The organism is Mycobacterium tuberculosis complex sp. N0072, assembly GCF_030323725.1.
GTDB lineage: Bacteria > Actinomycetota > Actinomycetes > Mycobacteriales > Mycobacteriaceae > Mycobacterium > Mycobacterium tuberculosis.
In genome coordinates this window covers 4,079,688-4,136,315 of sequence record NZ_CP040689.1, presented here as the reverse complement: position 1 = coordinate 4,136,315, position 56,628 = coordinate 4,079,688, and the positions used below count along the sequence as shown (strand labels likewise).

Sequence of the window (56,628 nt, the reverse complement as noted above, 5' to 3'; positions counted from 1 at the left end):
ACGCCCGAGTCGTGCGTTGCCGTCGAGAAATGGCCCGATCGCCTCGAATTGGTAATGCACCAGGGCGCAACGGATCAAGAGCGGCAGTTGTGGCGCTGCGTCGTGGAGATACATTTCCCAGTCATCCAACGCACGCCACATGTTGTCGACGGTCGGCGGAAACAACCCCGCGGTTTCGGGCCGATTGCTCGGGGAGGAAATCCAATTCTGGCTCCGACGAAACTCTCCCGGTTTACGTTCCTAGCAGGTGGGGGTCAGGCAGGAGGCGTCCGGCTCATGCGAGTCGTCCCAGTCCCGCGTCGGACTCCGAGAGAAGCATGATTGGCTCGGGGTGCAGAGCCAACTCCCGCGGTACGGGGGTGGGCCCATAGGCGTAATGCGCGGCGGGTCCCCCTGTGGACACGGCGCTGCCCACGCCGGGGCAACGAATTTCGTTGGATCCACACCCACAACCTTTAACGAAAAGTGCACCGTGTTTTAGGGCGGCCGGTAACCTACAACTTCCGTTGGAAATGCCTGTGCGTTGACGTGCTGTCCGGCATGGTCAACCAGCACCGTCAGGGTGGCGCTGCCGCCCGAGCAGACTGCAGCAAGCTACCACGCTGCGCCGGGTAAGGCTGTCGTCAGCGATCTCTCGGTCGGGGTGGCGGGATTTGAACCCACGGCCTCTTCGTCCCGAACGAAGCGCGCTACCAAGCTGCGCCACACCCCGCTTGAAGCCACGACAGCCTATCGCACCGGACCGTTGACTAGCCAAACCGCAGGTCCGACCGTCACGTCCATCGACAGGAGCGCTCGAATTCCACCAGCGCCGCAGCCGGCCCGGCCGGATCGAGCCCCTGGGCACTGACCCACTCGTCGGAAAAGTAGGTGTCGGCGTAGCGATCGCCGCTGTCGGCGAGCAGTGTGACCACCGAGCCGCTGCGGCCCTGCTTGACCATCTCGGCGAGCAGTCCGAACGCGCCCCAGAGGTTGGTGCCGGTAGACGGTCCCACTCGGCGCCCCAGAACGGCGCTGACATGCCGGGCGGCAGCGATCGACGCCGCGTCGGGGACCGCCACCATGCGGTCGACCACACCGGGCAGAAACGACGGCTCGACCCGCGGCCGGCCGATGCCCTCGATACGGGACGATGTGGGCATGACGATGTCGTACCGGCCTTCGGCGTACGCGGGGAAGAACGCGGAATTCTCCGGATCGACGACGCACAGCCGGGTCGCGTGCCGTCGGTAGCGGATGTAGCGGCCGATCGTCGCGCTGGTTCCGCCGGTGCCCGCACCCACGACGATCCATTCCGGGGTGGGGTGCTTCTCTTCGCGCATTTGCACGTAGATCGACTCGGCGATGTTGTTGTTGCCGCGCCAGTCGGTTGCGCGCTCCGCGTTGGTGAACTGGTCCAGATAGTGGCCGCCGGTTTCCTTGGCGACGCGCTCCGCCTCGGCGTACACTTGACTTGAATTCTGGACGAAATGACAACGGCCACCTTGTGATTCGATCAACGCGATTTTGGAAGCGCTGGTCGCGGCCGGCATCACGGCGATGAACGGCAGACCCAGCAGCGCCGCGAAATAGGCCTCGGACACCGCCGTTGAACCCGACGATGCCTCCACCACCGTGGTGTTCTCGTTGATCCAGCCGTTGCATAGCGCATAGAGGAACAACGAACGTGCCAACCGGTGTTTGAGACTGCCGGTGATATGGGTCGTCTCGTCCTTGAGGTACAGCTCGACGTCGACATCCGTGCACCAGGCAGCGGGCAGTGGGTAGCGCAGCAGGTGGGTGTCGGCGCTACGGCGGGCGTCCGCCTCGATCAACCGGATCGCGTTGTCCGTCCAGCTCCGGGATAGGCTGCGGACCGCGATACAGGCCCCGCCGCTCAACGCACCGACACTGTCGGCTGTGAGCGGCCCAGGTTGCTGCTCGAATCGCGCCCGCCCATTGGGGTCGCGATCAACGTCAGCAGGGTTGCTTCGGGCCGGCAGCAGAATCTCACCGGCGCAAACGGCGAAGTGCCGATCCCGGCGGAGACGTGCAGCCGCATGTTTGCACCCCAGTGTGACGCTCCTTTGGCCCGGGAGCGGTCCAGACCGCAGTTAGTGACCAGCGCCCCGTACAACGGCAGGCACAGCTGCCCGCCGTGGGTGTGGCCGGCCAGCACCAACTGGTAACCATCGGCGGCGAAGCGGTCCAACACCCGCGGCTCCGGTGAATGGGTGAGCCCCAGCCGCAGGTTGGCGGCCGGGCTGGCCGGGCCGGCGATGGTGTCGTAGCGGTCTCGGTCGATATGCGGGTCGTCGACGCCCGCAGCGGCGATGTGCAGACCGGCAACTTCGAACTCGCGGCGGGTATGGGTTAGGTCGAGCCACCCACGTTCGGTGAACGCCGCCCGCAGATCCTGCCAGGGCAGCGCTGCTCCGCGGACGCGGTGATCCGGGCTGGTCAGATAGTTCATTGGGTTCTTCAGGCGCGGCCCAAAGTAGTCGTTGCTGCCGAACACGAAGACACCCGGCCGGGACAGCAGATCGCTCAGGGTTTGGACGACGGCGGGCACCGCCTTGGGGTGAGCCAGGTTGTCACCGGTGTTGACGACCAGATCCGGCTCCCAGCTGGCGAGCTCGCGCAGCCAGGCCTGTTTGCGGTGCTGGTTGGGCAGCATATGCAGATCGCTGATGTGCAGCACCCGCAGCGGTGTGGAGCCCGGAGTCAAGACTGGCATGGTCACCTCGCGCAGGACGAATGCATTGCGCTCGACCAGCGCAGCGTAACCAATCCCGGCGATGGCCGAGCCCAACGCCACGGCGCCGGTGCGGATCAAGGTGGGCAAGACAGCAGCCATGCACGCAGCCTACTGCCGGTCGAGGTCTGATCGCGCGTCTGCAGCGGCACGAGGCCGATTGGGAGGGCCTACGGGGGAGGCGCTGGGGGTGGTGGCGCCAGCAGCGGAATGGTGATCGGTGGCAGCCCCGGAATCTCCACCACCTGCGATCCGACCGGCGGTGGCGGCCCACCATCCTCAGGCAGCGGTGGCGGAGGCGGAGCCGGCGGGATGCCGTTGCTGATCTGGATCGTGACGATCGAACCCGGAATTGTTTGACCGCTGGGCGACGTTCCGACCACCTCACCATACTTGGCGGAGCTGTTGACCGAGTTGGTTTGGTCGGCGACCTGGAAGCCCGCGTCCTTGAGGCGCTGGCGTGCGGCGTCGACATCCAGACCGGCCACGCTTGGTACCCGTGAGCCTGGTGCGCCGTCGACATAGCGTGGATCGGTCGGTGGTAGCTGCACTTCGCCGAAGTTGTTGGCGATCGGCTTCATCGCGGCGAACCAGGTGCGGGATGGCTCGTTGCCGCCGTACAAGTCGCCGCTGCCGCAATGGCGCAGCGGGCCGGAACACAGATCTGTCGGCGAGCTGGAGTCGTCGTAGATGTAGTTCGCCGCCGCGTAGCGGTTGGTGAAGCCCACGAAGCCGGCCGACCGGTGCGCCTCGGTGGTGCCGGTTTTGCCGGACATCGGCAGATCCCAGCCCGCCGCGCCGGCCGAACCGGCCGCCGTGCCGCTGCCCACGGCGTCCTTGCTCATCGCGTTGGCGAGGGTGTTCGCCAGCCCTGCGGGCACCACCTGGTCGCACGTCTCGGTGGTGACCGCGACTTCGTTGCCGTTGCGGTCGATGAGCTGGTCGATTGGGTTGGGGGGGCACCACACGCCGCCGGATGCCAACGTGGCCGCCACGTTGGACAGCTCCAGCGCGTTTAACTCGATGGGGCCGAGGGTGAACGAACCCAGGTTCTGTCGTTTGACGAAGTCAGCCAAGCTCTCATTGCTGTCGGGGTTGTAGTCGCGTGCGGTGCCGGGATTCGCATAAGACCTCAGCCCGAGTTTGATGGCCATATCGACCGCACGCCCCACCCCGACCTGCGAGATCAGCTTGGCGAACGCGGTGTTTGGCGAGGTTGCCAGCGCGTCGGTGACATTCATCGAGCCGCGGTAGTTGCCGGCGTTCACCACACACCAGGTCTCTTTGGGGCACCCCTTTGCCCCGCCACTTCCCAGACCTTTGGCCTGGAATCGGGGCGGCACGTCGAGTTGGGCGTTAATACCCATGCCCATGTCCAGAGCAGCGGCCGTGGTGAAGATCTTGAAGATAGACCCGGCGCCGTCGCCAACCAGGGAGAATGGCTGCGGCCGCATGGTTTCGCCGGCTTCTAGATCCAGCCCGTATTTGCGGTTACTGGCCATGGCCAACACCTTGTGCGCATCCTTACCCGGTTTGATCACGCTCATCACGCTGGAAATACCGGCCAGGTTCGGGCTGGCGTACTTGTCGATGGCGGCCTTGACCGGTGCCTGCACCTCTGGGTCCAGGGTGGTGCGGATCAGGTACCCGCCCGTGGCGACCTGCTCCTTGCTGATCCCGGCCCGAGACAGGTACTCCTGGACGTAGTCGCAGAAGAATGCGCGGTCGCCGGCCGCGATGCAGCCGCGCGGCAACTCATTGGGCTGCGGCAGTACCCCCAGCGGCTCGGCCTTGGCGGCACGCAACGCCTCCGCCTCCCCGGGAAGGTTCTCGATCATGGTGTCGAGGACCACGTTCCGCCGGGCCAGCGCGCCGTCGGGGTTGGTGTACGGGTTGAGCGTGCTGGTCGATTGCACCATGCCGGCCAGCAGCGCCGCTTGCTGCCAATTCAGGTCGGACGCGTTGATGCCGAAGTACGTTTGCGCCGCGTCCTGCACGCCGAACGAGTTATTGCCGAACGAGACCAGGTTCAAGTATCGGGTCAGGATTTCAGATTTTGTGAAGGTCTTGTCCAGCGTGAGTGCCATCCGGATCTCGCGAAGCTTGCGGGCCGGAGTGGTTTCGACGGCCGCTCGCTTCTCGGCATCGGTTTGGGCTGTCACCAGCAGTTGGTAGTTCTTCACGTACTGTTGTTCGAGCGTCGAGCCGCCGCGCGTGTCGAGGTCGCCGGACGCGTAGCCCGCCAGGCCGGTCAGGGTGCCCTTCCAGTCCACGCCGCTGTGGTCGGCGAACCGCTTATCTTCAATCGAGACGATCGCCAGCTTCATCGTGTTGGCGATCTTGTCCGAGGGCACCTCGAACCGGCGCTGCGAGTACAGCCACGCGATCGTGTTGCCCTTCGCGTCGACCATCGTCGATACCGCAGGCACTTGCCCCTCGAGCAGCTGGGCCGAGCCGTTGGCAACGACCTCAGAGGCACGATTGGACATCAGCCCTAGCCCGCCTGCGAACGGGAACGTCAGCGCAGTGGCGACGACACTGGCCAACAGACAGCACCCAGCCAGCTTCAGAACGGTGATCGCGGCCGGGAGGCGCTCGGGCATGCGTACTACAGTAGCGACCTCCTGTCACTCCACCGTGCCGCTCGGTCCAATAGAATCTTTCCGCGGGCGGGTGAGTCACTGCGGGATCGGGGCGGGCGCGATATTTGCGGCTGCGTCACTGGTCAGACCCCGTAAACGGGACCGAAGCGGCGGCATTTCCCCCGGCCGATCCAGACAAGACGGCACGCTCGTCCCAAAAAAGCGTTATCGTACTGTTGCGCAATTGGCACACGACCACCTGACTTATACAGATCAGTGAGATACAGGTAACACCGATGTGCATGGTGTGGCGTCGCTCGCAGCATCGGCTGTTTCCGAGGAGGGCGGTCGCACACGGCGGCCGGGAGGAAGGGATCAGCTCGTGTCAGGAACCCGTCCAGCCGCTCGAAGGACTAACCTCACGGCTGCACAGAACGTGGTACGCAGCGTAGACGCGGAAGAGCGGATCGCGTGGGTATCCAAGGCGCTGTGCCGGACTACCGACCCTGACGAACTCTTTGTTCGAGGAGCCGCACAACGCAAGGCCGCGGTGATCTGCCGTCACTGTCCGGTAATGCAAGAGTGTGCGGCAGATGCGCTGGACAACAAGGTCGAGTTCGGTGTTTGGGGTGGCATGACCGAGCGCCAGCGCAGGGCTCTGCTCAAGCAACATCCCGAGGTGGTTTCGTGGTCGGACTACCTTGAGAAGCGCAAGCGCCGCACCGGCACCGCCGGATAGCCACTCAGGGACTGCGGATAGGTGCCGCGGTCCCGTCGCTTCTGATTACGGTTTGGTTACAGCAAAAGCCATTCATTTCTAATTGGCTTGTGCCCAATAGGAACTGGCTTGTGCCCAATAGCCGGATCCCGGTCAGATGTTGTACGGCCCGCATCGTCGCCGACCGTCACTGATGGGCCGGTTCCTCAGCGGCCCGCTGCGCGGCCCGCATCGTCGCCGACCGTCACTGATGGGCCGGTTCCTCAGCGGCCCGCTGCGCGGCCCGCATCGTCGCCGACCGTCACTGATGGGCCGGTTCCTCAGCGGCCCGCTGCGCGGCCCGCATCGTCGCCGACCGTCACTGATGGGCCGGTTCCTCAGCGGCCCGCTGCGCGGCCCGCATCGTTGCCGACCGTGGTGAGCTGGTCGGCGAGCGCCCGCAGCGCTTCCAGGTCAGAGACGTCAAACGGGAGCGACGGTACCCCAACGACCGGCACGGTGGGGTTGGCTCCGGTGAACCGGGACAGCAGCCGGATCTCCCGTTTGGCTGTCTGCCCGCGCTCGGCATGGATACGCAGCACCGCTGCGGCCAGCGATGTGGCGTCGGAGTCGGTGGTCTCGGCATCCAACGTTTCGGCGGCGTCGATTGCCCGCTCGATCGGCAATGCGCACAGCATCGGGTGCGTGCGGTTGAAGACCAGCCCTGCTAGCGGCATGCTCTCCTGCGATAGCCGGTCGACGAAGAAGGACGCCTCGCGCAGTGCGTCGGGTTCGGCCGCCGACACCACCACGAACTGGGTGCCGCGCCGTTTCAACAACGCGTAAGTGCGGTCTGCCTTCTCGCGGAAACCACCGAACGTGGCGTCCAGCGATTGAACGAACGCTGCTGCGTCGGCCAGCATCTGGGAACCGAGCACGGTGGACAACGCCTTCATGGCCAATCCCATCACGCCGGTGATCAGCCGCCCGATGCCCCGGCCGGGAGCGAGTAACAGCCTCCACAGCCGACTATCCATGAAGCTGCCCAGTCGCTTTGGCGCGTCTAAGAAGTCCAGCGCGTTACGCGACGGCGGAGTGTCTACCACAATCAGGTCCCAGCGGTCCTGGCTTAGCAGTTGGCCCAGCTTCTCCATAGCCATGTACTCTTGGGTGCCGGCAAGCGATGTGGCGACGGTCTGATAGAACTGGTTGTCCAGAATCGATTGCGCCCGTTCGGGTCCAGAGTATTGCATAACCATTTCGTCAAACGTGCGGCGCATGTCGAGCATCATCGCGTGTAGCTCGCCGGGAACCTCGGGTGCCAATGGCACGCGTTGTGGTGTGTTGCCAAGATCGTTGATCCCCAGTGCTTGTGCCAATCGCTTGGCTGGGTCAATCGTCAAAACGACCACAGTGCGGCCATACTCGGCCGCGCGCAACGCCAGCGCGGCCGCGGTAGTGGTCTTGCCGACCCCACCGGCGCCGCAGCACACAACCACCCGGTTGGATGTGTCGGCCAGGATTGCGCCCATATCGAGGGTCTTCGGTGTGACACTCATCGAACCCCCTGCTGGGCAAGTGATTCCGAGAGCTCGTAGAGGCTGCCAAGGTCGACGCCGTCAGAGACCGTCGGCAATTCCAATCGCGGAACCTGCAAGGCGTCAAGCTGTTGTGCGATTTCGGCGCGTGCGGTGATTCGGGTGGCATGCTGGATGGTCTCGGTAAGCAGGCCGGCGAAATCGGCGTCGGGAAGCTTGACCCCGGCCGTCAACAACCCGGCCCGCACCGAGTCTGCATCGACCTCGCCCTCGGCGGCCTTCGCCAAGTCCTGAGGCTCCAAATGGGCGGGGATGTTGCGGTTCACGATCACACTGCCGATCGGCAGTTCCATCTGCGCAAGCTCCTCGATGGCTTCCAGTGTCTCCTGCACCGGCAGCGCTTCTAACAGAGTGACCAAATGGATGGCGGTCTGGTTGGAGTGCAGTAACTTCACCACGCCTTCGCTTTGCGCATGCACCGGTCCGCCCTTGGCCAGATCGGACACCGCCTTGGTGACATCCAGGAAGCGCGCGATGCGCCCGGTCGGAGGCGCATCGACGACGATTGCGTCATAGACCGGCAGCTTGTTCTTGTCGAGGCGCACCACCGTCTCCTTGATCTTGCCGGTGAGCAGCACGTCGCGCAGACCGGGCGCGATCGTCGTCGCGAACTCGACCGCGCCGATACGGCGCATGGCCCGGCCTGCGATACCGAGGTTGTAAAACATGTCGAGGTATTCCAGGAAGGCGGCCTCGATGTCGATTGCCAAGGCGTTGACCTGGCCGCCGCGCTCGGCGGTCGCGATCTTAAGTTCCTGGTAGGGCAGTGGCGGGACGTCGAAGAGTTGCGCAATCCCCTGGCGCCCCTCGACTTCGACGAGTAGGACTTTGCGGCCGCCCGCTGCCAGCGTCAGCGCGAGCGCGGCCGCGATCGTCGACTTCCCGGTACCGCCTTTGCCGGTGACAAGGTGCAGTCGGACCCCCGACAAGCGTGACGGCCAGCCGACGGAACTACCGCCGCTAGATGTGGTTGCCACCATGGCATGCTAGCCCGATGGCCTGGCGATCTTTCCGGGCTACCGGGCTGAGCGGAGCGGGTCCAGTCCGACCGATAAGCTCGCGTCATGACCCAACCCACCGCATGGGAGTACGCCACGGTCCCGCTGTTGACGCACGCCACCAAACAGATCCTCGACCAGTGGGGAGCCGATGGCTGGGAGCTGGTGGCGGTGCTGCCCGGGCCCACCGGTGAGCAGCACGTCGCTTACCTGAAGCGCCCGAAGTAGGAGGTATCGGGGTTAATGAGCGCTAAAGCCCGATTAGGGCAACTCGGTGTCACGCTACCGCAAGTGGCGGCGCCGCTGGCGGCCTACGTTCCAGCTGTGCGCACCGGCAACCTGGTCTACACCGCGGGCCAGCTGCCGTTGGAGGCAGGCAAGCTGGTGCGGACCGGCAAGCTCGGCGCCGACGTCAACCCGGAGGAGGGCAAGACGCTCGCGCGGATCTGCGCGCTCAATGCGCTGGCAGCCGTTGATTCGCTGGTGGATCTCGACGCGGTGACCCGGGTGGTCAAAGTCGTCGGGTTTGTCGCTTCGGCACCGGGGTTTCACGGCCAGCCGAGCGTGATCAACGGGGCCTCCGATCTGCTGGCCGAGGTGTTCGGCGATAGCGGCGCGCATGCGCGTTCGGCGGTCGGCGTATCCGAGCTACCGTTGGATGCGCCGGTGGAAGTCGAGTTGATCGTGGAGGTCGGCTAGCGGCCGATGTCGAAGACAGCTGAGTCGCTGACCCATCCCGCCTACGGCCAGCTGCGCGCGGTCACCGACACCGCGTCGGTCCTGTTGGCCGACAACCCCGGTTTGCTGACGTTGGACGGCACCAACACCTGGGTGCTGCGCGGCCCGCTCAGTGACGAGCTGGTCGTTGTCGATCCAGGCCCGGACGACGACGAGCACCTGGCACGGGTTGCCGCGCTTGGCCGCATCGCGTTGGTACTGATCAGTCATCGTCATGGCGACCACACCAGCGGCATCGACAAACTGGTCGCGCTGACCGGGGCGCCGGTACGGGCCGCGGATCCGCAGTTCTTGCGACGTGATGGGGAGACGCTGACCGACGGGGAAGTGATCGACGTTGCCGGGTTAACCATTACCGTGTTGGCCACCCCTGGCCACACCGCAGATTCGCTGTCATTTGTCCTCGACGACGCCGTGTTGACCGCCGACACCGTGTTGGGTTGCGGGACCACCGTCATCGACAAGGAAGACGGCAGCCTAGCCGACTACTTGGAATCGCTGCACCGGCTGCGTGGCCTGGGCCGGCGGACCGTGCTGCCGGGGCACGGGCCGGACTTGCTCGACCTGGAAGCGATTGCATCGGGATACCTGCTGCACCGGCACGAACGTCTGGAGCAGATACGCGCCGCGTTGCGGGATCTCGGTGACGACGCCACGGTCCGCGAGGTCGTCGAACACGTCTACCTCGACGTTGACGAAAAGCTTTGGAATGCGGCCGAATGGTCGGTGCAGGCACAACTGGACTATCTGCGGACTCGGTAGCGCGAGCAGCCGCACAATCGCACAAAATCCGTCGTTTGCGTGCGACTCTGTGTCTGCTGGGCGTGAGGAAGCTAGCTCGCTCGGTTGCGCCCGCGCTGCGCGCGCTTACCTCGCTCGGCGGGCCAGTCTTTCGGAGTCAGAGATCAGCACACTCTTGCCCTCAAGGCGGATCCAGCCGCGGTGAGCGAAATCAGCCAGTGCCTTGTTCACCGTCTCGCGTGAGGCCCCGACCAGCTGGGCGATTTCTTCCTGTGTCAGGTCGTGGGTGACCCGCAATGCGCCACCTTCCTGGGTGCCGAAACGCTGGGCGAGCTGCAACAGCTGCTTGGCCACCCGACCGGGCACATCGGTGAAGATGAGGTCGGCCAGGTTGTTGTTGGTGCGGCGCAGCCGGCGGGCCAGCACCCGCAGCAGCTGTTCGGAGATTTCGGGACGATCGGCGATCCATGACCGCAGCGCGTCGCGGTCCATCGACACCGCCCGCACCTCGGTGATCGTGGTCGCGCTGGACGTGCGCGGACCCGGGTCGAAGATCGACAACTCGCCGAACATGTCCGACGGGCCCATGATGGTTAGCAGGTTTTCTCGGCCGTCTGGTGCCCGGCGACCGATCTTGACCTTCCCCGAGATGATGATGTACAGCCGATCGCCCGGCTCCCCTTCCGCGAAGACCGTGTGTCCACGGGGGAAGTCGACGGGCTGCAGCTGTTTCGTCAGTGCGGCGATTGCGCTGGGCTCCACGCCTTGGAAGATTCCTGCCCTGGCCAGGATCTCGTCCACGTTGCCTCTTCAACTTTCCGACGAAGTGATACGGGCACACTAACCGTTTGCCAACGAGAAGAGTCTAGAGGTAGGCCAACCGGTTCGCCGTGCCAACGCTACACGTGATTTGCGTGTCGAGCCGTTCTAAACTGCGGATTGGGCTGGCCATGCCGGGGTGGCTCGACGGGGCTATCGAGATCGGTGACAAACAGCGGCCCGGCATACCGTGGCCCAGCGCCAGACCCAAGCGGCGGTGAATCGGTGATTCGCCGGGCTTGACGTCGATGCAGGTAATCCAGCGCCTCCGGCATTCCATTCCGAGCGAGCGTATGCACATCCACGGCCTCGGCCTGCTCGAGAAACTCCGCGACGTCGGTCGCCGTGACCGTGTCTCGGGCCAGAAACCTTTCCAGCCGTCCCAACCCGAGGGTCGCCAGCATCAACAACCCAGGAACGCAGGCCACGAGCAACCATGACACAAGGAGAGTAAACATGGCTTCGAATCAACACGAGGTCTCAGTGAGATCACGAAATCAGTACTCTGTCGTAGGTGACAGCGGCGAAGTCATCCAGATCGAAGCCAGCGGCGCGTGCCGCCGACGTGCCCGGGCGCTGGTCTGCAGAAACCCGGCTCGCCTTGGTGCGACGGGCGCGGCGAATGAATCGCGCTTTGGCACAGGCATTTCCGCACGTATACTGCGAGCTGGACTTCACCACGCCGCTCGAGCTAGCCGTGGCAACCATACTTTCGGCGCAGAGCACCGACAAACGGGTGAATTTGACGACGCCAGCCTTGTTCGCGCGGTATCGGACGGCACGGGACTACGCCCAGGCGGATCGCACCGAGCTCGAGAGCCTCATCCGCCCCACCGGCTTCTACCGCAACAAAGCGGCCTCTCTCATCGGCCTGGGGCAGGCCCTAGTTGAGCGGTTTGGCGGTGAGGTGCCGGCCACCATGGACAAGTTGGTGACGCTGCCCGGGGTGGGGCGCAAAACCGCCAATGTCATCCTGGGTAACGCATTCGGTATCCCCGGAATCACGGTGGATACTCATTTCGGACGATTGGTGCGCCGGTGGCGCTGGACCACCGCAGAGGACCCGGTCAAGGTGGAGCAGGCGGTCGGTGAGCTGATCGAACGCAAGGAGTGGACCTTGCTCAGCCACCGAGTGATCTTTCACGGACGGCGGGTGTGCCACGCCCGCAGACCGGCGTGTGGTGTTTGTGTGCTTGCCAAAGACTGCCCCTCCTTCGGGCTTGGCCCCACTGAACCGCTGCTCGCGGCGCCCCTGGTCCAGGGCCCCGAGACCGATCACCTGCTGGCCCTGGCTGGACTGTAATGCCAAGCCTGCCAACAACCCCCGCTGAGACCGCAATGACGACGTTAACCGGAAAGACCCGCTGGACCATCGCGATCCTGGCGGTGGTGGCAGCGCTGATGGCGGCGCTGGTTGCCCAACTGCATGATTATTCCGCCTCGAGCACGATCAGCCAGCGGCCCGCCCCGCGCGAACATCGCGACGGCGATACCCCGGAAGCATTGGCTTGGTCCCGGCAGCGCGCAAACCTGCCGCCCTGTCCCGCGGCAGGTAACGGTCCGGGCGCGGCGGCACTACGCGGTGTTGTGGTGGTGTGTGCGGGCGACGGTTCGGCCGTCGACGTCGCCCGCGCGCTGGCCGGACGTCGGGTGGTCATCAATCTGTGGGCGCATTGGTGCGCGCCGTGCATGACCGAGCTGCCCGTGATGGCCGAATATCAACGACGGGTCGGGCCCGCCGTGCTGGTCGTGACGGTGCATCAGGGCCAGAACGAGGCGGCCGCGCTGTCGCGGCTGGCCGATCTCGGCGTCCGGTTGCCGACGCTGCAGGATGACCGCCGCAGGGTGGCGGCCGCGCTGCGGGTCGCAAATGTGATGCCCGCGACGGTGGTTCTGCGGCCGGACGGTAGCGTTGCCCAGACCCTGCCGCGGGCTTTCGGCAGTGCCGACGAGATCGTGGCTGCGGTCGGGAACGACGCGGGATGAGTACGGTTGCGGTGCGGGCCGCGTAGCCGGTCCGGCCTGCTCTGAGCAGGTGGGCTCCACTCGGCGGTGATGTGGGCCGGGTTAGCGGCTTGAAGAGGAGCTGGGCAACTTTGGACCCAAAGGAGGCGCCGATGAGTGCTGGGGGTACCCCCCTGCAAGCGGGAGCGACCCCCACCGGTTCACGGGGGACGGTTGCCCTGCGGCCTGATGCCGGCCCGTCCTGGCTGCGTCCACTGGTCGACAACGTTGGCCAGATACCCGACGCCTACCGGCGTCGGTTGCCCGCCGATGTGCTAGCGATGGTGACGGCCGCCGGGGCTGTGTCGGCAATGACATCGTCGCGCCGGGATCACCGCGAGGCGGCCGTTCTGGTGCTGTTTTCTGGCCCGGAGGCCGGGCCAGGCGACGGTGGTGTCCCAGACGACGCCGACCTACTGCTGACCGTGCGGGCCTCGACATTGCGCCACCATGCCGGCCAGGCGGCTTTTCCCGGCGGTGTGGTCGACCCCGCCGACGACGGGCCGGTGGCCACCGCCTTGCGTGAGGCGAACGAAGAAACCGGGATTGACCCGTCCAGGCTGCATCCGCTGGCCACCATGGAGCGGACGTTCATTGCGCCGTCGCGGTTCCATGTTGTCCCGGTGCTGGCGTACTCGCCGGATCCCGGGCCGGTGGCCGTCGTCAACGAGGCCGAAACGGCGATCGTCGCGCGGGTACCGGTGCGCGCCTTCATCAATCCGGCCAATCGGCTCATGGTGTACCGCCGCCCGCACACTCGTCGCTGGGCCGGGCCGGCGTTCCTGTTAAACCAGATGCTGGTATGGGGCTTCACTGGCCAGGTGATTTCCGCGGTGCTCGATGTCGCGGGCTGGGCACAACCCTGGGACACCGGTGACATCCGCGAGTTGGACGCGGCAATGGTGCTGATCGACGACGAGAGTGACCCGCGATGAATTCGATGACCCCGTCGCAGTGGCTGGATATCGCCGTCTTGGCGGTCGCATTTATTGCAGCCATCTCCGGCTGGCGTGCCGGTGCGCTGGGCTCAATGCTGTCGTTTGGCGGGGTGCTGCTGGGCGCGACAGCCGGCGTGCTGCTGGCGCCGCATATCGTCAGTCAAATCAGCGCTCCGCGGGCCAAACTGTTTGCCGCGCTGTTCCTGATCCTGGCACTGGTCGTAGTCGGCGAGGTCGCTGGTGTGGTGCTGGGCCGCGCCGTCCGCGGGGCGATCCGTAACCGGCCGATCCGGTTGATCGACTCGGTCATTGGGGTAGGGGTGCAGCTGGTCGTGGTGCTCACCGCGGCGTGGTTGTTGGCGATGCCGCTGACACAGTCGAAAGAGCAGCCCGAGCTGGCTGCCGCGGTGAAGGGTTCGCGGGTGCTCGCCCGGGTCAACGAGGCGGCACCCACCTGGCTGAAGACGGTGCCCAAGCGGCTGTCGGCCCTGCTGAACACCTCCGGCCTGCCCGCGGTTTTGGAGCCGTTCAGCCGCACGCCGGTCATTCCAGTGGCCTCACCCGACCCAGCGCTGGTCAACAATCCGGTGGTGGCGGCCACCGAGCCAAGTGTCGTCAAAATCCGCAGCCTGGCACCCAGATGCCAGAAAGTGTTGGAGGGCACCGGCTTCGTGATCTCACCCGATCGGGTGATGACCAACGCGCACGTGGTGGCCGGATCCAACAACGTCACGGTGTATGCCGGCGACAAGCCCTTCGAGGCCACGGTGGTGTCCTACGACCCGTCGGTCGACGTAGCGATCCTGGCCGTTCCGCACTTGCCGCCGCCGCCGCTGGTCTTCGCTGCGGAGCCGGCGAAAACCGGTGCCGACGTTGTGGTGCTGGGTTATCCCGGCGGCGGCAATTTCACTGCCACACCCGCCAGGATTCGCGAGGCCATCAGACTCAGTGGCCCCGATATTTACGGGGACCCGGAGCCGGTTACCCGCGACGTGTACACCATCAGAGCCGATGTGGAGCAAGGTGATTCGGGTGGGCCCCTGATCGACCTCAACGGTCAGGTGCTCGGTGTGGTGTTCGGCGCAGCCGTCGACGACGCCGAAACTGGGTTTGTGCTGACGGCCGGCGAGGTGGCGGGGCAGCTTGCCAAAATCGGTGCTACCCAACCGGTCGGCACCGGGGCCTGCGTCAGCTGAGCTGGTGCACCTGCTCGAGGAAACGCATCAGATGTCGGTTGACTTCCTCCGGCGCCTCTTCGTGACTGAAATGTCCTGCGCCGGCAATGGATATGTACCGCCCGTGTGGTGCGTAGCGCTGGGTGCGCTCTACCGGGTCGGCCAGCACGTAAGGGTCGGCGTCGCCTCGTAAGTGCAGCAGCGGCATCCCCAGTTGCTGTGTCATCGCCCTGATGAATCGCCGCCCTTCGCTGCGCAGCTGGCTGCGCACCGCCCAGCGCTGGTACTCGAGTGCGCAATGCGCCGCCGCCGGGATCTGGATCGCCTGTCGAAGGTGGTCGATTGCTTGCGAGAAGTCCTCGGATGCAAGCCATTTGGCGCAGCCACGGGCGCGCACGAGGCGCTCGATCTCCGCTGCGTTGTTGCGGGTCAGCAAGCGCTCCGGCCAGATCGGCAGCTGGTAACGCAGCAATGTCGGTAACAGTGCGTGCCGCTGATCACGCCGGGTCAGCGTGGATCGCCGTAGCGCGGCGGGGTGCGGTGAGCTGATCAGCGCTATGGCGCGCACCAGCCGCGAATGCAGCAGCGCGGTGGTCCAGCAGGCCAGTCCGCCATCGGCGTGGCCGACCAGCGTCGCCGATGGGTGCCCGAGCGCACGGATGAGACCGGCCGTATCGCCGGCCAGCGTCCAGCCGTCGTACCCGCGGGGCGGTTTGTCGCTGCCGCCGTAGCCGCGCAGATCGACCGCGACCACCCGCGCCCCGGTCAGGCCGCACAACTGATGACGCCAGGACCACCAGAACGAGCCGAAACCATGGAGCAGTATGACCAGCGGCCTCGCCAGGGCCGGCTGCATGGGGGGCGTAGCCGCATCCGGGCCCTCCGGCTGGCCGGACGGCACAGCCTCGACGACGTGGAATCGGATGCCGTTGGCGTGCACGTCCAGATGACGCCATGGCCCGGCGATGCGGGTCATCGACGGATCTGGTGCCGCCATCTACCAACCCGAGGGGTCAACCGGCGTCGCGCGATCAGATGTGACGGGTTTTGGTGTCACAGGGGTTTTGTCATGGCCCGGGGTAAGTGCGGTGCGCGTCTCTTTGACCGACGCAATGGTCTGCCGCGGTCCCCGGATGCGCCGGACTTTCAGGAAACCCAAGAGGGCCAACACGGCGGTGACCACGACCATTATGGCGAACACGAGCAAGAAAGCCACCCAGCGCCAGATCCAGGTATCGAGCAGTTCGGCGACGAAAAAGAAGAAAAAGAAGGTGGAGTAGAACCCGACCACCAGCGAGGAGATGAAGAAAACACTGCCGGTCAGTCCCTTCTTGACGTCCCGGGTGATCTCGGCGCGGGCCAGCTCGACCTCGGCTCGGACCAGCGTCGACATCTGCGTTGTCGCGTCTTTGATCAGGTCACCGATCGACGGCTCAGCAGGTCCGGCGTGCGGGTCGGCCAACGGAATCGTGGTCAGCGTGCTGGGCACACCGTTCTTGCGATCGATCTTGCTCACAGACGGTCCTCTCGATTCGATTGCTCGGCTCGCCCTCGCCAGCGGCGGTACCCCACCCTAGGCCGTCATCCGGCCCGCATCGTCGCCGAGCTCGGTTCGATTGCTCGGCTCCTCCTCGGGCCGTCATCCGGCCCGCATCGTCGCCGAGCGGTTCGGCTGGCATCGCGGTTCATGTTGCCATGCGGTGCGGTGCCATACGAGGCCAGCCAACACCAAGGGCGGCGGGACAGAGTTAGCCACGTCTTGACGTGTGCGGCCGTTTGAACAGAGGCCGATGTTGCGGTGCGATCGTCTAAACTGGCGGATCTGTTCTCAAGTGTCTGACGATATGACGGGAGCATTGCGTTGCAGACGGCGCACAGGCGCTTTGCCGCGGCATTCGCGGCCGTGCTTTTGGCCGTTGTGTGCCTACCTGCGAACACCGCGGCAGCCGACGACAAGCTACCGCTGGGCGGTGGTGCGGGCATCGTCGTCAACGGGGACACCATGTGCACCCTAACCACCATCGGCCATGACAAGAACGGTGACCTCATCGGCTTCACTTCCGCCCACTGTGGGGGCCCGGGCGCGCAGATCGCCGCTGAGGGTGCCGAGAACGCGGGCCCGGTAGGCATCATGGTCGCCGGCAACGACGGCCTGGACTACGCGGTGATCAAGTTCGACCCGGCCAAGGTGACCCCGGTGGCCGTCTTCAACGGGTTTGCGATCAACGGCATTGGCCCGGACCCGTCGTTCGGCCAGATCGCCTGCAAGCAGGGCCGCACCACCGGTAACTCGTGCGGGGTTACCTGGGGGCCAGGGGAGAGTCCGGGCACCCTTGTGATGCAGGTCTGCGGCGGACCGGGCGACTCCGGTGCGCCGGTGACCGTCGACAATCTGCTGGTCGGGATGATCCACGGCGCATTCAGCGACAATCTGCCGAGTTGCATCACCAAATACATCCCGCTGCACACCCCGGCGGTGGTGATGTCGATCAACGCCGACCTGGCCGACATCAACGCCAAGAACCGGCCGGGCGCGGGATTCGTCCCGGTACCGGCCTGAGTTGGCTGGGCTGACCCGGTTGATCGTGCCGCGACCTACTTGGCGGCCCGGATCGCGTCGAATACGGTGGGATCGAGCAGCGTCGACGTGTCGCCAAGCTCACGGTTTTCCGCGACGTCGCGCAGCAGTCGACGCATGATTTTGCCGCTACGAGTCTTGGGTAGTTCGGGCACTACGTGGACGTCGCGTGGCCGTGCGATGGGCGAGATCACTCGAGCCACTTCGGTGCGCAACTCTTCGGCTGTGCGGTCATGGGGGGCGTAGTTGGCGCGTAGCACGACGAACGCACAGATGGCCTGGGTCGTGGTCTCGTCGGTAACCCCGACCACCGCCGCCTCGGCCACGCCAGAGTGAGCGACCAGCGCCGATTCCACCTCGGCGGTCGAGATCCGGTGCCCGGACACGTTCATCACGTCGTCGATGCGGCCTAGTACCCAGATCGCGCCGTCGGGGTCTATGCGAGCGCCGTCCCCGGCGAAGTAGTAGCCCTTGTCGGAAAATTTGGACCAGTAAGAGTGCCAATACCGCGCGGGGTCGCCCCAGATGCCGCGCAACATCGACGGCCACGGCTGGTCTAGGACGAGGTACCCGGTAACATGCTGGGCGCCCTCGGTGTGCGGTGGCAACGGATCACCGTGATCGTCGACGATCTTGGCCGAGATCCCGGGCAGCGGCGTCATCGCTGAACCCGGTTTGGCCGCAGCGATTCCGGGCAGCGGGGAGATCATCGCGGAGCCGGTCTCGGTCTGCCACCAGGTGTCTACCAGCGGGGTGCGTCCGCCGCCGATGACATCGCGGTACCAACGCCAAGCCTCGGGGTTGATCGGTTCGCCGACCGACCCCAGCAGCCGCAGGCTGGACAGGTCGTGGCTGTCGGGGATCTCACGGCCCCACTTCATAAACATCCGGATGAGGGTGGGGGCGGTGTAATAGATTGTCACGCCGTATTTTTCGATGATCTGGAAATGCCGGTGTCGGTCGGGGGTATCCGGCGTGCCCTCGTAGAGAACCTCGGTGACTCCGTTGCACAGCGGGCCGTAGACGCCGTAGGTGTGGCCGGTGACCCAGCCGATGTCGGCGGTGCACCAGAACACGTCGCTGTCCGGCTTGACATCGAAAATGGTGCGCATCGTGTAGCAACACTGAGTGAGATAGCCGCCGCTGGTGTGCATAATGCCTTTGGGCTTGCCGGTGGTGCCTGACGTGTACAGCAGGAACAGCGGGTGCTCGGAATCGAAAGGCTCCGGGGTGTGTGCCGGTGAAGCTGAGCCGACGACATGGTGCCACCACAGGTCGCGGCCCTCGCTCCAGGCCATCTCAATTCCCGTGCGCCGCACCACCAGAACGTGCTCGACCGAGCAGTCGGGGATCGCTGCAAGGGCCTCGTCAGCGGCCGCCTTGAGGGGCGATGGCTTGCCGCGCCGAAACTGCCCGTCCGCGGTGATCAGCAGCTTGGCTTGGGCGTCGACGATCCGGGCCTGCAAGGCCGCAGCGGTGAACCCGCCGAAAACAACGCTATGCATGATGCCTAGCCGGGCACAGGCCAGCATGGCGATCACGGCCTCAGGGATCAACGGCAGGTAGATGGCGACGCGGTCACCGGCCACCAGACCGAGGTCGGTGAGCGCGTTCGCGGCTTTGGATACCTCGGCAAGCAGATCGGAATAGGTCAGCGTGCGCCGGTCGCCGACCGGCTCGCCTTCCCAGTGGATGGCGACCCGATCTCCATGGCCGGCCTCGACGTGACGATCCACACAGTTGTAGGCGACGTTGAGCTCGCCGCCCACGAACCACTTGGCGAACGGCGCCCCCGACCAGTCCAACACCTCGGTGAACGGCGTCGTCCAGGACAGTCGGTTGGCCTGCTTGGCCCAAAAAGCCAGCCGGTCTTCCTCGGCCTCGCGGTAAAGCTCGGCGCGGGCGTTCGCGTGCTCGGCGAAGTGCGCTGGCGGCGGGTATGACGAGGAGACTTCGGGGGTGGACTCACTCACGGATGTGAGCCTAACCGCGCGACGATACAGCCGGCATGGCAGAGGTTGAGCTGGGCAAAGTCGTCACAGTGCAATCGCTGACCAGGATGCAGTCATAGCCAAGAAAGCCGGTGTCTTGCAGGCTACACATCACACGTTGGTCGGCCTTGCAGCGTGCGGCTGGCATTGTGCCGAGTCGTGCTGACGGTTACGGTGGCCGGCAACGGAGATCGGCTGGCGTGAGCGACATGTGCGATGTGGCGTCGTTCGTTGGCACCGGTTAGCTTTATCGGCGCGGCGGATCGCGTTGGGGCACCGCTGGGCCACGACGGCGGCAATCCAAGCGGCAGCATCGGCTAAGACATGAGTGATCTACGCTCACACCCGGGTGCAGCCCACACCAGTGAGTCAACCTCCTGGTCACGGTGTCGCGCGGGCTGCCTTCCTCGCCACAGCGCCGACACCACCGGTCCTCCTCGAGGATGCCGCACGCCAACAGCGCCCGGTCGGGCGAGGTCTTCCCTTGGGAAGCGCAGTCGCGGTGGGTAGCCAACACCGGATCGCGAACGACGGTGTGAGCGTTCCCAAAACATCGTCCCACCGGTTCGCCGGCACTCTGGGTGGCGTGGTAGCTAACGGTCACCGGCGAGTGTGTCGGCTGCGCTGGCCAGGCCGCACTTCACCGGCTGGGGAGCCGGACTGCACAAGAAGGCTTTAGGGTCGCTGTCATGGTGCGTCGGATGCGGGCGGCCCTGGCAGCCCTTGCCACCGGATTGCTGGTGCTTGCGCCAGTGGCCGGTTGTGGCGGCGGTGTCCTGAGCCCTGACGTGGTGCTGGTCAACGGCGGGGAACCGCCCAACCCGCTGATCCCGACCGGCACCAACGACAGCAACGGTGGGCGCATCATCGATCGGTTGTTCGCCGGCCTGATGTCCTATGACGCCGTTGGCAAGCCGTCGCTGGAGGTCGCGCAGTCAATCGAGAGCGCCGATAACGTCAACTACCGGATCACTGTCAAACCCGGCTGGAAGTTCACCGACGGCTCGCCGGTGACGGCCCACTCGTTCGTCGACGCGTGGAACTACGGAGCCCTGAGCACCAATGCCCAACTGCAGCAGCACTTTTTCAGCCCGATCGAAGGGTTCGATGACGTGGCCGGCGCGCCAGGGGATAAGAGCCGGACCACCATGTCCGGGTTGCGCGTGGTCAACGACCTGGAGTTCACCGTGCGGCTTAAGGCGCCGACCATCGACTTCACGTTGCGCCTTGGCCACAGCTCGTTTTATCCGCTGCCGGACTCCGCATTTCGGGACATGGCCGCGTTCGGCCGCAACCCGATCGGCAACGGCCCGTACAAACTCGCCGACGGCCCAGCCGGGCCGGCCTGGGAACACAACGTCAGAATCGACCTGGTGCCCAACCCCGACTACCACGGCAACCGCAAGCCCCGTAACAAAGGTTTGCGATTCGAGTTCTACGCCAATCTGGACACCGCCTATGCCGACTTGCTGTCCGGCAATCTCGATGTCCTGGACACGATTCCGCCGAGCGCGTTGACGGTCTACCAGCGCGACCTGGGCGACCACGCTACCAGCGGGCCCGCAGCGATCAATCAGACCCTCGACACTCCGTTGCGGCTGCCGCATTTCGGTGGCGAGAAGGGGCGGCTGCGCCGGTTGGCGCTGTCGGCCGCCATCAACCGGCCGCAAATCTGCCAGCAGATCTTCGCCGGAACCCGCAGTCCGGCCCGCGATTTCACCGCCCGGTCGTTGCCGGGCTTCGATCCCAACCTGCCGGGCAACGAGGTGCTGGACTACGACCCGCAGCGGGCTCGGCGGCTCTGGGCGCAGGCCGATGCGATCTCACCGTGGAGCGGCCGGTACGCGATCGCCTATAACGCTGACGCTGGCCATCGGGATTGGGTGGACGCGGTGGCCAACAGCATCAAGAACGTGTTGGGCATCGATGCGGTGGCCGCGCCGCAGCCCACCTTCGCCGGATTTCGCACCCAGATCACCAACCGCGCCATCGACAGTGCATTTCGCGCTGGATGGCAGGGCGACTACCCGTCGATGATCGAGTTTCTCGCTCCGCTGTTCACCGCCGGCGCCGGATCCAACGACGTCGGCTACATCAACCCGGAATTCGACGCGGCGCTGGCCGCCGCCGAAGCCGCCCCCACGTTAACCGAATCCCACGAGCTGGTCAACGACGCGCAGCGAATCCTGTTTCACGACATGCCAGTTGTGCCGCTCTGGGATTACATCAGTGTCGTCGGATGGTCGTCGCAAGTCAGCAACGTCACCGTCACCTGGAATGGTCTGCCCGACTACGAGAACATCGTCAAGGCCTGACATGGGCTGGTATGTTGCGCGCCGAGTCGCCGTGATGGTGCCGGTTTTCCTGGGCGCGACACTGCTGATCTACGGCATGGTCTTTCTGCTGCCCGGTGACCCAGTTGCCGCGCTGGCGGGCGACCGTCCGTTGACTCCCGCGGTGGCCGCGCAGCTGCGTTCGCATTACCACCTCGACGATCCGTTCCTCGTGCAATACTTGCGCTATCTGGGCGGAATTCTGCACGGTGACTTGGGTCGTGCGTATTCTGGGCTGCCGGTCAGTGCCGTTCTGGCGCATGCGTTTCCGGTCACCATCAGGCTGGCCTTGATCGCCCTGGCGGTGGAGGCAGTGCTCGGAATCGGATTCGGCGTGATCGCCGGCCTACGTCAGGGTGGAATCTTCGATTCCGCGGTGCTGGTTACCGGACTTGTCATTATTGCGATCCCCATCTTCGTGCTGGGCTTTCTGGCGCAGTTCTTATTCGGGGTCCAGCTCGAAATCGCGCCGGTCACGGTGGGCGAACGGGCGAGCGTCGGCCGCCTGCTGCTACCCGGGATCGTGCTGGGCGCCATGTCATTCGCCTACGTGGTGCGATTGACCCGCTCGGCGGTGGCGGCCAACGCACACGCTGACTATGTCCGCACCGCCACCGCCAAGGGGTTGTCGCGGCCCCGGGTGGTGACGGTGCACATTCTGCGCAATTCGCTGATTCCGGTGGTGACCTTCCTGGGCGCGGATCTGGGCGCGCTGATGGGCGGAGCGATTGTGACCGAAGGAATCTTCAACATCCACGGCGTCGGGGGCGTGCTGTATCAAGCGGTCACGCGTCAGGAGACGCCGACGGTGGTGTCGATCGTGACGGTGCTGGTGCTGATCTACCTGATCACCAATCTGTTGGTGGATCTGCTGTATGCGGCCCTGGACCCGCGGATCCGCTATGGCTGAGCACACGGGGTTCTGGCTCGATGCCTGGCGCGGGTTGCGCCGGCGTCCTAAATTCGTGATCGCCGCGGCGCTGATCCTGCTGATTCTTGTCGTGGCGGCGTTTCCGTCGTTGTTTACCGCAGCCGATCCCACCTATGCCGATCCCAGCCAAAGCATGCTTGCGCCATCGGCCGCGCACTGGTTCGGCACCGACCTGCAGGGCCACGACATCTATTCGCGCACGGTGTATGGTGCGCGGGCTTCGGTCACGGTCGGGTTGGGGGCAACGCTGGCCGTGTTCGTCGTGGGCGGGGCGTTAGGCGCATTGGCCGGTTTTTACGGGAGCTGGATCGATGCGGTGGTTTCGCGGGTCACCGATGTGTTTCTCGGCTTGCCGTTGCTGTTGGCCGCCATCGTGCTCATGCAAGTCATGCATCACCGCACGGTGTGGACGGTGATCGCCATCTTGGCATTGTTCGGCTGGCCGCAAGTGGCCAGGATCGCGCGCGGTGCGGTGCTCGAGGTGCGTGCCAGCGATTACGTCCTTGCAGCTAAGGCATTGGGGTTGAATAGGTTTCAGATTCTGCTTCGGCACGCGCTGCCCAACGCCGTGGGCCCGGTGATCGCGGTGGCTACCGTCGCTCTGGGGATCTTCATCGTCACCGAGGCCACGCTGTCCTACCTCGGGGTCGGATTGCCGACGTCGGTGGTGTCCTGGGGTGGCGACATCAATGTCGCGCAGACCCGGCTACGGTCGGGCTCGCCAATTTTGTTCTATCCTGCGGGCGCGCTGGCGATTACGGTGCTGGCGTTCATGATGATGGGCGACGCTTTGCGCGACGCGCTGGATCCGGCTTCGCGGGCATGGCGGGCATGAGCGTCCCAGCAGCGCCGCTGTTGTCGGTGGAGGGCCTGGAAGTTACGTTCGGCACCGATGCTCCCGCCGTGTGTGGGGTGGATCTGGCCGTCCGGAGCGGTCAAACCGTCGCCGTGGTGGGTGAGTCCGGGTCGGGCAAATCCACGACGGCCGCGGCGATTCTTGGGTTGCTTCCGGCTGGTGGACGGATCACCGCTGGACGCGTTGTGTTCGACGGGCGCGACATCACCGGGGCCGATGCCAAGCGGCTACGGTCGATAAGGGGACGGGAGATCGGCTATGTTCCCCAGGATCCGATGACCAACCTCAATCCGGTTTGGAAGGTCGGCTTTCAGGTCACAGAAGCGTTGCGGGCCAATACCGACGGTCGCGCAGCACGACGACGGGCGGTGGAGCTACTCGCTGAGGCGGGCCTGCCGGATCCGGCGAAGCAAGCCGGACGCTACCCGCATCAGCTGTCCGGCGGCATGTGCCAGCGGGCGTTGATTGCGATCGGCTTGGCGGGCAGGCCGCGGCTGCTGATCGCCGATGAGCCGACGTCCGCGTTGGATGTCACCGTGCAGCGGCAGGTGCTCGATCATCTTCAGGGACTCACCGACGAACTAGGCACCGCGCTGCTACTGATCACCCACGATCTGGCGTTGGCCGCGCAGCGGGCCGAGGCTGTCGTCGTCGTCCGTCGTGGAGTGGTGGTGGAATCCGGTGCGGCGCAGTCAATCCTGCAAAGCCCTCAGCACGAGTACACCCGGCGCCTGGTGGCCGCGGCTCCATCGCTGACGGCGCGCAGCAGACGTCCGCCGGAATCCCGGTCACGGGCAACCACGCAGGCCGGCGACATTCTCGTCGTCTCGGAGCTGACCAAGATTTACCGGGAGTCCCGCGGCGCACCGTGGCGGCGGGTGGAGTCTCGCGCCGTCGACGGAGTGTCATTCCGGCTACCGCGGGCGAGCACCCTGGCAATCGTCGGCGAATCCGGGTCAGGCAAGTCGACGCTAGCGCGGATGGTGCTTGGGCTGCTCCAACCTACCTCGGGCACGGTCGTTTTCGACGGCACCTACGACGTCGGCGCGCTGGCCCGGGACCAGGTGCTGGCCTTTCGCCGCCGGGTCCAGCCGGTGTTCCAAAACCCATACAGCAGCCTGGATCCCATGTACTCGGTGTTTCGCGCCATCGAGGAACCGTTACGCGTCCATCACGTCGGTGACCGCCGGCAGCGGCAAAGGGCGGTGCGTGAGCTGGTCGATCAGGTGGCGCTGCCGTCGTCGATACTGGGCCGGCGGCCCCGTGAGCTGTCGGGTGGTCAGCGGCAGCGGGTAGCGATCGCGCGTGCGCTGGCGCTGCGCCCGGAGGTATTGGTGTGCGACGAAGCGGTGTCGGCGCTCGACGTATTGGTGCAGGCACAGATCCTGGATCTGCTGGCCGATCTGCAGGCCGACCTGGGTTTGACGTATTTGTTCATCAGCCATGATCTGGCGGTGATCCGGCAGATTGCCGACGACGTCCTGGTCATGCGGGCCGGCCGGGTGGTGGAGCACGCCTCTACCGAGGAGGTGTTCAGCCGGCCCCGCCACGAGTACACCCGCCAGTTGCTTCAGGCCATTCCCGGTGCCCCCTCAGCTCCCCGAAAGGTTGGCAACCTGTGACGGTCGACCCGCTGGCTCCGCTAATGGAGCTCCCGGGCGTTGCTGCGGCCAGCGACCGGGTGCGCGACGCGCTGAGCCGCGTGCACCGGCACCGGGCCAACCTGCGGGGCTGGCCGGTGGCCGCCGCCGAGGCCTCGTTGCGGGCGGCGCGGGCCTCCTCGGTGCTCGACGGTGGTCCTGCGCGGCTGCACGACGCGGGGGCGCCCACCTCGGGCAAGCCGGCGCTCAGCGATCCGGTGTTCGCGGGAGCGCTTCGGGTGGGGCAGGCGCTGGAAGGCGGCGCGGGTCCGGTGGTCGGGGTGTGGCGGCGGGCACCGTTGCAGGCGCTGGCCCGCCTACACATGCTGGCGGCCGCCGACCAGGTCGATGACGATCGGCTTGGGCGTCCGCGGTCCGATGCCGACGTTGGCCCGCGTTTGGAGTTGCTCGCGGATGTGGTAACCCACCCCACCCTGGCATCGGCGCCGGTGGTTGCTGCGGTCGCACACGGGGAGCTCTTGACGCTGAGGCCGTTTGGCTGTGCCGACGGTGTGGTGGCCCGCGCGGTGTCGCGGCTGGTGACAATCGCCACCGGACTGGATCCGCACGGGCTGGGTGTTCCCGAAGTGATTTGGATGCGCCAACCCGCCGAATACCACGACGCTGCCCGCAGGTTCGCCGGGGGCACACCTGATGGGGTGGCGGGCTGGCTGTTGCTGTGTTGCGGCGCGATGCTCGACGGCGCGCGGGAGGCTTTGTCGATTGCCGAGTCGTTGTCACCTGGATGAGTAGTTCCTAAACTCCGCGCCGAGGGTGCGCCGGCTGCGCCGAACGTGCATTGGTGGCGGGGACACGCCCCGCCGGGTGGAGCCGCCGTGGTTGCACGTTCGGCGTGTCTGGTTGCTCAAACAGCCCGGCTACCCCGAGCGGGTCACGGCTGCGGCACTTCGCCGCTGTGATCTGGCACAGCCGCGAGACAGCCCGGCCAAACGGTCACTGAATTACGCGCCTAGATAGCCGAGCGGCTAACCGGCAGGCCTCGAATGGCCGTAATACTTGATCCAGAAAACAAAAAGCGGGCGGCGACCCGAAGAACTCGAATCGCCGCCCACCAACACGGTTCTCGGTTACCAAGCGTGCACTCCTGGGGTTGCGTGGGTGGCCTCGGCGATCTTGCGACGCTTCTAGCTGTAGCCCCACCCAAAGGGCCGTCGATGCCATCTGCTGTTCGCAATTACGCAGACCCGCAACACTTCTGCCGTTATCGTGGCTATGACTCCGCGTGGGTGCCGGGAACCATGCTGGGCGCCCGGGTCGGGAGACCGAACCTTCTCTTCTGGATCGAGCCTTGGCCTCACCGGGCTTCCGTGGTTCCTTTGTACTACTAGACCTTTAACACAGCAAGGCCCAATTCTGCGAAAGTTACGAAGCGGCTTTGGATTGCGTGGGCTAGACGTTTGCTGCCCGCCCGCTCGGGCGCGATCCGGCGGCCTGCTTCGTGGCCCCGTTCCTCCTCGGGCCACTGTGTGGCCCGCATCGTCGCTAGGGCTGAAACGCGAAGCGGCGTAGTAGCGCGTAGGTGACCGCGCCGGCGGCTAGGGCGCTGATACCCACCGCCGCAGTCGTGGCGATCGCCGCGGCTGACGGTGCCGGGATCCGGTCGCGCAGCGACACCGGCCGAGAGAACGACAACACGGGCCAACCGCGCACGCTGGCTTCCTTTCGTAAGCCGCGATCAGGGTTGACCACCGAGGCATGCCCAACCGCCTCAAGCATCGGCAGATCGGTGATCGAGTCGGAGTACGCGTAGCAGTGTTCCAGCGGGTAGCCCTCACTGGCAGCCAGCTCACGGATGGCTTGCGCCTTACCTTCGCCGTAGCAGTAGAACGCGACCTCGCCTGTGTACTTGCCGTCCTCGACGATCATCCGGGTCGCCATCGCATGGGTCGCGCCCAGCGCGCGGGCGATCGGGCCGACGATCTCCTCGCCCGAAGCCGAGACCACCACGACGTCGCGGCCGCACAGCTTGTGGGCGGCGATGAGGTCCGCGGCCTCGGCGAACACCAGTGGGGTCACGATGTCGTGCAGGGTTTCGTTGACTATCGACCGCACCTGGGCTACGTCCCAACCGGCGCACATGTTGGTCAGGTGGGTGCGCATCCGGTCCATCTGGTCATGGTCAGCACCGGACAGCAGAAAGATGAACTGCGCGTAGCTGGACTTCAGCACGGCGCGGCGGTTGAGCAGTCCCTGAGCGAAGAAAGGTTTGCTGAACGCCAGTGTGCTGGACTTGGCAATGATGGTCTTGTCCAGGTCGAAAAAGGCCGCGGTGCGGGCTCGCGGAGCGGTGCCTCCCGGTGTTTGCGGTGGGGTTTGCCGCTGGGCGGGCGAGTCGGAGACGGTCACCGACCCAGCATAGGTCGGCAGTTGGACCGGCCGGCGACCTTGTTCCCGAACAGGTCAATTGACTACCGATGTTGTCGAGAAGTCAAGAGCATTTACACGGCTCAAGCTGTGCTTTCCATTGCGTCCGGTACTTGCGTGACTGCGCACTGTCATGTGTATAGTAAGCATTACTCGGCCATAGCCGAGGGTGTATCAGTCCGACCCCCCGGGGCTGATGCACGACGACCCTCGCCTCCTCCCCCCCTGGCGGGGGTCGTCCCTTTTGGCAGCCACGCAAACGTCGTCAGCCCGGTGCTTAGCCCAGCTTTCTGGGCGTTGCGGGAATCGTGTTGCCCGGACCCCCTCAGGGGCGTTTGTGCACAGTTGCACGTCTGTCCCCAATTGCGCCTTTGGGACTGGTGTCCCACACCATGGACCCCGCACGGTGGGTGGGTGACAGTCTTCTCAGGCCCTGGTGGCCCGTCTGGTAGCCACCCGGTGGGCTCGGGCGTGTTGGCGATGCTGACCGATCCGGGGTTGCGCGACGAGCTGGACCGAGTCGCCGCAGCCGTCGGGGTTCGCGTTGTTCATCTCGGCGGCCGCCATCCGGTGAGCAGAAAGACGTGGTCGGCGGCGGCGGCTGTGGTGCTCGACCACGCGGCGGCGGACCGGTGTGGGCGGCTCGCGCTACCCCGGCGCACCCACGTCAGCGTGTTGACCGGAACCGAAGCCGCGACGGCGACCTGGGCGGCTGCCATAACCGTCGGGGCCCAGCACGTGCTGAGGATGCCCGAGCAGGAGGGTGAACTGGTCCGCGAGCTCGCCGAAGCTGCTGAATCGGCACGCGATGACGGGATCTGCGGGGCGGTGGTCGCGGTCATCGGGGGTCGCGGTGGCGCTGGGGCATCGTTGTTTGCGGTTGCCCTGGCGCAGGCCGCCGCTGATGCGCTGTTGGTCGATCTCGATCCGTGGGCCGGCGGCATCGATCTTCTGGTGGGCGGCGAAACCGCCCCCGGTCTGCGTTGGCCCGACCTGGCGCTACAGGGTGGACGGCTGAATTGGTCGGCGGTGCGTGCGGCATTGCCGCGACCGCGGGGGATCAGCGTGCTCTCGGGAACTCGGCGCGGCTACGAGTTAGACGCCGGGCCGGTGGACGCCGTGATCGACGCCGGCCGACGTGGGGGAGTCACCGTGGTCTGCGATCTTCCACGTCGTCTGACCGATGCCACCCAAGCAGCGCTGGATGCCGCCGATCTCGTCGTCCTGGTCAGCCCATGCGATGTGCGGGCATGTGCGGCCGCCGCGACGATGGCGCCTGTGCTGACCGCGATCAACCCCAACCTGGGTCTGGTGGTGCGGGGGCCCTCCCCGGGGGGATTGCGGGCGGCAGAGGTCGCGGACGTCGCCGGGGTGCCGCTACTGGCATCCATGAGGGCCCAGCCGCGGCTAGCCGAACAGCTGGAACACGGGGGTCTTCGACTGCGACGGCGATCGGTGCTGGCATCGGCTGCCCGACGGGTACTTGGTGTGCTGCCACGTGCTGGGTCAGGGCGACACGGTAGGGCGGCATGACCGGCTCCCTGATCGAACGCGTCCGCGAACGGCTGGCATCCGAATCCGGCCCGCTGCGGCCCAGTGTGGTGGCCGCCGCGATCCGGGCCGAGTCCGGGGGGATGCTCGGCGACACCGAAGTGCTGGCGAATCTTCGTGTGCTGCAGACAGAACTGACCGGCGCTGGCATCCTCGAACCGCTGCTATCCGCAGACGGCACCACCGACGTTCTGGTCACCGCGCCCGACTCGGTGTGGGTGGACGACGGAAACGGATTGCGACGCAGCCAGATTCGGTTTGCTGACGAGTCAGCGGTGCGAAGGTTGGCACAACGGCTGGCTTTGGCGGCCGGCCGTCGGCTCGACGACGCGCAACCCTGGGTGGACGGTCAACTAACCGGGATCGGCGTCGGAGGGTTCGCGGTGCGGCTGCATGCGGTGTTGCCGCCCGTGGCGACCCAGGGCACTTGCTTGTCGTTGCGGGTGTTGCGTCCCGCGACTCAGGATCTGGCCGCGTTGGCTGCGGCGGGCGCGATCGACCCCGCGGCCGCCGCGCTGGTCGCCGACATCGTCACCGCCCGGCTGGCATTCCTCGTGTGCGGCGGAACCGGTGCCGGGAAGACAACGTTGCTGGCAGCGATGTTGGGCGCCGTGTCGCCCGATGAGCGGACCGTGTGCGTCGAGGATGCCGCCGAGCTGGCCCCTCGGCATCCACATCTGGTCAAGCTGGTTGCGCGGCGTGCGAACGTCGAAGGAATCGGTGAGGTAACCGTGCGTCAACTCGTCCGACAGGCGCTGCGGATGCGGCCCGACCGCATCGTGGTCGGTGAGGTTAGGGGAGCCGAGGTGGTGGATCTGTTGGCGGCGCTCAATACCGGTCACGAGGGCGGCGCGGGCACCGTACACGCCAACAACCCGGGTGAGGTCCCTGCACGCATGGAAGCGTTGGGGGCGCTCGGCGGCCTTGACCGCGCTGCTCTGCACAGCCAGCTCGCCGCGGCAGTCCAAGTCCTGCTGCACGTCGCGCGCGATCGGGCAGGCCGTCGCCGGCTCGCCGAGATCGCCGTGCTGCGCCAAGCTGAAGGGCGGGTCCAGGCGGTGACGGTGTGGCACGCGGACCGTGGGATGAGTGACGACGCGGCCGCCCTGCACGATTTGCTGAGAAGCCGGGCATCGGCATGAGCGGTATAGCGTCCGCTGCCCTGATTTTGTCGCTTGCGCTCGTGGTGTTGCCCGGGTCGCCGCGGTGCCGCCTTACTCCAGACGACACCGGCCGGCGGGTGCTTCTGGTCGGCGCCCGGCGGGTTGCCTGGGGTGTTGGCTGTGTCGCGGTTGGTGTGGCAGCCTTGCTACCGTTACCGACCGTTGTGGCTGTCGCGGTGCTGGGCGCAACACTCGGCCTGCGCTACCGCCGGCGTCGCCGCTACCTGCGCCGCAGCCGCGAGGGGCAGGCGCTGGAGGCCGCGCTTGAGCTGGTGGTGGGTGAACTGCGCGCGGGCGCCCATCCAGTCCGCGCATTCAGCATCGCGGCCGACGAGACCGGCGGCCCGGTTGCCGTTGCCTTGCGCGCGGTCGCGGCGCGGGCACGATTGGGTGCCGACGTCACGGCTGGCCTGCTCGCTGCGGCCCGATCCTCGGCGCTGCCCGCGTACTGGGAGCGGCTCGCGGTCTGCTGGCAACTGGGCAGTGATCACGGCTTGGCGATAGCCAGTTTGATGCGTGCCGCCCAACGTGATGTCGCTGAGCGGCAACGGTTCTCCGCGCGGGTGTCAGCGGGGATGGCCGGTGCCCGGGCCAGTGCGGCCATATTGGCAATCCTGCCGCTGCTCGGGGTGCTGCTTGGTCAACTGATCGGCGCCCGGCCGCTGAGCTTTCTGCTGACGGGACGCGTGGGCGGATGGCTGCTGGTGGTCGGGCTGACACTGGCTTGCGCCGGGCTGCTGTGGTCGGACCGGATCACCGATCGGCCAGTGTTGTGAGTGCGGCGGCGGTGTTGCTGGCCATGGCGTTGTGGCTCGGTGCCGGCCCGTCGGTGGTACGGGCGCGAGCCGGGAGGCCGCCCCGCGCGCATCGGCCACACCAGGGGCTGCTGCTAGGGCGGACGGATGTCGCGGACCCGCTAGCCGTCGCAGCCAGCCTTGACGTGCTGGCCGTGTGTCTGGCTGCGGGGATGGCGGTGTCGACGGCCGCGGCCGCCACCGCTGCGGTCGCGCCGCCGCGGCTGGCGCGCGTGTTGCGCCGGGCCGCCGACCTGCTGGCATTGGGTGCCGACCCCAACATCGCCTGGTCGAGGCCGCCGGATTTGCCGCCGGGCACCCACGATGCGCAGACCGATGCGGTACTGCGGTTGGCACGGCGTTCGGCGGCTTCGGGCGCGGCGCTCGCCGATGGCATTGTCGAACTGGCCGTCCAGGTTCGGCACGACGCCGCACAGGCGGCCGCGGCGGCCGCCGAGCGGGCCGGTGTGCTGATCGCCGGCCCGCTGGGACTGTGCTTCTTACCGGCGTTTCTGTGTGTGGGCATTGTCCCGCTAGTAGTCGGGCTGGCCGGTGATGTCTTGCAGTTTGGCCTGGTATGAGAAAGGAATATGTTGGTGATCACCATGTTTCGTGTACTCGTGGCGCGGATGACGGCGCTGGCGGTCGACGAGTCGGGCATGTCCACCGTGGAATACGCCATCGGTACCATCGCGGCGGCTGCCTTCGGTGCGATCCTCTACACGGTCGTCACCGGGGATTCCATTGTGTCGGCGCTCAACCGCATCATCGGTCGCGCGCTCAGCACCAAGGTTTAGCGTCGTGTGCGGGTGCGAGCACCGTGGAGGCGGCGTTGGCGATCGCCACCCTGGTGCTGGTGCTGGTGCTGTGCCTGGCGGGCGTCACCGCGGTATCAATGCAGGTGCGCTGTATCGACGCGGCCCGCGAGGCCGCTCGATTGGCCGCGCGCGGTGACGTACGCTCGGCGACCAACGTCGCCCGCAGCATCGCCCCGCGTGCGGCGCTGGTCCAGGTGCACCGGGACGGCGAGTTTGTGGTCGCCACTGTCACAGCACACTCAAACCTGTTGCCTACGTTGGACATTGCTGCTAGGGCAATTTCGGTGGCCGAGCCGGGGTGACCGCGGCTCGGCCACCGTGCTTGCCGTCGCGATGGTCGCGGTGCTGCTGTGCGTCACCGGTGCGGGTGCATATCTAGGGTCGGCGGTGGTGGCTCGTCACCGCGCACAGGCGGCGGCTGATCTGGCTTCGTTAGCCGCTGCCGCCCGGCTGCCGTCCGGACTGGCGGCGGCCTGCGCGCGTGCGACGCTGGTGGCCCGTGCGATGCGCGTCGAGCACGCGCAGTGCAGGGTGGTGGACCTCGACGTGGTCGTCACCGTCGAGGTGGCTGTCGCGTTCGCGGGTGTGGCGACCGCCACCGCGCGGGCGGGGCCGGCCAAGGTGCCCACGACACCGGGTTGACGACGATCTAGTTCTATCGGCAAGCGAAGCTATCGGCAAGCGAAGCTAGTGGTGGGCTAGCGGGGAGAACCAACTACGGCCAGCGACCTGCGGGTGGTAGTCCCGGAAGCAAGGCGCGGCCCCGCCACGCGGCTACGTCAACCCGGTCATGCCGTCCTGGCCGAGCAGCAGGCCGCCGGTGCCGCCGGCGCCGACGTTGCCCGCGGGCGTGCCAACTCCGGCGTTACCACCGTTGCCGCCGTCGCCGAACAGCCCGGCGACACCGCCCGCCCCACCGTTGCCACCGGGCGTTGTGCCGTCCTCGCCGGCGCCGCCGGCGCCGCCGGCGCCGCCGTCGCCGAACAGCCCGGCGTTGCCGCCGTCCCCGCCGGCACCGCCGGTGCCGCCGGCACCGCGGAATCCGCCCAGCCCGCCGGCGCCGCCGGCGCCGCCGGCGCCGAATAGCAGGCCGCCGGCACCACCGGTCCCCCCGTGTCCGGCGGTGTCACTACCGCCCGACCCGCCGGCGCCGCCGGCGCCGCCGGCGACGCCCAAACCGAGGCTTAACCCGCCGTTGCCGCCGGCCCCGGCGGTACCGAACAGCAGCCCGCCGGCCCCGCCGTTCCCGCCCGCCCCGGCCGCACCGGCCGTCGCGCTGCCGCCGGCTCCGCCGGCTCCGCCGTTGCCGAACAGCCCGGCGGCCCCGCCGTTGCCACCCGCCATGCCGGCCGCTCCGGACCCGCCGGCCCCCCCGGACCCGAACAAAATCCCGCCATCGCCGCCGTTTGCCCCAGTCCCCGGGGCCCCATTGGCGCCATTGCCCACCAACGGACGCCCCAACAGCGCCTGAGTGGGCGCATTCAGCAAATCGAGCGCGCTCTGCAGCGGCGAGACGCTGGCGGCCTCGGCGGCCGCATAGGCGCCCCCACCTGTGGCCAAGGCCTGCACGAACCGCTCATGGAACGCCGCCGCCCGCGCACTGAGTGCCTGATAGGTCTGGCCGTGCATTCCGAATAGGCCGCTATCGCCGCCGACACTTCGTCGGCGCCGGCGGTCAGCAACGCCGTTGTCGAGCCCGCAGCGGCCGTGTTGGCGGCGCCGATCGTCGAGCCGAGAGTAGCCAAATCCGTGGCCGCCGCCACCAGCGCCTCCGGCGCCGCGATCACATATGACATCGGACACCTCCGACCACCGCGCGATGCCGATCGAAGGGCCGCCCGGTCACCGGCGGACAATCTGCTGGAGCGCAGCTTATCGCTATCCGGGAAGCATGTGCGTGGGTTTCCCAAAAGTCCTCGCTGCCTTTCGCCCGCACGCGGGCGACCTGGTGTTCCTCGGGGATCGGCGGCGATTGGAGGATGTCCGAAACACCATGGCGCTGAGGTGGCGGCCCGGTGCGCATCAGGCGCGCTGACCCGATCTTGAAAGTGCCCGACGGCTACGCCGATTCGGCGGTGGCCAGAGGCCGGCCGCATCGCGGCACCTGCGATGTCCGTGCGCGTGTACCAGGACTGGCGAATTCATCCTCGCTACCGGCACCTCATACTCAAACCTGTTGCTTACGTTGGACATTGCGACCAGGGTGTGGTCGACGTCCCGGGGAACCCGACCTCCTAGCAGGCCCGGGGCCTTGCGGCGACTGTCTGAACGGGCAATCGTCACCACCCTGCTGATGCCGGCGCCACTGGATGTCGACGACGAGATCGGCGGGGTCGTCCGACGGGCGTTGCCGATTCCCTACGTCGGCGGCTCGCGCATTCAGCCCAGTTCAGTTCAGAGCGCATAGGATTCATCGACGCAATCTGACCGACAGCGTGGGCGTAGGCCGCTCAGCGAGCGCGCAGTCCGGATCACCGTCAAACCGTTCACGACAAGCAACGGTAGCATGCGGCCGTCGGTCATTATTACAGGTTCGGTGCGGATGACGCGATCGTGCTTGGGAGTGATGCTGGTCAGGCTTTGGCCGGTCTGCAGCGTCTCGGCGATAGCTGTGCGGACCGCCGCCAAATAGGGACTGCGACGCAGGAACGTGGTGATCGGGACGAGCTTCTTCAGCTCACGCCCCCGTGCTACCACGGCCGGTTCGTCCCCCAGCGTCTCCACGAGCAGCCAGTCGTGGGTCATGCGAGCAGTCTACGGACGCGGTGCGCCGTTGACTCGGTGGGGTACCGGTGGTCGCCGAGGGAATTCCCTTGCAGGACAGCGCATGCGTGTGGTATCGCTAGGCCAACCCGCCCGAACCGTCGTTGCCTTCGTGCCAGCGGCCGGCCTCCGAGGCAGATCAGACCCGAGGTGGTGCCATGACCACCGGCGTTGCCATACCGGGTGGTAGCGGACCACTCAGCATCCGCAACTTGCTATGCGGCGGTGACGTGCATGGGAATGCCCTGGGTAGGTGGTCGATGTTGGCCTTACCGGAGCTGCCGGCGTGTTGCCTGGTGATTTGCCTATCGCACACGGCGACAGGTCGTTTCCTGCTGCGGATGTCGGGAGCGCGCACGGATGAACCGGGTGTGAAACGCCGCGGCCTGCGCGCTGGCGGCCTGATAGGCCTGGCCGTGGGCGGAAAACAGGGCTGCGATCGCCGCCGACACCTCGTCGTGGGCCGCGGCCACGATACCCGTCGTCTGGGCCGCCGCGGCCGCAGTGGCCGCGCCTAACGTCGAGCCCAGGACCACGAGGTCCGTTGCTGCCGAGTCCAACGCCTCCGGCGCCGCGATCACAAACGACACGTGTCACCTCCCGCCCGGATCTTCGGCCGGCGCCCACGACCACTACGTGATAGGCCGAAGACACTGATGTCAAGTGCATCACATCGGCTAAGACGACGACCCCGCTTTGCCCGACAACGCCGGAACGCTGGGCTGCTCACGGTGATTCCTCACTTAACTCGGCGAGCACCAGCCGCAGCACCCGCACCGCGCCCGCCTTGTCTAACGGGTCGTTGCCATTGCCGCACTTGGGGGATTGCACACACGATGGACACCCACTGGGGCATTCGCAGGCTTCGATGGCCTCCGCGGTGGCGCCCAGCCAGGTGCGGGCCCGGCGAAAGCCGCGTTCGGCGAATCCGGCTCCACCCGGATAGCCGTCGTAGACAAAGACACTGGGCAGCCCCTCGGGCCCGGTCGCTGTGGACATGCCGCCGATATCGCCGCGGTCGCAGCTGGCCACCAGCGGCAGCAGCCCGATGGCCGCGTGTTCGGCGGCGTGCAACGACCCGGGAATCCGTGTGGCCTCAATACCGCTGCGGACCAATGCATCCGAAGTGATTGTGTACATGACCGCGGTTGTGGGCAAGGTGTGTTCCGGCATGTCCAGCTCCACGAAGTCCAGCACCTCCCCGGACAGCTGGCGGCGCAGGTAGCCGACGACGTGATTGGTGACAGTCACCGGCACCAAACCCAAAGCAACGGGCCCGAAGACCAACCGCTCGCCGGTGCCGGTGACCGCGATGTCGGTGACCTCTCGCGCGAACGTGGCATAGCCGGGATCCTCGGCGTGCACGAAGGCGATTCCGTCCTGGAAATCCAGCGAGTCAACGACGTAGGTCTCGCCCTGGTGCAGGTACACCGCGCCTGGGTGCGCTGCGGCCGGGGCCTGACCGACGCCCACGCTGCCCAAGAGCCGCCCGGTTCCGGCCTCCACGATGACGATCTGGCCACCGATAGCCCCCCGGACATCCACGGCGGCATGCGGTTTCACCCCGGGCGCCGGAAAGTACCTGCCGTTCCGGCGCCGCAACAGCCCGTCGTCAACCAGACTCTCCGCCACCTCAACGGCGCCCCAGGACCGGACCTCGGCGTCGTCTAAAGGCAGTTCTGTTGCTGCACAAAGCAATTGGGGACCCAGCAGGTGCGGGTTAACCGGATCGATCACCACGCGCTCGACCGGTTTGTCCAACAATGCTGCGGGATGGTGGACCAAATACGTGTCCAGCGGATCGTCACGGGCAATCAACACCACCAGCGCGCCCTGGCCGCGCCGGCCCGACCGGCCCGCCTGCTGCCAGAACGAGGCCACCGTCCCGGGAAAACCAGCCAGCACCACCGCATCCAGTCCGGCGATATCAACGCCCAACTCCAAAGCGTTGGTGGTAGCCAGCCCGCGCAGCTGGCCCTCGGCCAGGGCCTGGTGCAGCGCGCTACGGTCCTCGGCAAGATAACCGGCCCGATACGACGCCACCGTGTCCGACAGTTCCGGGGCAATGTCGACCAGTCGCGCCCGGGCACCCAGTGCAGTCAGTTCCGCCGCGCGCCGCGATCGGACGAACGTCAAGGTCTGCGCTCCCTCGACGATCAGGTCGGCCATCACCCGGGCCGCCTCGGCACCGGCGGAGCGTCGCACCGGGGCGCCGTGCTCGCCGATCACATCCGACCGCAGCGCGGGCTCCCACAATGCCACCGTGCGAGCCCCCCGGGGTGAGCCGTCCTCGGTGACCTCCACGACCGGCTGGCCGATCAGGTCGGCAGCCGTCGCGCCCGGCGAGGCCGTTGTCGCGCTGGCGAAGATCACCGTCGGGTGCGCAGAGTAGCGCGCGCACAGCCGTAGTAAACGGCGCAGTACCATCGCCACATTCGAGCCGAAAACACCACGGTAGTAATGGCATTCGTCGACGATCACAAAGCGGAGATTCCGCAACAGCACAGCCCAGCGCGCATGGTTTCGAAGCACCGATAGGTGTGTCATCTCCGGGTTGGAGAACAGCCACCGGGAGCGCTCGCGGGCAAAGCGGCGCACCTCGTCGGGACTGTCGCCGTCATAGGCCGTCGGCGCGACGTCAGCCAGCCGTGGCACCGCGGCCGCCAGCGCATGTGCGGCGCGCAACTGGTCGTGGCCGAGCGCCTTCGTCGGCGACAGATACAGCGCACGCGCCCGGGAGTCGGTTGCCAGCGCGTTGAGCACGGGAAGTTGATAGGCCAACGACTTTCCAGACGCCGGGCCGGTGCCTATCACCACGTGGCGGCCGGCGTACGCCAACTCGGCGGCCTCAGCCTGGTGTGACCACGGCGAGCTGATGCCGCGGTCGGCAAACGCATCCACCACGTCGGGCTCGGCCCACTCCGGCCAACCGCGCGGCCGGCCGGCCTGCGGTGGCAGCTCGGCGACGTGGCGCAGCGGACGCTCGCCCGGCGGGGTCCCGGCGACCGCTGCGGCCAGCAGGTGGCTGCCGAAACTCGCCATTTGCGGACCCTTCGTAGCTCCGTCCACACCCAGAGGCTGTTGCCGACGCGATGAACATGATTGACTGATTGGCGGTCGCAGCTTCTGTGTTCGTGTCAAACTTTCGCAGGATCGACGTTGCGGCCGCGGTTCCTGCGAGGTTATCGGTCGGGTGAAGTTCCGGCGACTCGGCGAGGTATGGCGGCCGCAGCTGGCCCGGGGCACCGAAAGGCGGTGCACCGCACCCAGAAGAAAAGGAAAGATCGAGAAATGCCACAGGGAACTGTGAAGTGGTTCAACGCGGAGAAGGGGTTCGGCTTTATCGCCCCCGAAGACGGTTCCGCGGATGTATTTGTCCACTACACGGAGATCCAGGGAACGGGCTTCCGCACCCTTGAAGAAAACCAGAAGGTCGAGTTCGAGATCGGCCACAGCCCTAAGGGCCCCCAGGCCACCGGAGTCCGCTCGCTCTGAGTTACCCCCGCGAGCAGACGCAAAAAGCCCCCAAAACGGTTCCGTTTTGGGGGCTTTACGTCTGCTCGCCACATGGCGCGCTGCCGCCGCGCCGGATGCCTAAAGCCAGCGACCCGCTCGCTGGCTTACTGTCGGTGAGGTGAGCCAGCTTTCCTTCTTCGCCGCGGAGTCAGTACCTCCCGCGGTCGCGGATCTTTCCGGGGTGCTGGCGGGCCCGGGCCAGATCGTGCTGGTTGGTTGCGGCGCTCGGCTGTCGGTAGTCGTCGCCGAGTCCTGGCGCGCATCGGCCCTGGCCGAGATGATCCAGGAGGCTGGTTTGGTACCCGAGGTCGCCCGTACCGACGAAAACACCCCGCTGGTGCGGACGGCCGTCGACCCGCTGTTGTGCGGCATCGCCGCCGAGTGGACGCGCGGTGCGGTCAAGACCGTGCCCCCGCGATGGCTGCCCGGGCCGCGCGAGCTGAGGGCTTGGACTCTGGCGGCAGGCAGCCCGGAGGCCGACCGCTATTTGCTGGGCCTGGATCCACACGCGCCGGACACCCATTCTCCGCTGGCGTCGGCGCTGATGAGGGTCGGGATTGCGCCCACCCTGATCGGTACCCGGGGGACCCGACCAGCGCTGCGGATTAGCGGGCGACGCAGGTTATCGCGCCTGGTGGAGAACGTGGGGGAACCCCCAGACGGGGCCGAGGCATGGGTACAGTGGCCTCGGACCTAGCTCGGCGACGATGCGGTCCCGCTGGGGTCCGCTGAGGAGCCGGGCAGTCGGACCTAGCTCGGCGACGATGCGGTCCCGCTGGGGTCCGCTGAGGAGCCGGGCAGTCGGACCTAGTTCGGCGACGATGCGGATCTCCGAGCGTCCTGAGCGGCCCGTTTGAGCCTTTGGTGTGGGTAATCTGTTTGCAGCCGGTTTGCGCAGGCCCGCCCTAGAGTGCGAGATTGTCAGTTGCCCACAGGCGAGGGAACGCCGGCGTACCGGAATTCACCTGGGATTCGGCAGTCGGCCGCGTCCTCTACCTACCGGGGCGGTCTCGATAGGGGCCGGGATAAGAGATGGAGCGTGGGCGCAGTTGGCTGACCCGAAAACGAAGGGCCGTGGCAGCGGCGGCAATGGCAGCGGCCGGCGACTGGTCATCGTCGAGTCGCCCACCAAGGCGCGCAAGCTGGCCTCCTACCTGGGCTCTGGCTACATCGTCGAGTCCTCCCGGGGGCACATCCGTGACTTGCCGCGGGCCGCGTCGGATGTACCCGCAAAGTACAAGTCGCAGCCGTGGGCGCGGCTCGGGGTCAACGTCGACGCCGACTTCGAACCGCTCTACATCATCAGCCCGGAGAAACGGAGCACCGTCAGCGAGCTCAGGGGCCTGCTCAAAGACGTGGACGAGCTGTATCTGGCCACGGATGGGGACCGTGAGGGCGAAGCTATTGCCTGGCATCTGCTGGAAACCCTCAAACCGCGCATACCGGTAAAGCGGATGGTCTTCCACGAGATCACCGAACCGGCGATCCGCGCCGCCGCCGAGCACCCCCGCGACCTAGACATCGACCTGGTCGACGCGCAGGAGACCCGGCGCATCCTGGACCGGCTGTACGGCTACGAAGTCAGCCCAGTGCTGTGGAAGAAGGTCGCCCCCAAGTTGTCGGCGGGCCGGGTGCAGTCGGTGGCCACCCGCATCATCGTGGCGCGCGAACGCGACCGCATGGCGTTCCGCAGCGCGGCCTACTGGGACATCCTTGCCAAGCTGGATGCCAGCGTGTCCGACCCGGACGCCGCGCCGCCCACCTTCAGCGCCCGGCTGACGGCCGTGGCTGGCCGGCGGGTGGCCACTGGCCGCGATTTCGACTCGCTGGGCACGCTGCGCAAAGGCGACGAAGTCATTGTGCTCGACGAGGGGAGCGCGACCGCGTTGGCCGCGGGCCTGGATGGCACGCAGCTGACCGTGGCCTCGGCCGAGGAGAAGCCCTACGCCCGGCGCCCGTACCCGCCGTTCATGACCTCCACGCTGCAGCAAGAGGCCAGCCGCAAGCTGCGGTTCTCCGCCGAGTGGACGATGAGCATCGCCCAGCGGCTGTACGAAAACGGCTACATCACCTATATGCGTACCGACTCCACCACGCTGTCGGAGTCGGCGATCAACGCCGCACGTACCCAGGCGCGCCAGCTCTACGGCGACGAGTACGTCGCGCCGGCGCCGCGCCAATACACCCGCAAGGTGAAGAACGCCCAGGAAGCGCACGAGGCTATCCGGCCCGCCGGTGAAACGTTTGCCACCCCGGACGCGGTGCGTCGCGAACTCGACGGTCCCAACATTGATGATTTCCGGCTCTATGAGCTGATTTGGCAACGCACCGTAGCCTCGCAGATGGCCGATGCGCGGGGCATGACGCTGAGCCTGCGGATCACTGGCATGTCGGGGCACCAGGAGGTGGTGTTCTCCGCGACCGGACGCACCTTGACGTTCCCGGGCTTCCTCAAGGCCTACGTGGAGACCGTGGACGAGCTGGTCGGCGGCGAGGCTGACGATGCCGAGCGGCGACTGCCCCATCTGACCCCGGGTCAACGGTTGGACATCGTCGAGTTGACCCCAGACGGCCATGCCACCAACCCGCCGGCCCGCTACACCGAGGCGTCGCTGGTCAAAGCGCTCGAGGAGCTGGGCATCGGCCGCCCGTCGACCTACTCGTCGATCATCAAGACCATCCAGGATCGCGGCTACGTGCACAAGAAGGGCAGTGCACTGGTGCCGTCATGGGTGGCGTTCGCGGTAACCGGTCTGCTCGAGCAGCATTTCGGTCGGCTCGTCGACTACGACTTCACCGCGGCGATGGAAGACGAGCTCGACGAGATCGCCGCCGGCAACGAGCGCCGCACCAACTGGCTCAACAACTTCTACTTTGGTGGCGATCACGGTGTGCCCGATTCGGTAGCCCGATCGGGTGGCCTCAAGAAGCTTGTCGGGATCAATCTCGAGGGCATCGACGCACGAGAAGTAAACTCTATCAAGCTTTTTGACGACACCCACGGACGCCCCATATATGTTCGGGTGGGCAAGAACGGTCCCTACCTGGAACGTTTGGTGGCCGGCGACACCGGTGAGCCCACGCCGCAGCGGGCCAACCTCAGCGAGTCGATTACCCCGGACGAGCTGACTCTACAGGTGGCCGAAGAGCTCTTTGCCACACCGCAACAGGGACGGACTTTGGGCTTGGACCCAGAAACCGGCCACGAGATCGTGGCCAGGGAAGGCCGGTTTGGGCCGTATGTGACCGAGATCCTGCCGGAGCCTGCGGCTGATGCGGCCGCGGCCGCTCAGGGAGTCAAGAAACGCCAGAAGGCCGCCGGGCCCAAACCGCGCACCGGTTCGTTGCTGCGGAGCATGGACCTACAGACGGTCACCCTCGAAGACGCGCTGAGGCTGCTGTCACTGCCGCGCGTGGTCGGAGTGGACCCCGCCTCGGGTGAGGAGATCACCGCGCAGAACGGGCGCTACGGACCGTATCTAAAGCGCGGCAACGATTCTCGATCACTGGTCACCGAAGACCAGATATTCACCATCACGCTCGACGAAGCCCTGAAGATCTACGCAGAGCCGAAACGTCGTGGCCGGCAAAGCGCTTCGGCTCCGCCGCTGCGCGAGCTGGGAACAGATCCGGCGTCGGGCAAGCCAATGGTCATCAAGGACGGCCGATTCGGGCCGTACGTCACCGACGGTGAGACCAATGCCAGCCTGCGTAAGGGCGACGACGTGGCTTCCATAACCGACGAGCGCGCCGCCGAGCTGTTGGCCGATCGCCGAGCCCGGGGTCCGGCAAAACGGCCAGCCAGGAAAGCTGCCCGGAAGGTGCCGGCGAAGAAGGCAGCCAAGCGCGACTAGCCGCGTACTTCGCTGGAAACCTCTTCGGGTGCAGCCAGATTCATTGGCCTGGCTAGTTGGGTGGGTGCAGCACGTCCGCGGAGCTCAACCACCTCGCCAACATCCCAACACAATGCTTCGGCGTCCAGGGCGCCACTGACCGCGATCGCCGACGCCAGAACGTGGCCATCCTCGAGTTTGGCCAGTTCGGTGAGCCGGGCGGCCTCGTTGACCGGGTCGCCGATGACGGTGTACTCGAAGCGGGCTTGAGCGCCGATGTGGCCGGCGATGGCCCTTCCGGCCGACACGCCGATGCCGAACTCCGCGGAACCCAGCACTGGGATGAGTTCGTCGTGGAGCTCACGTGCTGCCGATAGCGCGGCACCAGCACCGTCGGGGTGTTCGATGGGTGCACCGAAGATGGCCAGCGCGGCGTCGCCTTGGAACTTGTTGACGAACCCACCGTGCCGGGCGACGGTTTCGACCACCACCCGGAAGAACTCGTTGAGCAGCTGGACCACCTCGGCGGGCGGTCGTGTCGCGGCCAGTTGCGTGGAGCCGACCAGATCCACGAACAGCACCGCGACGTCGCGTTCCTGACCGCCCAACTCGGTGCCGCGCTCCAGGGCCCGCCGGGCCACGTCTTCGCCGACGTAGCGACCGAACAAGTCACGCAACCGCTGCCGCTCGGACAGCTCGCGGACCATGTCGTTGAAGCCGGCTTGTAGCAGGCCCAGTTCGCTGGCGTCGTAAATCTGCATGTGGGCGTTGTAGTTGCCGCGCTGCACCTCGCTTAGCGCCCAGCGCAACTGGCGTAACGGGTCGGCGATCGACATGGCCACCAACAGGGTGCTGACGGATCCGATGCCCAGCGCGGCCAGTGCCATCATCAGGATGGGATTGAACAGCGCCTCTGGTGTGGCGTGCAGCAAGGCAATCTTGTCCGCCGCTACGGCCAGCACGATCGCCAGGAGTGGTACGCCGGTGGACGGAATCCACGCCAGCATCAGTCGCAGTATGACGCCGGGTGCGTTGACGTTTTCCGGCACACCGCTGCGCAGCGCCGCGACGGCCACCGGCCGTAACACCCGTTCAGACTGCAGGTAGCCGATGCTGGCGGTGGCGGTGGCACCCAGCGCGGTGGCCACCGCCACGACGGGGGCCGCATGCTTGGCCACCGACCAGCTGGCGAGGATGAACACCCCGCCGCCGGTAGCCCAGACCGCCAGGCTGATCAGAGTGCGGTACAACGGCATGCGCAATGCGCGGCTGCGGGCCAGCTCGGTGGCGGCCGGATCAGGCTCGGTGAGCAGGTTGTCGCGGCGCTGCCATCGAAAGACCGGCATCAGCAGCTTCAGGTTCACCACGGCCCCGGCGAGGAACAAGATGATTACCGTGCTGACGAAGATCAGTAGGTTGACCGGTGGCAGATCCTGCAGTTGGATATTGTCCTGAGGCGGCAGGCCGTAGCGCAGGAATCCGAGCACGAACAATGCGCCGATGATGTCGGACTGCAGCATGCTCAGCGAGAACAGCGGCCACGGAGTGCGCACTACCCACCGGACGAATGCATGGATCCGTCTGGGTAGCGCCGCCGTGGTTGCCATTAGCCCACCGTATCGGGCGGCGGGGACTTGCCGGAAACCGACGAACGCCTCGGCATCCATCCAAATGGCGACGAAAGATCACGGAATTGTCGCGAAACGAACGCTGATCGGTATCTGTCGGCGCGGATAGCTACTGTTGCCGATGATGTCCGGGGTGTTTACGCGGCTGGTAGGCCAGCAAGCGGTGGAAGCCGAGCTGCTTGCCACGGCCAAGGCGGCCCGTCGTGATTCGGCTCACAGCGCGGGTGGCGGCGGGACTATGACACACGCGTGGCTGCTCACCGGTCCGCCCGGTTCTGGGCGCTCGGTTGCCGCGCTGTGCTTCGCGGCGGCTTTGCAATGTACGTCGGGCGGGGAGCCCGGGTGCGGGCGCTGCCGGGCGTGTACGACCACGCTGGCGGGCACCCACGCCGACGTACGCCGGGTGATTCCCGAAGGTCTGTCGATCGGTGTGGACGAAATGCGGGCCATCGTGCAAATCGCCGCGCGCCGGCCGACTACCGGGCACTGGCAGATCGTGGTGATTGAGGACGCCGATCGGTTGACCGAAGGCGCCGCCAACGCGTTGCTCAAGGTTGTCGAGGAGCCGCCGCCGTCGACGGTGTTCCTGCTGTGCGCGCCGTCGGTGGATCCCGAGGACATTGCGGTCACGCTGCGATCCCGGTGTAGGCATGTCGCGTTGGTGACTCCGTCGACCCACGCGATCGCGCAGGTGCTGAGCGACGGCGACGGGTTGGACCCCGACACGGCCAATTGGGCGGCGTCGGTCAGTGGTGGCCATGTCGGACGAGCGCGCCGGCTGGCCACCGATCCGCAGGCCCGGCAGCGACGCGAGCGGGCTTTGGGGCTGGCACGTGACGCCGCGACACCGTCGCGTGCGTACGCAGCCGCCGAGGAGTTGGTGGCCGGCGCCGAGGCCGAGGCCTTAGCGTTGACCGCGCAGCGTATCGAGGCCGAGACCGAAGAACTGCGGACGGCGCTGGGAGCCGGAGGTACCGGTAAAGGCACCGGCGCGGCGTTGCGTGGTGCCACCGGCGCGATGAAGGATCTTGAACGACGGCAGAAATCCCGGCAGACGCGGGCCTCGCGCGATGCGCTGGACCGGGCACTGATCGATCTGGCGACCTACTTCCGGGATGCACTGTTGGTCGCAGCCCACGCGGGTGGGGTGCGGGCCAACCACCCGGATATGGCCGACCGGGTTGCTGCGCTGGCCGCCCACGCCCCGCCGGAGCGGCTGCTGCGCTGCATCGAAGCGGTGTTGGCGTGCAGGGAAGCGCTAGCGGTCAACGTCAAACCGAAGTTCGCCGTCGATGCCATGGTCGCCACCATCGGCCAGGAACTGCGGTAGCGACCGCCGCAAACTTGGGCGGGCCGGCCCGCCTGCCGTAGACTCGTGCCGCCCGGCAAGCGGGCACCCAGGGGAAAAGCCGCCTTAGCTCAGTCGGTAGAGCGATTCACTCGTAATGAATAGGTCAGGAGTTCGATTCTCCTAGGCGGCTCCATCTTTGCAGGTCAGGTCGGTATATCACCCGGCCTGTTGCTCTTTAATGGCCTGAAGGCGCGGATAGGGCGCGAATACTCGTCCAGGGCGGCGGTGTAGTCGGGCACCGTCACGGACCGCTCGACGTAGTGCCGCCGGGTGATCTCGCTGCCGCTGTGCCCGGCCTGCTGGGCCGCGGCTTCCAGCCCTATCGAGCGTTCCACCGCGGTGACGACGGACTTGCGGATCGAGTGCGGGACAACCCATTTGAAGTCCTCTCCGCGGATCGCCCGCCAGTGGGTGCGACGTTGGCCTCGGACTAGCGGGTGCCGCGCCGGGCCGGAAACACCGGGTCGAACGGGATGACCAGTGCCCGCTGCTCGCGCAAAGCTGCGGCTCCGAACTCCGGGATGGTGACGGTGTAGGGGGCCCCACCGGCCTTGCGTCCAGTCACCTGGTGGGATTTCTTGTCGAGCCGGTGGGACGCCGTCGATTACAGGACCAACGAGACATGATGGTCGTACATCAGCGGTGGAGAACCGTGCTGTGCTTGACGGTCAACTTCCTGCAATGTCAGCGCTGTCGACTATCCTGGTCAGGACCACCAAATGAGATGAAGTGTTTGTCCAGGCGACCGAGTTGCAGAAGGTGAAGCGGCGCTTCAGGAATGTCAGGGCAACTCGCCGCAACACCGAGCTGGAGGGCACCCGCAGCACCGCCGCCACCCGTGCCGATCAGAACGACTACGCCCGCGGCAAGATCACGGCAGCCGAGTTGGGTGAGCGCGTCCGCCGCCGGTACAACATCCAGTAACCGGGGTGGAGTGCCGCATCCATGGGACACCGGCGATCACGAACGGAATTGGCAGGGCTACTTCATCCCCGCTATGTCCGTCTTGAGGAACCGGGTCGGCGCTCGAACGCATGCCGAACTGCGTGATGCCGAGAACGACCTCGTTGAGGCCCGGGTGATCGAACTCCGCGAGGATCCCAATCTGCTGGGCGACCGCACAGATCTCGCATACCTGCGGGCGATTCACCGCCAGCTGTTCCAGGACATTTACGTCTGGGCGGGAGATCTGCGGACAGTCGGCATCGAGAAGGAGGACGAGTCTTTCTGCGCGCCGGGCGGCATCAGTCGGCCCATGGAGCATGTGGCTGCGGAGATCTACCAGCTCGACCGGCTCAGAGCGGTCGGCGAAGGTGATCTCGCTGGCCAGGTCGCATACCGGTACGACTACGTGAACTATGCCCACCCGTTCCGCGAGGGCAACGGCCGCTCGACCCGCGAGTTCTTCGATCTCCTGTTGTCCGAACGCGGTTCTGGCCTCGACTGGGGGAAGACCGACCTGGAAGAGTTGCACGGCGCTTGTCACGTGGCGCGCGCCAACTCTGATCTCACGGGCCTGGTCGCGATGTTCAAGGGGATCCTCGACGCCGAGCCCACTTACGACTTCTGATCGCACTAACCTCCTGATGCCGATCAGCGATACCGAACGTTGTGCCACGCCGCCGGTAAGCGTCCCGCAGCGTGGTGGGTTTAGGGGTTGTTGCGGAGTGGCTCCGATGAGGTAGGGGCCGTCGGCGAGATCGTCGGTGTGTACCGCCAAGCACGCACCGAAGGAGATCCCGCCGATGGCCTTGCCACAGTCTGCCCTGTCCGAGTTGCTCGACGCGTTCCGCACTGGTGATGGCGTCGACTTGATCCGTGATGCCGTCCGTCTGGTGTTGCAGGAACTCAGCGAGCTCGAAGCCACTGAACGGATCGGCGCTGCCCGTTATGAACGCAGCGACACTCGGGTGACCGATCGCAACGGTGCCCGATCGCGGGTGCTGTCCACGCAGGCCGGTGACGTGGAACTGCGAATCCCTAAGCTGCGCAAGGGCTCTTTCTTCCCGGCGATCCTCGAGCCGCGCCGGCGGATCGATCAGGCCTTGTACGCGGTGGTGATGGAGGCCTACGTGCACGGTATCTCTACCCGTGCGGTCGACGACCTGGTCGAGGCGATGGGTGTGGAGACCGGCATCTCCAAATCCGAGGTGTCGCGGATCTGTGCCGGACTCGACGAGATCGTCGGCGCGTTCCGCACCCGCACGCTCGGGCACATCGAGTTCCCCTACGTCTACCTCGACGCCACCTATCTCAACGTGCGCAACGGTACTGGCCAGGTGGTGTCGATGGCCGTCATCGTTGCCAGCGGCATCGCCGCCGACGGGTCACGCGAGATCCTCGGCCTCGACGTCGGCGACAGCGAGGATGAGACCTTCTGGCGCGGGTTCCTGACCTCGCTCAAGGGGCGCGGCCTCGGTGGTGTCCGGCTGGTGATCAGTGACCAGCACGCCGGGCTGGTGAAGGCGTTGAAGCGCTGTTTCCAGGGCGCTGGGCATCAGCGCTGTCGGGTGCACTTCGCGCGCAATCTGCTCGCCCACGTGCCCAAGGACAAGGCCGACATGGTCGCCAGCATGTTTCGAATGATTTTCTCGGCACCCGACGCCGAGGCGGTGCACGCGACCTGGGAGGAGGTCCGTGATCGCCTCGCCGCGTCGTTTCCCAAGATCGGCCCGCTGATGGACGACGCCAGGGCAGAAGTATTGGCGTTCACCGCATTTCCCAAGGCGCACTGGCAAAAGATCTGGTCGACCAATCCATTGGAGCGCATCAATAAGGAGATCAAGCGACGCTCCCGCGTCGTGGGGATCTTCCCGAATCCTGCAGCCGTGATCCGCCTTGTGGGCGCCGTCCTGGCCGACATGCACGACGAATGGCAGGCCAGCGAGCGCCGCTACCTCTCCGAGGCCTCTATGGCGCTGCTCTACCCCGATAGCGATAATGCTGTGGTCGCCGCAATCAGCGGCGGCCAGTAGGCACCGACGAACTCAACGTCGAAGCCCACCACTCCGCGGGACTCTGCCCCGCGCCGTCCAGCCGGTGTCATGGCGGGTCTCTTCACGCCCCCGGCTTCCGGTGCCGCGACACTTCAGCGTGCTGCGCGAGATGCTGCCCCGGACGCGCGCTGGCTACTCGCGGTCTCCGACCGCAACGGGATCGTCAGCACTTCGGCGACGACGTGCAACTACCCGCCCGCTGCGAAAGACTCTGCGCAAGACGGGTTTAGGCACGCACTGGCCGCTGCCATCGCTGCGGACATCGATGAAGCACTCCGTCACGGCTACGGAGATCTGCTTGAGCTTGCGTACCCGCTCATGAGCTGGCCGCGCCGGGGCGTTTTTGGCGGGCCGACCCCGGCCCCACGTGGGCTCGCTACGCGACAGTGCCCGCCCCGGACAGTTCACGTTGACCGGGTGAGGCCAAACGGCGCCGAGCGTGCACTGAGGGCGAGATTCCGGCCGATTCTCCGCCCTCAGTTCACGCTGGGCGACGGCGCTAACGGGCTGCCCTTGGCCGCGTGCACCAAGACGGGTGCATACGTGCCGCACTTGCCATACTCACCCATCGCGGTGGACCCCCAACCCAGTGCCGGTCAACAAGGGCCTTCCTGATGGATTGGTGCCAGCAACCTCCATCATGCGAAGAGATTCCCTATTGGTTGTCAAGGGGTTCTGCATCTGATGTGGGTGCGTGTTTTGGGCACTATGTCAACGGCAACCGAAAACTGATCAGGTGTCGGCAATCGAAAATTGACCAGCTTGGTTTCATTGGTCGTCGGCCGTGACGGTGGGGACGCGGCCGAGGTCTCGGTCTTTGATGCGGTAGCTGTCTCCTTTGAGTGCGATGACTTCGGCGTGGTGCACGAGTCGGTCGATCATGGCCGCGGCTACGACGTCGTCGCCGAATACTTCGCCCCAGCGCCCGAAGGGCTTATTTGACGTGACGATGAGGCTGGCCCGTTCGTAGCGGGACGACACCAATTGGAAGAACAGGTTGGCGGCTTCGGGTTCGAAGGGGATGTAGCCCACTTCGTCGACGACCAGCAGCGGGTATCGGGCCAGCCGAATCAGTTCAGATTGCAGGGTGCCGCTGTGGTGGGCGGCGGCCAGACGATCAACCCATTGCGAGGCGGTGGCGAATAGGACGCGGTGGCCGGCCTGGCAGGCGCGGATCGCGATCCCGATTGCTAGGGTGACGAAGTCCAGGGTGCCCAGATGCGCTATGGTGTCGCGTTTGAGACCGCGGGCGTGGTCGAAGTCGAACTCCTCCAACGACTTGCGCGATGGGAAGCGGGCGGCCCTGATGCGTCCTTCGCCGTCGTGGGATTCGCGGGCCGACACCTCGCGTTGCAGACACGCTGCGAGGAACTCCTCATAGCTCCAAGTCTTGGTGCGGGCGCGGTCAGCGAGCTGCTCGATGGCCCCGCGCAGGGTGGGGGCTTTCAGCGCCCGGGTCAGATACGCCAGCTCGGCGGCCACATCGCGGCTGTTGGTAGCGGTCTTGGCTGCCATCAGGCCACCGGCCCGTCAAGGCCCAACACGGTGTCGTAGGTGGTCAGGAGACGTTGTTCGACCTCAACGTGGTGGGGTGGACCGACGATGTCGAACCGTTTGCGTCGCAGCAGTTTGGCGGCCACGACATGCTCGGGATCGCTGATCGTCTGGTGTTTGGCCCAGATGCGGTCATGATCGGCGACCAGGGTGCCGCCACACCAGACCCGGACCCGGCTCAGATCTGCGGTGATCTCGATGCGCCGGCCGATCGCGACCGGATGCACCGAGTAGTCGTTGCCGTCGAGGCGCACGTAATGATCGCGCGGCAGCCGTGTCGAGGTTCGCCACCCGATGCTGGGCCCGACCGGCGGCAATGTCAGCATCGCTGCGGTATCGGCCTCGATGCGATCTGCCGGTCGACATCCCAGCACTCGGTGCTGGCGGTGATTGGCCCGCACCAGCCAGGCCTGCAACTGGGTATTGAAATCCGCCGGAGAGGCAAAGACCCGACCCGGCAAGAACGCCCGCTCCAGGTAGTCGTGGAAACGTTCGACCAGCCCCTTGGCTTCGGGATCACCGGTTTACAGATCCACACTTTGGCGGCCAGGGTGCCGCGGAAGGCATGGCATGCCGCAGTCAGTTCAGGTTGGCGCGCCCACCACCGCCCGACCGCGCCCTCGCCGTCCCACACCAACACCCTTGGAACGGCGCCTAACGTCGAAAGATGCTGCCACCACCCGGCATACAAGTCTTCGGCGGTGCGTGTCGGGATCAACAGCGCCGAGGCCCACCGCGAATACCCACACACCATGGTCAGCACAGGTAACGCCGTGGCGGTGCGGACCTGGCCGTACCCCACCGGCACAACGACATCGGGGAACCAGAAGTCGCACTGCCCGATCTCACCGGCCACATATGTCGCGCGACGCCGGATCCGGCGGCAGATACAGCGGCCGCAACTCGCGTACTCGCCCGCTGAGCGTCCGGATCGAATACCACCAACCGATCCGCTCGGCGATCACCGTCGCAGGCATCCGCGGATAGGCTGCCAACAACTCCCGGATCCGCGGCTCGGCCTCATCTGCAACCGAGCCCTTCGCCGCACGCTGGTACTTCGGCGGCCCATCGGAGGCCAACGCCGACTTCACCGTGTTCCGCGAAATCTTCAACACCCGCGCGATCTCCGAAATCGGCAACCGCTCCGACCGGCGCAACCGCCGGATCTCGGCCCAATCCTCCACGCTCAACACTCGCTTCCTCCTTGGCCCATAGCCAAGGCTCTCCAGGAAGCTGGTCAATTTTCAGTTGCCGCGCTCTGGTCAGTATTCAGTTGCCGCCGCCACACTACAAGAGATACAAGCCTGATTACCGCCAAGATCATCTCGGTGATACTGCTGGTGCAGCTCATCGAGCCGGTCGCTTTCTGCATTGGCTTCGAGCATCCACCGACCATTCGCAACTGCATGAGCGTGCGAACTCAATGGCCGATTGATTGTTGTATGCGTTGTACTGCAACGCTTTAACGAACCACTACGGACGGTCGAATACGCGCGGCCGCCACGTTTGAGCGGCTGTGGCGACCGGCGTTGAGGTCAGGCCGGTGCCAGAAATCCCACCGGCGCCGCTCCGATGCACAGCGAAAGCGCGGTGGTGTTGGCTCGCACCGTGATTGCGTCGCCGGCCCCTGGTAGCCGGGCGTACACCCGATTGAGACCCGGATGCACCGGAACCTTCCGCTCAGGTCCGTCAGAAAGTGCCAGCGCCATCGAGCCGTCGCTGTTGGCCAGGTAGTTGAGTTCGACGGTCCAGTCGCCGGGCAGCAAGGGGCCGTCGAGGATCAGACGTTCCGGCCGGTCCGGCTGGACGAAGTAGCCGCACTGCGGCACCGGCCCCGCGATGATCGTCCGGACCCAGGTCACTTTCGCGTCGACCAGCCGACCTGTGCTGGTGAACATTCTCAATTGTGTTGTTGTCGTAGCGAATTCCGGTCGGACGCGCAGCAGGGCGAACATGTGGCTGGCCAAGTTCTCCGGCCAGGCCACTCGTTGCAACACCAGCGGATCGACTTCCTGATCCAGTAGCGGCGCACCTGACGCGGCCGCGGCCAGACTTGCCTGGGCGTTCTTCAGGTATCCCTCGGTGGGGTTGTCACGCCAACTGGCCAGAAACGTCGCGGTCGAATACAGGCTGCTGGTCAAAAACAACACGGCCGAAGCGACTGTCGCAACGGCTCGGGCCGGCGAGGCGTCCAGCCAGCGGGTGCCGGCGCGATTGGGTGCCTGCAGCGCGACGGCGGCTAGCAGCGCCAGCACGACGACAAGATCCGGGAAGTACCGGAGGGTCTGGGCCAACTCGAGCGCGGTGAACGGCGACGAGCGCATCAGAAAGATCGGCACCTGGCAGGCCACCGCGTAGCCGGCCGCGGTCAGCCACACCGGGCCGATGCGTCGCTTGCGGACCAGTGACAGCGCAAGCACTGCGATCAACACCAGCCAGCCGAGCACCATCACCACCGCCGGGGGAGTGGCCCACGGGGATGCCGGAGCCCAGCGCGCCCAGTCCCACGGCCCGCCGGCCAGTGCCGGCACTATGCCGTGGGTGACCGAACGGCACAGCAGATCCCACGTCATCGACAGATCGGAACTCCATCGCCGTTGATCCACCACCGCCAGATAAAGGGCTACCCAGCCGACGGTCAGTGCCAGCGACGGCGTCCACAACCGGACACCGGCCCGCCACACCGTCGCCAAAGCTGACCGGTCGCCGCGCACATGGCACTGCAGCGCGGCCACCGCGAAGGAGACGAACGGGATCACCGCGGCCTTCTCGAAGAACAGCAGGCCACCGAGGTAAACCAGGACACCGGTGACGGCGTAGCGGTGGTTGCCGGTCCGCACCAGCAGGATGGCATCGGCGCACACCCACGCCAGCGCGGCCAGCATCGGCAGCGAGTTGAGCGCAGCCGCCCACCACGCGAACCCCGGCACCGCTAGCGGTGTGAACAGCGCGAACGTCAATGGGATCAGGAGTACCGGCCGCCAGCTCGATATCACATACAACGCGCGCAGCAACGCCAGCGACTCCAGCAGCTGCAGCACCACCAGGCTGATCGCTGGTCCGGTCCACACCAGGGGTGCCACCCGGATAATGGCGCCCGCAACCAGGAAGGCACCGGGCATCACGTGGCCGTCGTGGTCGTCGAACAGGTACGACGGCGACAACAGGCCCCCAGTGCCGGCCCTGCCGACGAGGATCAAGTCGTCCCAATAGAAATAGCCCCCAAATGCCAGCACCACGCGAACCACCAGCTGCACCGTGATCAGCAATACGGCGACCAGGGCGACCCGAGGCATACGGGGCGCTGGCATGGGCCGCCGGTATGGTGGGCCGGTGCGCGCACTGGTCACTGGGGCGGCCGGATTCATCGGCTCGACGTTAGTCGACCGGTTGCTGGCAGATGGTCATTCGGTGGTGGGATTGGACAACTTCGCGACCGGCCGGGCGACCAACCTCGAGCATCTGGCCGACAACTCCGCACACGTCTTCGTCGAAGCCGACATTGTGACCGCCGATCTACACGCCATCCTCGAGCAGCACCGGCCCGAGGTGGTATTTCACCTGGCGGCCCAGATCGATGTCCGCCGTTCGGTGGCTGACCCGCAATTCGACGCCGCGGTCAATGTCATCGGCACGGTGCGCCTAGCCGAGGCCGCGCGGCAGACCGGTGTCCGCAAGATCGTGCACACCTCCTCGGGAGGATCGATCTATGGCACCCCGCCGGAGTATCCAACCCCTGAGACAGCGCCCACCGATCCGGCCTCGCCGTATGCCGCGGGCAAAGTGGCCGGCGAAATCTACCTGAACACCTTTCGACATCTCTACGGCCTGGACTGCTCGCATATCGCACCGGCTAACGTCTACGGTCCTCGCCAGGACCCACACGGTGAAGCGGGTGTGGTAGCGATCTTCGCGCAGGCGCTGCTCTCGGGCAAACCCACCAGGGTGTTCGGCGACGGCACCAATACGCGCGACTATGTGTTTGTCGACGACGTGGTCGACGCGTTTGTCCGGGTGTCCGCGGACGTCGGCGGTGGGCTGCGCTTCAACATCGGCACCGGTAAGGAAACGTCGGACCGCCAACTGCATTCGGCGGTGGCCGCGGCTGTCGGCGGGCCCGACGACCCTGAGTTCCACCCGCCGCGGCTAGGCGATCTTAAGCGGTCCTGCCTTGACATCGGCTTAGCCGAACGGGTTTTGGGCTGGCGTCCGCAGATCGAGTTGGCCGACGGCGTGCGTCGCACGGTCGAGTACTTCCGGCACAAGCACACTGATTGATCAGAGCCTGACCGAAGTCTGCAGACGGTCCGCTACGGCGTCCAAGAACGGATGCCGGTCGGCGTCGAGATAGTCGGCCGGCGGTCGCCAGTCGATTCGGCCCATCTTTCCGGCGTATAGCCCGTAGCCGATCAGTTCCTGTAGCCGAGGTTCAAAGCAGCGCACCAACTCTCGCGGGATGGACAGCTGTTGATTGACCTGCTGGCGCACGAACCCCACGCAGAAGTTGATGGTCAATGCCGGCCGCGGGGCATCGGTGCGGTTCGCTGCGGCGGTATGCCACAGGCTGCCATTCCAGATCAACGCGTCGCCCGCATTGATCTCGACCGGCTTGCCCTCCGGGTATGGCGGCGACGGCCGCTCGGGCCAGCGATGTGAACCGGGCACCACTTGGGTGGCGCCGTTGTCGGCGGTGAAATCGCACAGCGCGATCAACGCGTTGCACAGCAGCGGTTGATGCGGCCGCGGCAGCGGATACATTTCGTCGTCGCAGTGCAAGCGCTGAGCCACCGCGCCCGGCAGCTGGTTGCTCGTCATACACCACGACAACAGGCAGTCGCGGCCAAGCACACCCTCGATGACCGGCAGCAGCTTGGGGTGTACCGGCAGCGCCTCGTAGCGGGTGCCGTGCAGCAACAAGTTGTCGATGCGCACCCAGTCGTGGTCGACCCGGTCGACCGGGACATGGCCGGGCCGCGCCAGGCCCTTGACGACGGTTGTGGAGTTGGCGATGACGGTCGGTAGCTCCCGTTCCAGCCGACGGGTATCCGCTAGGTATGCGGCAACCGAATCGGCGTCGAGGACATCCTCGACTACGGTGTAACCGAACTCGTCGATCTCGCCGACCAGGCGTTCGACCGATGAGCTCTGAGTCATCAGGCCGGCAGCAGGTCTATTTCCGGTTCGCCCTCGTCGCGGTCGTCAGATGATGTGGTGACGTCGTCAGGGTCGGACATATCGCCTCCTGCTGGTCAGAGATGCAGTAACTCTAAGAACTGTAGGCCGCCGGGTCCTTCCTGGCTACGGTCTGCGCAGATCGAATCGCGGCTTAATTCGGGCGCCTGTGCGCCCTCAAGTGGCTGGGTCTTACCGGCACTGTTCGGGCGCCTGTGCGCCCTCAAGTGCCAGAGCCCGGGCGATGCGCGCGTAGCGTAACTCGAGGTCCTTGAACCGCATGTAGGTGCTCAGTGTGGTGAAACTGAACGCCATCACCAGTGCGTAGAGCATCAGGTCGGTGCCGCGGCGCACCCCAAACCAGTTTGCGACCACTGTGGTGTCGTCCGGTCTCAGCACGGCATAGATGCCGGCGAGCACGAACAAGACATAGCCCACCTTGACCCAGGCACGCGACCGCGCGCTTCGGCGCGACCGCAACAGGTAGAACAGCAACCCGATGATCGACGCGATCAACAGCACCTGGATCCAGTTCATCGTGGCATCCTCCCTCGCAGAAACCCGTCGAAAATGATGTTGACGCCGTTGAGCAGCGGTTGGCCTTTCGACTTCGAATACTCGGTGTAGAGCACCTCGACCGGTTCTTCCGCTACCCGCCAATGGTTTTCGGCGATCAACATGATGAACTCGGTGGCGTGGCTCATGCCGCTCATGGTGATGTTCAGCCCGTCGGCCACGGTCTTGTTGAACACCCTCAGGCCATTGTTGGTGTCGGTCAAGCCAAGTCGGCGGCCTCGACGGCTCAACCGCGCTCCTGTCTGCAGCACGATCCGCTTCATCAGTGGCGGTCGGCTGGCCGAAGCTTTGCCCACGGGCCGGCCGAACCGCGTTCCGATCACCACATCGACGTCACCTGCGCCGAGCCGGTCGACCATTGCGGCCACGTCTTTGACGCGGTGCTGGCCGTCGCCGTCAAAGGTGGCAAAGACCTGGGCGCCCGGCTGCTTGCGGGCGTACTCGATTCCGGTCTGAATGGCCGCCCCCTGGCCCAGGTTGATCGGATGGCGTACGAGGTGAGCACCGGACCGCCGGGCGATGTCGCCGGTGCCGTCGGTGCTGCCGTCGTCCACGCAGACGACGTGGTCGAAGACTGACCGCACATCGGTGACGACCTTGCCGATCACGGCGGCTTCGTTGAAGGCGGGAATGACGACCCAGACGTCCGAGTAGTGCGTTTCAGTGTCCATTTTCGAGGCCATTTAAGCCCACAAGTTACACGTTGGTCCGGGGCTGATCGGCCGCTTACTCGTCCGTCCGCGCCAGCGCCACCAAATGGACGCCGATTCCCACCAGCGGACCGCATAACAACGCGACCACGGTGCGGGTCTCCAAGGACAGCGGCAGCAGCAGCAACAAGCCCGACCCAACCGTCGCACCAACCCAGCCCAGCGAATACGCCCGGTGCAGTGCGGCCGCGACCGCGGCGGCACCGGTGAGTGTCAGCATTGCGATCGCCACCGCGGCCGCCGTCAACCAGGCCAGCAATGCGCTGCTGGACTGGTATTCCGACCCGAACGCGACGCGCATAATCCATGGACCTACGACGCCGGCCGCCAGCATCCCGACTGCGCCAACGCCGCCGATGAGCGCCGCCGGCGCGATTAGCGCCCGAATCCGCTCGGTGCGTTCATCGACGAAATGCGCGATGAGGTTGCCTTGCATGGCGGTCAGTGGCACCAGCAGTGGCGCCC

Annotated in this window: 52 protein-coding genes, 2 tRNA genes and 6 pseudogenes (2 of these 60 running past the window's edge); 31 read left to right on the top strand and 29 right to left on the bottom strand. The window is 66.2% G+C overall.

What is annotated here, in order from left to right:
* The 5 genes and pseudogenes from FF952_RS20860 to ponA2 all read right to left on the bottom strand — a co-directional run.
* Positions 1–216 (bottom strand): annotated as a pseudogene (locus FF952_RS20860) (Fic family protein); its annotated part reaches 9 nt to the left of the window's first position; the annotation flags it as partial.
* A gap of 422 nt (positions 217–638) precedes the next feature.
* Positions 639–712, bottom strand: a tRNA-Pro gene (locus FF952_RS19390).
* A gap of 61 nt (positions 713–773) precedes the next feature.
* A complete protein-coding gene (gene cds1, locus FF952_RS19385) occupies positions 774–1,880 on the bottom strand; it encodes an L-cysteine desulfhydrase Cds1 (protein WP_014588889.1) in 1,107 nt (368 codons plus the stop codon).
* Positions 1,877–2,836 carry a metallophosphoesterase gene (locus tag FF952_RS19380; RefSeq protein WP_003899637.1) on the bottom strand — a complete coding sequence of 320 codons (960 nt, stop codon included), beginning with the start codon at positions 2,834–2,836 and terminating at the stop codon, positions 1,877–1,879. Before FF952_RS19380 ends, cds1 begins: the two co-directional genes overlap by 4 nt.
* 68 nt (positions 2,837–2,904) lie before the next feature.
* Positions 2,905–5,337: a transglycosylase/D,D-transpeptidase PonA2 gene (gene ponA2 / locus FF952_RS19375; RefSeq protein WP_003419746.1), complete on the bottom strand. Its 2,433-nt coding sequence runs from the start codon at positions 5,335–5,337 to the stop codon at positions 2,905–2,907.
* 361 nt (positions 5,338–5,698) lie between these two features.
* Here ponA2 and whiB4 point away from each other — a divergent pair, with 361 nt between their 5' ends.
* The gene (gene whiB4, locus FF952_RS19370) at positions 5,699–6,055 is read left to right on the top strand and encodes a transcriptional regulator WhiB4 (protein ID WP_003419743.1); all 357 of its coding nucleotides are present in this window, start codon (positions 5,699–5,701) and stop codon (positions 6,053–6,055) included.
* 356 nt (positions 6,056–6,411) lie between these two features.
* Here the strand turns inward: whiB4 and bagB are convergent, their stop codons facing one another.
* Positions 6,412–7,572 (bottom strand): ATPase BagB, encoded by a 1,161-nt coding sequence (gene bagB / locus FF952_RS19365; RefSeq protein ID WP_003419740.1) that lies wholly within the window; start codon positions 7,570–7,572, stop codon positions 6,412–6,414.
* On the bottom strand, positions 7,569–8,591 hold the full coding sequence (bagA, locus tag FF952_RS19360; RefSeq protein WP_003419738.1) for an ATPase BagA: 1,023 nt from the start codon (positions 8,589–8,591) through the stop codon (positions 7,569–7,571). The genes bagB and bagA overlap by 4 nt, the downstream gene beginning before the upstream one ends.
* An 84-nt stretch (positions 8,592–8,675) precedes the next feature.
* On the opposite strand from bagA, the gene sp36 reads away from it, so the two are divergent.
* From sp36 to FF952_RS19345, 3 genes are read left to right on the top strand one after another with little or no spacing between them, the layout of a single operon-like run.
* Positions 8,676–8,837: a Sp36 family protein gene (gene sp36 / locus FF952_RS19355; RefSeq protein WP_003419736.1), complete on the top strand. Its 162-nt coding sequence runs from the start codon at positions 8,676–8,678 to the stop codon at positions 8,835–8,837.
* A 15-nt stretch (positions 8,838–8,852) separates the two neighbouring features.
* Complete coding sequence (locus FF952_RS19350) at positions 8,853–9,308, top strand: RidA family protein (RefSeq protein WP_003419733.1); 456 nt, start codon at positions 8,853–8,855, stop codon at positions 9,306–9,308.
* A 6-nt stretch (positions 9,309–9,314) separates the two neighbouring features.
* Positions 9,315–10,109, top strand: coding sequence for an MBL fold metallo-hydrolase (locus FF952_RS19345; protein WP_003419731.1), 795 nt, complete (start codon positions 9,315–9,317; stop codon positions 10,107–10,109).
* 105 nt (positions 10,110–10,214) lie between these two features.
* Here the strand turns inward: FF952_RS19345 and crp are convergent, their stop codons facing one another.
* Both crp and FF952_RS19335 read right to left on the bottom strand, forming a co-directional pair.
* Positions 10,215–10,889, bottom strand: a complete 675-nt coding sequence (gene crp / locus FF952_RS19340) for a cAMP-activated global transcriptional regulator CRP (RefSeq protein WP_003419728.1) — start codon at positions 10,887–10,889, stop codon at positions 10,215–10,217.
* A gap of 98 nt (positions 10,890–10,987) precedes the next feature.
* Positions 10,988–11,365: a hypothetical protein gene (locus FF952_RS19335; RefSeq protein WP_003899635.1), complete on the bottom strand. Its 378-nt coding sequence runs from the start codon at positions 11,363–11,365 to the stop codon at positions 10,988–10,990.
* Between the two features lie 107 nt (positions 11,366–11,472).
* Here FF952_RS19335 and nth point away from each other — a divergent pair, with 107 nt between their 5' ends.
* From nth to marP, 4 genes are all read left to right on the top strand, one after another.
* Positions 11,473–12,210 (top strand): endonuclease III, encoded by a 738-nt coding sequence (gene nth, locus FF952_RS19330; protein WP_003419724.1) that lies wholly within the window; start codon positions 11,473–11,475, stop codon positions 12,208–12,210.
* 35 nt (positions 12,211–12,245) lie between these two features.
* On the top strand, positions 12,246–12,893 hold the full coding sequence (locus tag FF952_RS19325; protein WP_003912310.1) for a TlpA family protein disulfide reductase: 648 nt from the start codon (positions 12,246–12,248) through the stop codon (positions 12,891–12,893).
* A 131-nt stretch (positions 12,894–13,024) separates the two neighbouring features.
* Positions 13,025–13,846: an NUDIX hydrolase gene (locus tag FF952_RS19320; RefSeq protein ID WP_003419718.1), complete on the top strand. Its 822-nt coding sequence runs from the start codon at positions 13,025–13,027 to the stop codon at positions 13,844–13,846.
* A gap of 5 nt (positions 13,847–13,851) precedes the next feature.
* Positions 13,852–15,045: an acid resistance serine protease MarP gene (gene marP, locus FF952_RS19315; protein ID WP_003419714.1), complete on the top strand. Its 1,194-nt coding sequence runs from the start codon at positions 13,852–13,854 to the stop codon at positions 15,043–15,045.
* Here marP and FF952_RS19310 read toward each other — a convergent pair.
* Both FF952_RS19310 and FF952_RS19305 read right to left on the bottom strand, forming a co-directional pair.
* Positions 15,038–16,021, bottom strand: coding sequence for an alpha/beta fold hydrolase (locus FF952_RS19310; RefSeq protein ID WP_003419712.1), 984 nt, complete (start codon positions 16,019–16,021; stop codon positions 15,038–15,040). The genes marP and FF952_RS19310 overlap by 8 nt on opposite strands.
* The gene (locus FF952_RS19305; RefSeq protein ID WP_003419710.1) at positions 16,022–16,540 is read right to left on the bottom strand and encodes a phage holin family protein; all 519 of its coding nucleotides are present in this window, start codon (positions 16,538–16,540) and stop codon (positions 16,022–16,024) included.
* Between the two features lie 345 nt (positions 16,541–16,885).
* Here FF952_RS19305 and FF952_RS19300 point away from each other — a divergent pair, with 345 nt between their 5' ends.
* On the top strand, positions 16,886–17,584 hold the full coding sequence (locus tag FF952_RS19300) for a protease (protein ID WP_003419708.1): 699 nt from the start codon (positions 16,886–16,888) through the stop codon (positions 17,582–17,584).
* A gap of 35 nt (positions 17,585–17,619) precedes the next feature.
* On the opposite strand, the gene acs is transcribed toward FF952_RS19300, so the two are convergent.
* A complete protein-coding gene (acs, locus tag FF952_RS19295) occupies positions 17,620–19,575 on the bottom strand; it encodes an acetate--CoA ligase (RefSeq protein ID WP_003899631.1) in 1,956 nt (651 codons plus the stop codon).
* 707 nt (positions 19,576–20,282) lie between these two features.
* On the opposite strand from acs, the gene FF952_RS19285 reads away from it, so the two are divergent.
* From FF952_RS19285 to FF952_RS19265, 5 genes are read left to right on the top strand one after another with little or no spacing between them, the layout of a single operon-like run.
* Complete coding sequence (locus FF952_RS19285) at positions 20,283–21,908, top strand: peptide ABC transporter substrate-binding protein (protein WP_003902686.1); 1,626 nt, start codon at positions 20,283–20,285, stop codon at positions 21,906–21,908.
* Between the two features lies 1 nt (position 21,909).
* Entirely contained in the window at positions 21,910–22,836 is a 927-nt protein-coding gene (locus FF952_RS19280; protein WP_003419701.1) for an ABC transporter permease, read from the top strand.
* On the top strand, positions 22,829–23,692 hold the full coding sequence (locus FF952_RS19275; RefSeq protein WP_003899628.1) for an ABC transporter permease: 864 nt from the start codon (positions 22,829–22,831) through the stop codon (positions 23,690–23,692). Before FF952_RS19280 ends, FF952_RS19275 begins: the two co-directional genes overlap by 8 nt.
* Positions 23,689–25,335 carry a dipeptide ABC transporter ATP-binding protein gene (locus tag FF952_RS19270; RefSeq protein WP_003900733.1) on the top strand — a complete coding sequence of 549 codons (1,647 nt, stop codon included), beginning with the start codon at positions 23,689–23,691 and terminating at the stop codon, positions 25,333–25,335. Before FF952_RS19275 ends, FF952_RS19270 begins: the two co-directional genes overlap by 4 nt.
* The gene (locus FF952_RS19265; RefSeq protein WP_003899626.1) at positions 25,332–26,102 is read left to right on the top strand and encodes a Fic family protein; all 771 of its coding nucleotides are present in this window, start codon (positions 25,332–25,334) and stop codon (positions 26,100–26,102) included. Before FF952_RS19270 ends, FF952_RS19265 begins: the two co-directional genes overlap by 4 nt.
* A gap of 754 nt (positions 26,103–26,856) precedes the next feature.
* Here FF952_RS19265 and FF952_RS19260 read toward each other — a convergent pair.
* Positions 26,857–27,720, bottom strand: a complete 864-nt coding sequence (locus tag FF952_RS19260) for an HAD-IB family hydrolase (RefSeq protein ID WP_003419689.1) — start codon at positions 27,718–27,720, stop codon at positions 26,857–26,859.
* A 498-nt stretch (positions 27,721–28,218) separates the two neighbouring features.
* On the opposite strand from FF952_RS19260, the gene ssd reads away from it, so the two are divergent.
* The 7 genes and pseudogenes from ssd to FF952_RS19225 all read left to right on the top strand — a co-directional run bounded on the left by ssd (position 28,219) and on the right by FF952_RS19225 (position 32,706).
* Positions 28,219–29,271, top strand: coding sequence for a septum site-determining protein Ssd (gene ssd / locus FF952_RS19255; RefSeq protein WP_003900732.1), 1,053 nt, complete (start codon positions 28,219–28,221; stop codon positions 29,269–29,271).
* Entirely contained in the window at positions 29,268–30,431 is a 1,164-nt protein-coding gene (locus FF952_RS19250; protein WP_031656901.1) for a TadA family conjugal transfer-associated ATPase, read from the top strand. Before ssd ends, FF952_RS19250 begins: the two co-directional genes overlap by 4 nt.
* Positions 30,428–31,228 carry a type II secretion system F family protein gene (locus FF952_RS19245; RefSeq protein ID WP_003419679.1) on the top strand — a complete coding sequence of 267 codons (801 nt, stop codon included), beginning with the start codon at positions 30,428–30,430 and terminating at the stop codon, positions 31,226–31,228. The genes FF952_RS19250 and FF952_RS19245 overlap by 4 nt, the downstream gene beginning before the upstream one ends.
* Positions 31,225–31,827: a type II secretion system F family protein gene (locus FF952_RS19240; RefSeq protein WP_003899622.1), complete on the top strand. Its 603-nt coding sequence runs from the start codon at positions 31,225–31,227 to the stop codon at positions 31,825–31,827. Before FF952_RS19245 ends, FF952_RS19240 begins: the two co-directional genes overlap by 4 nt.
* A 9-nt stretch (positions 31,828–31,836) precedes the next feature.
* The gene (locus FF952_RS19235) at positions 31,837–32,043 is read left to right on the top strand and encodes a DUF4244 domain-containing protein (protein WP_003419673.1); all 207 of its coding nucleotides are present in this window, start codon (positions 31,837–31,839) and stop codon (positions 32,041–32,043) included.
* 23 nt (positions 32,044–32,066) lie between these two features.
* A pseudogene (locus tag FF952_RS19230) lies at positions 32,067–32,443 on the top strand (apoptosis inhibitor).
* Positions 32,398–32,706 (top strand): Rv3654c family TadE-like protein, encoded by a 309-nt coding sequence (locus FF952_RS19225; RefSeq protein WP_012054375.1) that lies wholly within the window; start codon positions 32,398–32,400, stop codon positions 32,704–32,706. The pseudogene FF952_RS19230 and the gene FF952_RS19225 overlap by 46 nt, the downstream one beginning before the upstream one ends.
* Before the next feature lie 132 nt (positions 32,707–32,838).
* Here FF952_RS19225 and FF952_RS19220 read toward each other — a convergent pair whose 3' ends face one another.
* Together FF952_RS19220 and FF952_RS19215 are read right to left on the bottom strand one after the other, a co-directional pair.
* Complete coding sequence (locus tag FF952_RS19220; RefSeq protein WP_010950921.1) at positions 32,839–33,552, bottom strand: PGRS repeat-containing protein; 714 nt, start codon at positions 33,550–33,552, stop codon at positions 32,839–32,841.
* 90 nt (positions 33,553–33,642) lie between these two features.
* Positions 33,643–33,860 (bottom strand): annotated as a pseudogene (locus FF952_RS19215) (PE family protein); the annotation flags it as partial.
* 455 nt (positions 33,861–34,315) lie between these two features.
* On the opposite strand from FF952_RS19215, the gene FF952_RS19210 reads away from it, so the two are divergent.
* The gene (locus tag FF952_RS19210; protein WP_003917826.1) at positions 34,316–34,471 is read left to right on the top strand and encodes a hypothetical protein; all 156 of its coding nucleotides are present in this window, start codon (positions 34,316–34,318) and stop codon (positions 34,469–34,471) included.
* Positions 34,472–34,539: 68 nt separating this feature from the next.
* On the opposite strand, the pseudogene FF952_RS19205 reads toward FF952_RS19210, so the two are convergent.
* From FF952_RS19205 to FF952_RS19195, 3 genes and pseudogenes are all read right to left on the bottom strand, one after another.
* Positions 34,540–34,809: pseudogene (locus FF952_RS19205) on the bottom strand (GAF domain-containing protein); the annotation flags it as partial.
* A gap of 323 nt (positions 34,810–35,132) precedes the next feature.
* Positions 35,133–35,417, bottom strand: coding sequence for a PE family protein (locus FF952_RS19200; RefSeq protein ID WP_003419654.1), 285 nt, complete (start codon positions 35,415–35,417; stop codon positions 35,133–35,135).
* Positions 35,418–35,553: 136 nt separating this feature from the next.
* On the bottom strand, positions 35,554–37,869 hold the full coding sequence (locus tag FF952_RS19195) for a DEAD/DEAH box helicase (protein ID WP_003419652.1): 2,316 nt from the start codon (positions 37,867–37,869) through the stop codon (positions 35,554–35,556).
* 249 nt (positions 37,870–38,118) lie between these two features.
* Between FF952_RS19195 and cspA the strand changes: the two genes are divergently transcribed.
* The 3 genes from cspA to topA all read left to right on the top strand — a co-directional run bounded on the left by cspA (position 38,119) and on the right by topA (position 42,197).
* On the top strand, positions 38,119–38,322 hold the full coding sequence (cspA, locus tag FF952_RS19190) for a cold shock protein CspA (RefSeq protein ID WP_003419650.1): 204 nt from the start codon (positions 38,119–38,121) through the stop codon (positions 38,320–38,322).
* 139 nt (positions 38,323–38,461) lie between these two features.
* Positions 38,462–39,040, top strand: coding sequence for a hypothetical protein (locus FF952_RS19185; protein WP_003419642.1), 579 nt, complete (start codon positions 38,462–38,464; stop codon positions 39,038–39,040).
* A 352-nt stretch (positions 39,041–39,392) separates the two neighbouring features.
* Positions 39,393–42,197, top strand: a complete 2,805-nt coding sequence (gene topA / locus FF952_RS19180; RefSeq protein WP_031656896.1) for a type I DNA topoisomerase — start codon at positions 39,393–39,395, stop codon at positions 42,195–42,197.
* Here the strand turns inward: topA and FF952_RS19175 are convergent.
* Positions 42,194–43,843, bottom strand: coding sequence for an adenylate/guanylate cyclase domain-containing protein (locus FF952_RS19175; protein WP_003905120.1), 1,650 nt, complete (start codon positions 43,841–43,843; stop codon positions 42,194–42,196). The genes topA and FF952_RS19175 overlap by 4 nt on opposite strands.
* 85 nt (positions 43,844–43,928) lie before the next feature.
* Between FF952_RS19175 and FF952_RS19170 the strand changes: the two genes are divergently transcribed.
* Both FF952_RS19170 and FF952_RS19165 read left to right on the top strand, forming a co-directional pair.
* On the top strand, positions 43,929–45,134 hold the full coding sequence (locus FF952_RS19170) for a DNA polymerase III subunit delta' (RefSeq protein ID WP_003419637.1): 1,206 nt from the start codon (positions 43,929–43,931) through the stop codon (positions 45,132–45,134).
* Positions 45,135–45,212: 78 nt separating this feature from the next.
* Positions 45,213–45,288: transfer RNA gene (locus FF952_RS19165), tRNA-Thr, on the top strand.
* Between the two features lie 10 nt (positions 45,289–45,298).
* Here FF952_RS19165 and FF952_RS19160 read toward each other — a convergent pair.
* Positions 45,299–45,490 (bottom strand): hypothetical protein, encoded by a 192-nt coding sequence (locus tag FF952_RS19160; RefSeq protein WP_003419633.1) that lies wholly within the window; start codon positions 45,488–45,490, stop codon positions 45,299–45,301.
* Between the two features lie 95 nt (positions 45,491–45,585).
* Positions 45,586–45,720 (bottom strand): hypothetical protein, encoded by a 135-nt coding sequence (locus FF952_RS19155; RefSeq protein WP_003419630.1) that lies wholly within the window; start codon positions 45,718–45,720, stop codon positions 45,586–45,588.
* A 164-nt stretch (positions 45,721–45,884) separates the two neighbouring features.
* On the opposite strand from FF952_RS19155, the gene FF952_RS19150 reads away from it, so the two are divergent.
* From FF952_RS19150 to FF952_RS19140, 3 genes are all read left to right on the top strand, one after another.
* Positions 45,885–46,079 carry an antitoxin VbhA family protein gene (locus FF952_RS19150; RefSeq protein WP_003419627.1) on the top strand — a complete coding sequence of 65 codons (195 nt, stop codon included), beginning with the start codon at positions 45,885–45,887 and terminating at the stop codon, positions 46,077–46,079.
* Between the two features lie 10 nt (positions 46,080–46,089).
* Complete coding sequence (locus tag FF952_RS19145; RefSeq protein WP_003899616.1) at positions 46,090–46,725, top strand: Fic/DOC family protein; 636 nt, start codon at positions 46,090–46,092, stop codon at positions 46,723–46,725.
* Between the two features lie 175 nt (positions 46,726–46,900).
* Positions 46,901–48,130: an IS256-like element IS1553 family transposase gene (locus FF952_RS19140; protein WP_003419623.1), complete on the top strand. Its 1,230-nt coding sequence runs from the start codon at positions 46,901–46,903 to the stop codon at positions 48,128–48,130.
* A 318-nt stretch (positions 48,131–48,448) separates the two neighbouring features.
* Here the strand turns inward: FF952_RS19140 and FF952_RS21035 are convergent.
* From FF952_RS21035 to FF952_RS19125, 4 genes and pseudogenes are all read right to left on the bottom strand, one after another.
* Positions 48,449–48,544, bottom strand: a pseudogene (locus FF952_RS21035) (hypothetical protein); the annotation flags it as partial.
* 375 nt (positions 48,545–48,919) lie between these two features.
* The gene (locus FF952_RS19135; protein ID WP_003902675.1) at positions 48,920–49,666 is read right to left on the bottom strand and encodes a PRK06526 family protein; all 747 of its coding nucleotides are present in this window, start codon (positions 49,664–49,666) and stop codon (positions 48,920–48,922) included.
* A pseudogene (istA, locus tag FF952_RS19130) lies at positions 49,666–50,898 on the bottom strand (IS21 family transposase). Before istA ends, FF952_RS19135 begins: the two are co-directional and overlap by 1 nt.
* 342 nt (positions 50,899–51,240) lie before the next feature.
* Positions 51,241–53,016 carry a hypothetical protein gene (locus tag FF952_RS19125; protein WP_003419613.1) on the bottom strand — a complete coding sequence of 592 codons (1,776 nt, stop codon included), beginning with the start codon at positions 53,014–53,016 and terminating at the stop codon, positions 51,241–51,243.
* Positions 53,017–53,038: 22 nt separating this feature from the next.
* Here FF952_RS19125 and galE1 point away from each other — a divergent pair, with 22 nt between their 5' ends.
* Positions 53,039–53,983 (top strand): UDP-glucose 4-epimerase, encoded by a 945-nt coding sequence (galE1, locus tag FF952_RS19120; protein ID WP_003419610.1) that lies wholly within the window; start codon positions 53,039–53,041, stop codon positions 53,981–53,983.
* On the opposite strand, the gene FF952_RS19115 is transcribed toward galE1, so the two are convergent.
* The 4 genes from FF952_RS19115 to FF952_RS19100 form a co-directional block, all read right to left on the bottom strand.
* Positions 53,984–54,859, bottom strand: coding sequence for a phytanoyl-CoA dioxygenase family protein (locus tag FF952_RS19115; RefSeq protein WP_003419601.1), 876 nt, complete (start codon positions 54,857–54,859; stop codon positions 53,984–53,986).
* Between the two features lie 210 nt (positions 54,860–55,069).
* The gene (locus FF952_RS19110) at positions 55,070–55,414 is read right to left on the bottom strand and encodes a DUF2304 domain-containing protein (protein ID WP_003419590.1); all 345 of its coding nucleotides are present in this window, start codon (positions 55,412–55,414) and stop codon (positions 55,070–55,072) included.
* Positions 55,411–56,136: a polyprenyl-phospho-N-acetylgalactosaminyl synthase PpgS gene (ppgS, locus tag FF952_RS19105; protein WP_003419585.1), complete on the bottom strand. Its 726-nt coding sequence runs from the start codon at positions 56,134–56,136 to the stop codon at positions 55,411–55,413. Before ppgS ends, FF952_RS19110 begins: the two co-directional genes overlap by 4 nt.
* 43 nt (positions 56,137–56,179) lie before the next feature.
* Positions 56,180–56,628: the 3' end of a hypothetical protein gene (locus FF952_RS19100; RefSeq protein WP_003902672.1), read on the bottom strand. The gene runs 847 nt beyond the window's last position; only the last 449 of its 1,296 coding nucleotides appear in the window; the start codon falls outside the window, past its right edge; it ends in the stop codon at positions 56,180–56,182.

What these genes read in the sequence shown, in the direction of transcription:
- FF952_RS19125 (WP_003419613.1), bottom strand. Translation starts at nt 53,016, where the DNA reads ATGCCAGCGCCCCGTATGCCTCGGGTCGCCCTGGTCGCCGTATTGCTG.
- FF952_RS19275 (WP_003899628.1), top strand. Translation starts at nt 22,829, where the DNA reads ATGGCTGAGCACACGGGGTTCTGGCTCGATGCCTGGCGCGGGTTGCGC.
- FF952_RS19270 (WP_003900733.1), top strand. Translation starts at nt 23,689, where the DNA reads ATGAGCGTCCCAGCAGCGCCGCTGTTGTCGGTGGAGGGCCTGGAAGTT.
- FF952_RS19280 (WP_003419701.1), top strand. Translation starts at nt 21,910, where the DNA reads ATGGGCTGGTATGTTGCGCGCCGAGTCGCCGTGATGGTGCCGGTTTTC.
- FF952_RS19335 (WP_003899635.1), bottom strand. Translation starts at nt 11,365, where the DNA reads ATGTTTACTCTCCTTGTGTCATGGTTGCTCGTGGCCTGCGTTCCTGGG.
- ponA2 (WP_003419746.1), bottom strand. Translation starts at nt 5,337, where the DNA reads ATGCCCGAGCGCCTCCCGGCCGCGATCACCGTTCTGAAGCTGGCTGGG.
- FF952_RS19285 (WP_003902686.1), top strand. Translation starts at nt 20,283, where the DNA reads ATGGTGCGTCGGATGCGGGCGGCCCTGGCAGCCCTTGCCACCGGATTG.
- FF952_RS19245 (WP_003419679.1), top strand. Translation starts at nt 30,428, where the DNA reads ATGAGCGGTATAGCGTCCGCTGCCCTGATTTTGTCGCTTGCGCTCGTG.
- FF952_RS19320 (WP_003419718.1), top strand. Translation starts at nt 13,025, where the DNA reads ATGAGTGCTGGGGGTACCCCCCTGCAAGCGGGAGCGACCCCCACCGGT.
- FF952_RS19345 (WP_003419731.1), top strand. Translation starts at nt 9,315, where the DNA reads ATGTCGAAGACAGCTGAGTCGCTGACCCATCCCGCCTACGGCCAGCTG.
- FF952_RS19235 (WP_003419673.1), top strand. Translation starts at nt 31,837, where the DNA reads ATGTTGGTGATCACCATGTTTCGTGTACTCGTGGCGCGGATGACGGCG.
- FF952_RS19350 (WP_003419733.1), top strand. Translation starts at nt 8,853, where the DNA reads ATGAGCGCTAAAGCCCGATTAGGGCAACTCGGTGTCACGCTACCGCAA.
- FF952_RS19140 (WP_003419623.1), top strand. Translation starts at nt 46,901, where the DNA reads ATGGCCTTGCCACAGTCTGCCCTGTCCGAGTTGCTCGACGCGTTCCGC.
- FF952_RS19325 (WP_003912310.1), top strand. Translation starts at nt 12,246, where the DNA reads ATGACGACGTTAACCGGAAAGACCCGCTGGACCATCGCGATCCTGGCG.
- FF952_RS19115 (WP_003419601.1), bottom strand. Translation starts at nt 54,859, where the DNA reads ATGACTCAGAGCTCATCGGTCGAACGCCTGGTCGGCGAGATCGACGAG.
- FF952_RS19380 (WP_003899637.1), bottom strand. Translation starts at nt 2,836, where the DNA reads ATGGCTGCTGTCTTGCCCACCTTGATCCGCACCGGCGCCGTGGCGTTG.
- bagA (WP_003419738.1), bottom strand. Translation starts at nt 8,591, where the DNA reads ATGGTGGCAACCACATCTAGCGGCGGTAGTTCCGTCGGCTGGCCGTCA.
- FF952_RS19110 (WP_003419590.1), bottom strand. Translation starts at nt 55,414, where the DNA reads ATGAACTGGATCCAGGTGCTGTTGATCGCGTCGATCATCGGGTTGCTG.
- cspA (WP_003419650.1), top strand. Translation starts at nt 38,119, where the DNA reads ATGCCACAGGGAACTGTGAAGTGGTTCAACGCGGAGAAGGGGTTCGGC.
- FF952_RS19170 (WP_003419637.1), top strand. Translation starts at nt 43,929, where the DNA reads ATGTCCGGGGTGTTTACGCGGCTGGTAGGCCAGCAAGCGGTGGAAGCC.
- FF952_RS19175 (WP_003905120.1), bottom strand. Translation starts at nt 43,843, where the DNA reads ATGGATGCCGAGGCGTTCGTCGGTTTCCGGCAAGTCCCCGCCGCCCGA.
- ssd (WP_003900732.1), top strand. Translation starts at nt 28,219, where the DNA reads ATGCTGACCGATCCGGGGTTGCGCGACGAGCTGGACCGAGTCGCCGCA.
- bagB (WP_003419740.1), bottom strand. Translation starts at nt 7,572, where the DNA reads ATGAGTGTCACACCGAAGACCCTCGATATGGGCGCAATCCTGGCCGAC.
- ppgS (WP_003419585.1), bottom strand. Translation starts at nt 56,136, where the DNA reads ATGGCCTCGAAAATGGACACTGAAACGCACTACTCGGACGTCTGGGTC.
- FF952_RS19135 (WP_003902675.1), bottom strand. Translation starts at nt 49,666, where the DNA reads ATGGCAGCCAAGACCGCTACCAACAGCCGCGATGTGGCCGCCGAGCTG.
- sp36 (WP_003419736.1), top strand. Translation starts at nt 8,676, where the DNA reads ATGACCCAACCCACCGCATGGGAGTACGCCACGGTCCCGCTGTTGACG.
- FF952_RS19225 (WP_012054375.1), top strand. Translation starts at nt 32,398, where the DNA reads ATGGTCGCGGTGCTGCTGTGCGTCACCGGTGCGGGTGCATATCTAGGG.
- FF952_RS19250 (WP_031656901.1), top strand. Translation starts at nt 29,268, where the DNA reads ATGACCGGCTCCCTGATCGAACGCGTCCGCGAACGGCTGGCATCCGAA.
- FF952_RS19195 (WP_003419652.1), bottom strand. Translation starts at nt 37,869, where the DNA reads ATGGCGAGTTTCGGCAGCCACCTGCTGGCCGCAGCGGTCGCCGGGACC.
- marP (WP_003419714.1), top strand. Translation starts at nt 13,852, where the DNA reads ATGACCCCGTCGCAGTGGCTGGATATCGCCGTCTTGGCGGTCGCATTT.
- FF952_RS19310 (WP_003419712.1), bottom strand. Translation starts at nt 16,021, where the DNA reads ATGGCGGCACCAGATCCGTCGATGACCCGCATCGCCGGGCCATGGCGT.